This window comes from Methylobacillus caricis, assembly GCF_020532705.1.
Classification (GTDB): domain Bacteria; phylum Pseudomonadota; class Gammaproteobacteria; order Burkholderiales; family Methylophilaceae; genus Methylobacillus; species Methylobacillus caricis.
In genome coordinates this window covers 229,251-286,602 of sequence record NZ_JAJAVD010000001.1, presented here as the reverse complement: position 1 = coordinate 286,602, position 57,352 = coordinate 229,251, and the positions used below count along the sequence as shown (strand labels likewise).

General features: G+C 50.3%; 57 protein-coding genes and 3 tRNA genes (2 of these 60 only partly in view). 38 read left to right on the top strand and 22 right to left on the bottom strand.

The features are described from left to right. The 3 genes in view from LG200_RS01440 to LG200_RS01430 are tightly spaced (each overlapping or abutting the next) and all read left to right on the top strand, a layout consistent with a single transcriptional unit that may run on beyond the window. Positions 1-24, top strand: the final stretch of a protein-coding gene (locus tag LG200_RS01440; RefSeq protein ID WP_264193799.1) for a Na+/H+ antiporter subunit E. The gene continues 465 nt to the left of window position 1, outside the view; only the last 24 of its 489 coding nucleotides appear in the window; its start codon lies off the left edge, out of view; its stop codon occupies positions 22-24. After that, entirely contained in the window at positions 21-290 is a 270-nt protein-coding gene (locus tag LG200_RS01435; RefSeq protein WP_226755823.1) for a K+/H+ antiporter subunit F, read from the top strand. Before LG200_RS01440 ends, LG200_RS01435 begins: the two co-directional genes overlap by 4 nt. Then, complete coding sequence (locus tag LG200_RS01430) at positions 287-655, top strand: Na+/H+ antiporter subunit G (protein ID WP_226755822.1); 369 nt, start codon at positions 287-289, stop codon at positions 653-655. The genes LG200_RS01435 and LG200_RS01430 overlap by 4 nt, the downstream gene beginning before the upstream one ends. Before the next feature lie 44 nt (positions 656-699). Here LG200_RS01430 and LG200_RS01425 read toward each other — a convergent pair whose 3' ends face one another. Both LG200_RS01425 and LG200_RS01420 read right to left on the bottom strand, forming a co-directional pair. Then, positions 700-2,718 carry a site-specific recombinase gene (locus LG200_RS01425; RefSeq protein ID WP_226757267.1) on the bottom strand — a complete coding sequence of 673 codons (2,019 nt, stop codon included), beginning with the start codon at positions 2,716-2,718 and terminating at the stop codon, positions 700-702. A 74-nt stretch (positions 2,719-2,792) separates the two neighbouring features. Then, positions 2,793-3,554: a PDZ domain-containing protein gene (locus LG200_RS01420; RefSeq protein ID WP_226755821.1), complete on the bottom strand. Its 762-nt coding sequence runs from the start codon at positions 3,552-3,554 to the stop codon at positions 2,793-2,795. Positions 3,555-3,704: 150 nt separating this feature from the next. On the opposite strand from LG200_RS01420, the gene mog reads away from it, so the two are divergent. The 11 genes from mog (at position 3,705) to LG200_RS01365 (ending at position 13,391) form a co-directional block, all read left to right on the top strand. Continuing rightward, on the top strand, positions 3,705-4,295 hold the full coding sequence (gene mog, locus LG200_RS01415; protein WP_226755820.1) for a molybdopterin adenylyltransferase: 591 nt from the start codon (positions 3,705-3,707) through the stop codon (positions 4,293-4,295). Then, positions 4,295-5,251 (top strand): thiamine-phosphate kinase, encoded by a 957-nt coding sequence (gene thiL / locus LG200_RS01410; protein ID WP_226755819.1) that lies wholly within the window; start codon positions 4,295-4,297, stop codon positions 5,249-5,251. Before mog ends, thiL begins: the two co-directional genes overlap by 1 nt. After that, positions 5,235-5,726, top strand: a complete 492-nt coding sequence (locus LG200_RS01405; protein WP_404809785.1) for a phosphatidylglycerophosphatase A family protein — start codon at positions 5,235-5,237, stop codon at positions 5,724-5,726. The genes thiL and LG200_RS01405 overlap by 17 nt, the downstream gene beginning before the upstream one ends. Then, on the top strand, positions 5,702-6,205 hold the full coding sequence (gene pncC / locus LG200_RS01400; protein ID WP_226755817.1) for a nicotinamide-nucleotide amidase: 504 nt from the start codon (positions 5,702-5,704) through the stop codon (positions 6,203-6,205). The genes LG200_RS01405 and pncC overlap by 25 nt, the downstream gene beginning before the upstream one ends. A gap of 45 nt (positions 6,206-6,250) precedes the next feature. After that, positions 6,251-7,288 (top strand): recombinase RecA, encoded by a 1,038-nt coding sequence (gene recA, locus LG200_RS01395; protein ID WP_226755816.1) that lies wholly within the window; start codon positions 6,251-6,253, stop codon positions 7,286-7,288. Further along, positions 7,266-7,733, top strand: a complete 468-nt coding sequence (gene recX, locus LG200_RS01390; protein ID WP_226755815.1) for a recombination regulator RecX — start codon at positions 7,266-7,268, stop codon at positions 7,731-7,733. Before recA ends, recX begins: the two co-directional genes overlap by 23 nt. A gap of 67 nt (positions 7,734-7,800) precedes the next feature. Further along, the gene (alaS, locus tag LG200_RS01385; protein ID WP_226755814.1) at positions 7,801-10,425 is read left to right on the top strand and encodes an alanine--tRNA ligase; all 2,625 of its coding nucleotides are present in this window, start codon (positions 7,801-7,803) and stop codon (positions 10,423-10,425) included. 75 nt (positions 10,426-10,500) lie between these two features. Beyond that, on the top strand, positions 10,501-11,727 hold the full coding sequence (locus LG200_RS01380) for an aspartate kinase (protein ID WP_226755813.1): 1,227 nt from the start codon (positions 10,501-10,503) through the stop codon (positions 11,725-11,727). 62 nt (positions 11,728-11,789) lie between these two features. Then, positions 11,790-11,883 (top strand) — tRNA-Ser (locus tag LG200_RS01375). Positions 11,884-12,481: 598 nt separating this feature from the next. Beyond that, complete coding sequence (locus LG200_RS01370) at positions 12,482-12,688, top strand: rubredoxin (protein ID WP_226755812.1); 207 nt, start codon at positions 12,482-12,484, stop codon at positions 12,686-12,688. A 25-nt stretch (positions 12,689-12,713) separates the two neighbouring features. Beyond that, entirely contained in the window at positions 12,714-13,391 is a 678-nt protein-coding gene (locus LG200_RS01365; protein ID WP_226755811.1) for a 5-formyltetrahydrofolate cyclo-ligase, read from the top strand. Positions 13,392-13,396: 5 nt separating this feature from the next. Here LG200_RS01365 and LG200_RS01360 read toward each other — a convergent pair whose 3' ends face one another. Further along, complete coding sequence (locus LG200_RS01360; RefSeq protein WP_226755810.1) at positions 13,397-14,245, bottom strand: LysR family transcriptional regulator; 849 nt, start codon at positions 14,243-14,245, stop codon at positions 13,397-13,399. A gap of 100 nt (positions 14,246-14,345) precedes the next feature. Between LG200_RS01360 and LG200_RS01355 the strand changes: the two genes are divergently transcribed. From LG200_RS01355 to LG200_RS01305, 11 genes are all read left to right on the top strand, one after another. Further along, positions 14,346-16,061, top strand: a complete 1,716-nt coding sequence (locus LG200_RS01355) for a diflavin oxidoreductase (protein WP_226755809.1) — start codon at positions 14,346-14,348, stop codon at positions 16,059-16,061. 6 nt (positions 16,062-16,067) lie between these two features. Then, on the top strand, positions 16,068-17,768 hold the full coding sequence (locus tag LG200_RS01350; RefSeq protein WP_226755808.1) for an NADPH-dependent assimilatory sulfite reductase hemoprotein subunit: 1,701 nt from the start codon (positions 16,068-16,070) through the stop codon (positions 17,766-17,768). 11 nt (positions 17,769-17,779) lie between these two features. Then, entirely contained in the window at positions 17,780-18,109 is a 330-nt protein-coding gene (locus LG200_RS01345; protein ID WP_226755807.1) for a DsrE family protein, read from the top strand. 10 nt (positions 18,110-18,119) lie between these two features. Beyond that, entirely contained in the window at positions 18,120-18,530 is a 411-nt protein-coding gene (locus LG200_RS01340) for a DsrE family protein (protein ID WP_226755806.1), read from the top strand. 1 nt (position 18,531) lies between these two features. Further along, on the top strand, positions 18,532-18,912 hold the full coding sequence (locus tag LG200_RS01335; protein ID WP_226755805.1) for a DsrH/TusB family sulfur relay protein: 381 nt from the start codon (positions 18,532-18,534) through the stop codon (positions 18,910-18,912). Between the two features lie 16 nt (positions 18,913-18,928). After that, positions 18,929-20,011: an N-acetyl-gamma-glutamyl-phosphate reductase gene (gene argC / locus LG200_RS01330; protein WP_226755804.1), complete on the top strand. Its 1,083-nt coding sequence runs from the start codon at positions 18,929-18,931 to the stop codon at positions 20,009-20,011. A gap of 217 nt (positions 20,012-20,228) precedes the next feature. Further along, complete coding sequence (locus LG200_RS01325; protein WP_226755803.1) at positions 20,229-20,477, top strand: hypothetical protein; 249 nt, start codon at positions 20,229-20,231, stop codon at positions 20,475-20,477. Continuing rightward, the gene (locus tag LG200_RS01320) at positions 20,474-21,958 is read left to right on the top strand and encodes a cbb3-type cytochrome c oxidase subunit I (RefSeq protein WP_226755802.1); all 1,485 of its coding nucleotides are present in this window, start codon (positions 20,474-20,476) and stop codon (positions 21,956-21,958) included. The genes LG200_RS01325 and LG200_RS01320 overlap by 4 nt, the downstream gene beginning before the upstream one ends. Beyond that, positions 21,955-22,560, top strand: coding sequence for a cbb3-type cytochrome c oxidase subunit II (locus tag LG200_RS01315; RefSeq protein WP_226755801.1), 606 nt, complete (start codon positions 21,955-21,957; stop codon positions 22,558-22,560). The genes LG200_RS01320 and LG200_RS01315 overlap by 4 nt, the downstream gene beginning before the upstream one ends. Continuing rightward, positions 22,557-23,207: a c-type cytochrome gene (locus tag LG200_RS01310; RefSeq protein ID WP_226755800.1), complete on the top strand. Its 651-nt coding sequence runs from the start codon at positions 22,557-22,559 to the stop codon at positions 23,205-23,207. The genes LG200_RS01315 and LG200_RS01310 overlap by 4 nt, the downstream gene beginning before the upstream one ends. Further along, positions 23,204-23,737, top strand: a complete 534-nt coding sequence (locus LG200_RS01305; RefSeq protein WP_226755799.1) for a hypothetical protein — start codon at positions 23,204-23,206, stop codon at positions 23,735-23,737. Before LG200_RS01310 ends, LG200_RS01305 begins: the two co-directional genes overlap by 4 nt. On the opposite strand, the gene LG200_RS01300 is transcribed toward LG200_RS01305, so the two are convergent. Both LG200_RS01300 and LG200_RS01295 read right to left on the bottom strand, forming a co-directional pair. Continuing rightward, positions 23,730-24,335 (bottom strand): copper resistance D family protein, encoded by a 606-nt coding sequence (locus LG200_RS01300; RefSeq protein WP_226755798.1) that lies wholly within the window; start codon positions 24,333-24,335, stop codon positions 23,730-23,732. The two genes, LG200_RS01305 and LG200_RS01300, sit on opposite strands and share 8 nt — an antisense overlap. A 237-nt stretch (positions 24,336-24,572) precedes the next feature. Beyond that, complete coding sequence (locus LG200_RS01295; protein WP_226755797.1) at positions 24,573-24,929, bottom strand: copper resistance CopC family protein; 357 nt, start codon at positions 24,927-24,929, stop codon at positions 24,573-24,575. A 369-nt stretch (positions 24,930-25,298) separates the two neighbouring features. Here LG200_RS01295 and LG200_RS01290 point away from each other — a divergent pair. Then, a tRNA-Arg gene (locus LG200_RS01290) sits at positions 25,299-25,375 on the top strand. 119 nt (positions 25,376-25,494) lie between these two features. Here LG200_RS01290 and LG200_RS01285 read toward each other — a convergent pair. Together LG200_RS01285 and LG200_RS01280 are read right to left on the bottom strand one after the other, a co-directional pair. After that, a complete protein-coding gene (locus LG200_RS01285) occupies positions 25,495-26,460 on the bottom strand; it encodes a DUF72 domain-containing protein (protein ID WP_226755796.1) in 966 nt (321 codons plus the stop codon). Positions 26,461-26,554: 94 nt separating this feature from the next. Continuing rightward, the gene (locus LG200_RS01280) at positions 26,555-27,100 is read right to left on the bottom strand and encodes a hypothetical protein (RefSeq protein WP_226755795.1); all 546 of its coding nucleotides are present in this window, start codon (positions 27,098-27,100) and stop codon (positions 26,555-26,557) included. On the opposite strand from LG200_RS01280, the gene LG200_RS14175 reads away from it, so the two are divergent. Further along, positions 27,094-27,348, top strand: a complete 255-nt coding sequence (locus tag LG200_RS14175; RefSeq protein ID WP_226755794.1) for a transcriptional regulator — start codon at positions 27,094-27,096, stop codon at positions 27,346-27,348. The two genes, LG200_RS01280 and LG200_RS14175, sit on opposite strands and share 7 nt — an antisense overlap. A gap of 635 nt (positions 27,349-27,983) precedes the next feature. Here LG200_RS14175 and LG200_RS01270 read toward each other — a convergent pair. Continuing rightward, positions 27,984-29,018: a response regulator transcription factor gene (locus LG200_RS01270; protein WP_226755793.1), complete on the bottom strand. Its 1,035-nt coding sequence runs from the start codon at positions 29,016-29,018 to the stop codon at positions 27,984-27,986. A gap of 309 nt (positions 29,019-29,327) precedes the next feature. Between LG200_RS01270 and LG200_RS01265 the strand changes: the two genes are divergently transcribed. From LG200_RS01265 to LG200_RS14110, 5 genes are all read left to right on the top strand, one after another. Further along, positions 29,328-30,836 carry a sodium:solute symporter family protein gene (locus LG200_RS01265; protein ID WP_226755792.1) on the top strand — a complete coding sequence of 503 codons (1,509 nt, stop codon included), beginning with the start codon at positions 29,328-29,330 and terminating at the stop codon, positions 30,834-30,836. Then, entirely contained in the window at positions 30,826-31,884 is a 1,059-nt protein-coding gene (locus tag LG200_RS01260) for a phenylacetaldoxime dehydratase family protein (protein ID WP_226755791.1), read from the top strand. The genes LG200_RS01265 and LG200_RS01260 overlap by 11 nt, the downstream gene beginning before the upstream one ends. A 362-nt stretch (positions 31,885-32,246) precedes the next feature. After that, complete coding sequence (locus LG200_RS14120) at positions 32,247-32,387, top strand: DUF3391 domain-containing protein (protein ID WP_319004524.1); 141 nt, start codon at positions 32,247-32,249, stop codon at positions 32,385-32,387. A 4-nt stretch (positions 32,388-32,391) separates the two neighbouring features. Continuing rightward, positions 32,392-32,937, top strand: a complete 546-nt coding sequence (locus tag LG200_RS14115; protein ID WP_319004551.1) for an HD-GYP domain-containing protein — start codon at positions 32,392-32,394, stop codon at positions 32,935-32,937. After that, positions 32,934-33,443: an HD-GYP domain-containing protein gene (locus tag LG200_RS14110; RefSeq protein WP_319004523.1), complete on the top strand. Its 510-nt coding sequence runs from the start codon at positions 32,934-32,936 to the stop codon at positions 33,441-33,443. Before LG200_RS14115 ends, LG200_RS14110 begins: the two co-directional genes overlap by 4 nt. Positions 33,444-33,584: 141 nt before the next feature. On the opposite strand, the gene LG200_RS01250 is transcribed toward LG200_RS14110, so the two are convergent. Then, positions 33,585-35,534, bottom strand: a complete 1,950-nt coding sequence (locus LG200_RS01250) for an SMP-30/gluconolactonase/LRE family protein (RefSeq protein WP_226755790.1) — start codon at positions 35,532-35,534, stop codon at positions 33,585-33,587. A gap of 451 nt (positions 35,535-35,985) precedes the next feature. Between LG200_RS01250 and LG200_RS01245 the strand changes: the two genes are divergently transcribed. Continuing rightward, positions 35,986-36,411 (top strand): hypothetical protein, encoded by a 426-nt coding sequence (locus LG200_RS01245; RefSeq protein WP_226755789.1) that lies wholly within the window; start codon positions 35,986-35,988, stop codon positions 36,409-36,411. 70 nt (positions 36,412-36,481) lie between these two features. Here LG200_RS01245 and LG200_RS01240 read toward each other — a convergent pair whose 3' ends face one another. From LG200_RS01240 to LG200_RS01230, 3 genes are all read right to left on the bottom strand, one after another. Then, positions 36,482-36,823 (bottom strand): hypothetical protein, encoded by a 342-nt coding sequence (locus tag LG200_RS01240; RefSeq protein WP_226755788.1) that lies wholly within the window; start codon positions 36,821-36,823, stop codon positions 36,482-36,484. Between the two features lie 86 nt (positions 36,824-36,909). Beyond that, positions 36,910-37,182 carry a hypothetical protein gene (locus LG200_RS01235; protein ID WP_226755787.1) on the bottom strand — a complete coding sequence of 91 codons (273 nt, stop codon included), beginning with the start codon at positions 37,180-37,182 and terminating at the stop codon, positions 36,910-36,912. Positions 37,183-37,567: 385 nt separating this feature from the next. After that, positions 37,568-38,524 carry a hypothetical protein gene (locus tag LG200_RS01230; protein WP_226755786.1) on the bottom strand — a complete coding sequence of 319 codons (957 nt, stop codon included), beginning with the start codon at positions 38,522-38,524 and terminating at the stop codon, positions 37,568-37,570. Between the two features lie 267 nt (positions 38,525-38,791). Here LG200_RS01230 and LG200_RS01225 point away from each other — a divergent pair, with 267 nt between their 5' ends. Then, positions 38,792-39,439, top strand: coding sequence for a response regulator (locus LG200_RS01225; RefSeq protein WP_226755785.1), 648 nt, complete (start codon positions 38,792-38,794; stop codon positions 39,437-39,439). A 54-nt stretch (positions 39,440-39,493) separates the two neighbouring features. Here LG200_RS01225 and LG200_RS01220 read toward each other — a convergent pair whose 3' ends face one another. From LG200_RS01220 to LG200_RS01205, 4 genes are all read right to left on the bottom strand, one after another. Beyond that, positions 39,494-40,759, bottom strand: a complete 1,266-nt coding sequence (locus LG200_RS01220) for a PQQ-dependent sugar dehydrogenase (RefSeq protein WP_226755784.1) — start codon at positions 40,757-40,759, stop codon at positions 39,494-39,496. Positions 40,760-40,871: 112 nt separating this feature from the next. Beyond that, the gene (locus LG200_RS01215; RefSeq protein ID WP_226755783.1) at positions 40,872-42,719 is read right to left on the bottom strand and encodes a diguanylate cyclase; all 1,848 of its coding nucleotides are present in this window, start codon (positions 42,717-42,719) and stop codon (positions 40,872-40,874) included. Between the two features lie 39 nt (positions 42,720-42,758). Further along, entirely contained in the window at positions 42,759-45,347 is a 2,589-nt protein-coding gene (locus LG200_RS01210) for a bifunctional diguanylate cyclase/phosphodiesterase (RefSeq protein ID WP_226755782.1), read from the bottom strand. A 346-nt stretch (positions 45,348-45,693) separates the two neighbouring features. Then, on the bottom strand, positions 45,694-46,767 hold the full coding sequence (locus tag LG200_RS01205; protein WP_226755781.1) for a DUF481 domain-containing protein: 1,074 nt from the start codon (positions 46,765-46,767) through the stop codon (positions 45,694-45,696). Positions 46,768-47,232: 465 nt separating this feature from the next. On the opposite strand from LG200_RS01205, the gene LG200_RS01200 reads away from it, so the two are divergent. Together LG200_RS01200 and aroG are read left to right on the top strand one after the other, a co-directional pair. Then, positions 47,233-47,652 (top strand): hypothetical protein, encoded by a 420-nt coding sequence (locus LG200_RS01200; protein ID WP_226755780.1) that lies wholly within the window; start codon positions 47,233-47,235, stop codon positions 47,650-47,652. 135 nt (positions 47,653-47,787) lie between these two features. Continuing rightward, complete coding sequence (gene aroG / locus LG200_RS01195; RefSeq protein ID WP_226755779.1) at positions 47,788-48,870, top strand: 3-deoxy-7-phosphoheptulonate synthase AroG; 1,083 nt, start codon at positions 47,788-47,790, stop codon at positions 48,868-48,870. Positions 48,871-48,984: 114 nt separating this feature from the next. On the opposite strand, the gene LG200_RS01190 is transcribed toward aroG, so the two are convergent. Together LG200_RS01190 and LG200_RS01185 are read right to left on the bottom strand one after the other, a co-directional pair. Then, on the bottom strand, positions 48,985-49,806 hold the full coding sequence (locus LG200_RS01190) for a PEP-CTERM sorting domain-containing protein (protein ID WP_226755778.1): 822 nt from the start codon (positions 49,804-49,806) through the stop codon (positions 48,985-48,987). A 53-nt stretch (positions 49,807-49,859) separates the two neighbouring features. Beyond that, entirely contained in the window at positions 49,860-50,612 is a 753-nt protein-coding gene (locus tag LG200_RS01185) for a PEP-CTERM sorting domain-containing protein (RefSeq protein ID WP_226755777.1), read from the bottom strand. A gap of 233 nt (positions 50,613-50,845) precedes the next feature. Here LG200_RS01185 and LG200_RS01180 point away from each other — a divergent pair, with 233 nt between their 5' ends. Further along, positions 50,846-52,930, top strand: coding sequence for a TonB-dependent receptor domain-containing protein (locus LG200_RS01180; RefSeq protein WP_226755776.1), 2,085 nt, complete (start codon positions 50,846-50,848; stop codon positions 52,928-52,930). A gap of 4 nt (positions 52,931-52,934) precedes the next feature. Here LG200_RS01180 and LG200_RS01175 read toward each other — a convergent pair whose 3' ends face one another. The 3 genes from LG200_RS01175 to ffh form a co-directional block, all read right to left on the bottom strand. Then, on the bottom strand, positions 52,935-54,380 hold the full coding sequence (locus tag LG200_RS01175; RefSeq protein WP_226755775.1) for a DHA2 family efflux MFS transporter permease subunit: 1,446 nt from the start codon (positions 54,378-54,380) through the stop codon (positions 52,935-52,937). Positions 54,381-54,476: 96 nt separating this feature from the next. Next, positions 54,477-54,552, bottom strand: a tRNA-Lys gene (locus LG200_RS01170). 153 nt (positions 54,553-54,705) lie between these two features. Then, on the bottom strand, positions 54,706-56,058 hold the full coding sequence (gene ffh, locus LG200_RS01165) for a signal recognition particle protein (protein ID WP_226755774.1): 1,353 nt from the start codon (positions 56,056-56,058) through the stop codon (positions 54,706-54,708). A gap of 95 nt (positions 56,059-56,153) precedes the next feature. On the opposite strand from ffh, the gene LG200_RS01160 reads away from it, so the two are divergent. Beyond that, the gene (locus tag LG200_RS01160) at positions 56,154-56,963 is read left to right on the top strand and encodes a cytochrome C assembly family protein (protein WP_226755773.1); all 810 of its coding nucleotides are present in this window, start codon (positions 56,154-56,156) and stop codon (positions 56,961-56,963) included. Between the two features lie 15 nt (positions 56,964-56,978). On the opposite strand, the gene LG200_RS01155 is transcribed toward LG200_RS01160, so the two are convergent. After that, positions 56,979-57,352, bottom strand: the 3' portion of a protein-coding gene (locus LG200_RS01155) for a histidinol-phosphatase (RefSeq protein WP_226755772.1). Its footprint extends 289 nt past the window's final position; the window shows 374 of its 663 coding nt (coding positions 290-663); the start codon falls outside the window, past its right edge — the gene reads right to left on this strand; its stop codon occupies positions 56,979-56,981.

The following is a 57,352-nucleotide window of genomic DNA, read 5'->3' as shown; positions in this document are numbered from 1 at the left end:
CTCAAGGAGATTTTTGAGGAATGATAGCAACCGCCATTCACATTGCATTTGTGCTGGTATCCGCGGCGCTGGCTCTCAACTTCTGGCGCCTGCTCAAAGGGCCCAGCTCGCCTGACCGCATCCTGGCACTGGATACGCTTTATATCAACACCATAGCCCTGCTGGTATTGTTCGGCATCCATATAGGCAGCGCTCTTTACTTTGAAGCAGCCTTGCTGATTGCACTGATGGGTTTTGTCGGCACCGTTGCCATGTGCAAATACCTGCTGCGGGGAGACATCATCGAATGAACATTCTGCTGGAAATCCTGCTTTCGGTGCTGATCGTAGCAGGGGCCTCGTTCACATTCATAGGCTCGCTCGGCCTTGCCCGCCTGCGTGACTTCTATACCCGTTTGCATGGCCCCACCAAGGGCACCACATTGGGCGTTGGCTGCCTGCTGATCGCCTCGGCTATTTTCTTCAGCACCCGTGATGAGGGAATCAGCCTGCATGAAGGGTTGATTACGCTGTTCCTGTTCATTACCGCCCCTATCAGCGCCCATCTGTTAGCCAAGGCAGCGCTGCACCTCAAGGTTGAATCACTGGTTCCATTGCCGGATGAAGCAATAGAACGCAAGAACAAGCAACACCAGAAATACCACTCTGTTGATTGAGCCTGCTCGCCCCAGGCAAACAGGCTGCACCAGGCTTCAGTTTTCTAAGAATGATGGACCCTTTCAGGTTCCTTCTCGTCCAGCCCCGCCTCTGCGTCCAATACTGCCTGCTGTCGTCTAGGCGGCAGCAGGAACAGGCCGGGCTGCTGGATAAAGCGTTTCAACAAAGTCCTCAACAGCAACCGCCATTGTGCAAACGAGACTTTGCGTGACTTCATGGCCACGTAGAGGGCAAGACTGAAACTCACCACCAGGTTTGCCGTCCCGATCAGCCAGATACCCAATATCGCAGTGACCAGCACCTGCCAGCTGAACATGAAATCCAGCGCCATGAAGGAATAGCCGGTAAATGCCGAAACAAAGGCGATATGCCGGATATCAATGGGCGCTCCCAATAATACACCCAAGCCTGACATCCCGCCCAGCAGGCAGCCAAAATAGAAATTGCCCGCCAGCGCGCCCAGATTGTTTTCCACATAGCGGGCTACCCTATCCAGCCTATGGGTACCCAACAGCCATTCCAGCCAGCGCAATGCGCGCAGGCGCTGCGGAATTTTGTTATACACGGCAAGATTGTCGTGATAACCCGCAATCAGGCCTGAGAGGAACAGGCAAACCCCGGCAATACCCGCATAGAATACCGCACCACTATGAAACGGGTCATTGGAATCCAGCAACTGGTGGGCTTTTTCCGGCGTGATGAAGTGTTCGCCAGTCACGCTGAGAATGACCCAGCCTATCAGCATGGCCACAGGTACCGCCAGCAACACATTGCCAAGGATAGCGATGGTCTGGCTGCGGAAGGTCTGGGCAATGATGTTCACCAGCTTATCCAGGTTCTTGTTCCTGCGATCACTCGCATCGATACTGGCCGCAATTGCAGCAGCTGTCATGGCAGGCTGCTTGGTTGCCACTGTGAAATGCAGGATATGGATGAGTACAAACCCCAGACCATAATTGAGACTGAACAGAATGGCCTCGGTCAGTGGTGCATAATGATGCTTGGCAGCAATGATCTTAAGCATGCTCATGATCGCAATGATGATGCCAGCCCCCATGGCTGAGCGCATCAGGCCGAAATACTCACTACGGGTTTCCGTAATGTAATGCTCGCCAGTGCGACTGGCATTTTCTGTCACGCGCAAGGCCATCAGCTCCATGTTCTCGCGGAAATGCTGCCTAACGTCATTTTTGTGGCGTTCTGCCGAAACCAGCGTCTTGAACAATTGGACAAAGGCAGGCCCGGCATCCGCCTCTCCACGTACCAGCTTGATAATGCCAAGCAGGCTTTCCAGGCGTCGGATCTGCTGGCTCATGCGTTGCAGCAAAAAGGTCAAGCGCACACTGGTGCCTGTTTGCGAACTATTGCGGCGTATCTTGGCAATCACCTCGCGACACTGATCCAGCATAACCAGAATATGGTCGACCTCATATTGCTTTTCCAACGGCAATGCCAGCAGCGCCTGCAACTCCACGCTCTGGGTAATGAAGGGGGAGTCATGGTATTCGATCTCGGGATGGTTGCGGATCAATTCCGGTTCCAGCCCTGAGGCGGCCAATCGATAAGACAATACCTGCGCCGATTCCAGCACGCTTTTCTGGCAGGCGAACCTGTGGTCAATATCCACCTCATGAAAACGCAGGGCATGTACCAATTGCAGCCAGACTTCGTCCGGAACAGCCTCTACCCATAACTCATCCCCGGTCTTGGGGAAAATCTCTGCAAACAAGTCCTTGAGATAAGCCGGGTTGATCGCATCAGGCAGCAACTTGTGGCCTATTCGGCGCCACAACTCCGTAAAAAATCCGCTATTGGGCTGTATACCTGAATCCACATACAGTGAAACAGGCTTGCGGCCACTCAGGAGGCTCACAATCCCATCGCGTAGCAATACTGCCTTTTGCGGATCACTGTTCAACACATGGCACAAAGCCTGGATAGAATGTGCGGCATCGTCAGTTTCACTGAGACTCGCAGGGCGCAACTCCGCTACAAGATCAGCGAGCAGGCGCGCGGTATTGATATTTTGTACTGTGTATGCGCTCAGTATCTTTTCCATCATCATCTTAATGTACATTCAACTTAATTAATTGACTCCAATCCTGCCAGAATTCAGCAAACAGCGGCTGCACAACCTCAAGGCACGGGATTCAAGTGAACAGAGACTGTTTTTTCAAGGTTAACCCGGCGCAGGCTTATCTCAACATCCTGCCCCGCATATTGTTGTGTCACCTCTTGTAATTGTTGGGGCGATTTCAGCTGGGCCTTGTCCAAGGCCACCAGCACATCACCGACCACAACACCCGCTTTTTCGGCAGGTGAATCCGCAATCACGGCAAGCACCGTCAACCCCGGCTCAGGGTCTCCATCCCGTGGCTTCATGACATGCACACCCAACACCGGTGGCAACAATTTCGCCCAGTAGGTAGCGAAATAACTGTATATCTCCGAACTATCGGAAGCCCTATCACTATGTTTGGCCTGATCGCGGATCTGCTGCATCTTCATAGCGGCCGTGGGTGATGCCAGCAGCTTGGTATAGACTACAACCGCCTCTGCATGGATACTGCTGGCCTGGGCAAGCGCTTGGGAGGGAGGCACATCGCCCGCCTCGAAGCGGGAATATCCCAGCATTTCATATCCATCACGCAACATCCGTTGATAATCCTCATTTTCAGCCACCCCTTTGAATATCTTGGGTGCGGCATCACTTGTGTTCAATTTGACGCCATGCAAATTACGCGCACTATAAGTTCGGCTATAAGGATTGTCATCTTTGGGTTGTTCTACCGCAGGCTTGGCCTGAACTGGTTTATCCGGCAATGGCTCTTTGACAACCGGCTTGCTACAGGCTGCCGCAAGCGCCACCAGCAGTAACATCAAGAATATACGCATCATGCCTCCAGTAAATGAATGAGGTTCGATTGGTCTGCATCCCTGTCGCCAAGGCGGACCTGCGACGGGTTCTAATGGTATGATGAAACCACAGTTTTATCACATCTGCGTCGGTAAAATGACGTCAGCAATATAACCTTGATACATAACAATATGGCAGATCAACTCATACGCATAGGATTAGTTTCCATCAGCGACCGCGCATCCAGCGGTGAATATCAGGACAAAGGGATTCCTACCCTGCAGGAATGGCTAGGAAAAACACTATCGACCCCCTGGGAATCCACCGTCAGGGTCATTCCCGATGAGCAGGATGAAATCGAGGCCACATTACGTGACCTGGTCGACTTTGAAGGGTGCAGCCTGATTCTCACCACTGGCGGTACAGGGCCTGCAATCCGTGATGTCACCCCAGAAGCCACCGTTGCAGTCGCAGACAAGGTCATGCCAGGCTTTGGTGAACAGATGCGCCAGATCAGCCTTAATTTTGTTCCCACGGCCATTTTGTCGCGCCAGGTAGCAGTCATACGCAAACGCAGCCTGATCATCAACCTGCCAGGCCAGCCAAAGTCCATCGCCCAGACGCTGGAAGGCCTCAAGGATGAGGCAGGCAACATCACTGTTCCCGGCATTTTTGCCGCTGTACCTTATTGCCTGGACCTCATAGGCGCGCCCTACATTGAAACCGATCCAGCCATGGTCAAGTCTTTCCGCCCCAAGTCTGCACAAAAACCTGAATCCTGATGACAAGCGAATTCGACCTGATCAAACGCTACTTCACACGACCGACCAAGCGAGCTGTATTGGGAGTGGGGGATGATGCGGCATTATTGCAAGTCACCCCGGGTATGGAATTGGCCATTTCGGCAGACATGCTGGTAGCAAACACTCACTTTTTTCCTGACATTAATCCATGGCTGATCGGCTGGAAATCACTGGCAGTCAACATCTCGGACATGGCTGCCATGGGCGCGTTGCCTTGCTGGGCAACATTGGCCATTGCCCTGCCCAATGCAGATGAATCCTGGGTAGAGCGATTCTCCGCAGGTTTTTTTGCCTGCGCTGACCAGTTTGGGGTTGAGCTCATAGGCGGCGACACCACTCGCGGGCCATTGGCCATCAGCGTCCAGATCATGGGCGAGGTAGCTCCCGGGCAGTCACTGTTACGTAGCCAAGCTAAAATTAATGACGAAATCTGGGTATCCGGCCCCCTGGGAAATGCCGCACTGGCACTCGCCGCATTGCAACAGCGTTATCCACTCACAGAGCAGGAGCTGGCTGCCTGCATACCTGCCTTGCACCAGCCAGTTCCACGCGTCGAACTCGGGCTGGCCCTGTGTGGATTGGCACATAGTGCTTTGGATATTTCAGATGGCCTGCTGGCCGATTTCGGACATATTCTGGAGCGTTCACAAGTGGGGGCAGAACTTTACCTCAACCGCATTCCTGTTTCAGAAATCGTAAGCACACACTTACATGAAACCGCTGTCCAGCAAATGGTCCTGGCTGGGGGAGACGACTATGAACTATGCTTTACAGCCAGCGCGCAGGATCATGGCAGGATTGTTGCCATAGGCAAGGATCTGGGCCTGCAACTCGCCGCTGTCGGCCGCGTTACCCCTACTCCGGGCCTCATAGTCTATGGCACCGACAACAGCCCTATGTCCATCAAGGAGAATGGTTTTGATCATTTCGCCTGATTACCGGTTTTTATTGCGTCATCCTGCGCATTTTCTAGGCCTGGGGTTTGGCAGCGGGCTGGCGCCCAAGGCGCCTGGAACTTTCGGTACCTTGGTTGCCATGCCATTGTTTGCCTTGATGATGCAGTTACCAGAAGCAACCCATCTGTTCATACTGTCATGCATGTTCCTCGTCGGCATCCCCATCTGCAGTATTACTGGGCGTAACCTGGGCATCAGCGATCATGGCGGCATAGTCTGGGATGAAATCGTCGCCTTTATGTTGGTTCTGGAGTTCACGCCCAAGGCATGGGAATGGTGGCTGACGGCATTCCTGCTGTTCCGGCTGTTTGATATCTGGAAACCTTTTCCCATCCGCCAATTCGACCGTCGCCTGCATGGCGGCCTTGGCGTGATGTTTGACGACCTGCTGGCGGCAGTTTATGCCATTGCCGCCCTGAAGGGACTTCAATGGCTGACGATGCATTCCTTCTGACACTAAGCACCGAGCTAGGCAGAACAATGCAGCAACGCCAATTGTTGCTGGCACTGGCAGAATCCTGCACTGGCGGCTGGGCAGCACAATGCATCACCGCCATTCCCGGCAGCTCAGCCTGGTTTGACCGTGGATTTGTCACATACAGCAACGCTGCCAAGCAGCAAATGCTGCAAGTGCAGGCGGCAACACTACAAAAATATGGAGCGGTTAGCGAAGAAACCGCCAGGGAAATGGCGCTGGGCGCCTTGCAATATAGCGATGCCAATATCTCTGCCGCCATTACCGGAATTGCGGGTCCTGATGGTGGATCGCCGCATAAACCTGTGGGTACGGTATGTTTCGGTTGGGCCCATTCAGACGGACGTATCATTACGTCCACACATCATTTTTCAGGGGACAGGGAGCAAGTACGCAGGCAGTCGGTAAAAACCGTGATTGAGGGACTGTTACAACTTACCTTAGCCACTGATTTATGAAATAATTGCAAGCTTTAGCAGGCTAATTGAAAAAGGTACTTACTGATGGATGAAAATAGAAGCAAAGCGCTGGCCGCAGCACTCTCGCAAATCGAGAAACAGTTCGGCAAGGGATCTATCATGCGCATGGGCGACACCGATGTTGCCGCTGACATCCAGGCAGTATCTACCGGTTCACTGGGGCTTGATATTGCATTGGGCATAGGCGGCCTCCCCCGCGGCCGTATCGTGGAAATCTATGGTCCGGAATCTTCAGGCAAAACCACGCTGACCTTGTCCGTCATTGCACAAATGCAAAAGGTGGGCGGCACTGCTGCATTTATCGATGCGGAACATGCACTTGACCCACAATATGCCCAGAAACTGGGTGTCAATGTCTCCGAACTGCTGATCTCCCAGCCAGATACTGGCGAACAGGCGCTGGAAATCGCCGACATGCTGGTACGTTCGGGCTCTGTCGATATCGTGGTCGTTGACTCTGTGGCAGCCCTGACGCCAAAAGCCGAAATCGAAGGCGAGATGGGCGACTCCCACATGGGCCTGCAAGCCCGCCTCATGTCCCAGGCATTGCGCAAGCTGACTGCCAACATCAAGCGCACCAATACGCTGGTGATCTTCATCAACCAGATACGCATGAAGATCGGCGTGATGTTCGGCAACCCGGAAACCACTACCGGCGGCAACGCACTCAAGTTCTATGCCTCCGTGCGCCTGGATATCCGCCGTACCGGCGCGATCAAGAAGGGCGACGAAGTCACCGGTTCCGAAACCCGCGTCAAAGTCGTCAAGAACAAGGTATCGCCTCCGTTCAAGCAAGCTGAATTCGACATCCTCTATGGCGAGGGCATCTCCCGCGAGGGCGAGATCATCGAGCTTGGCGTCAACCTCAAGCTGGTGGAAAAAGCCGGCGCCTGGTACAGCTACAATGGCGAGAAAATCGGCCAGGGCAAGGACAATGCCCGCGAATTCCTGCGCGAGCATCCGCAAATCGCCAATGAAATCGACGCCAAGATACGCGCCCAATCAAACCTGGCCAACGCCCGCATCACCACGGCGCCGGATGAAAACGACGAAGAAGAGTAAACCTGCCATCAGCCTGCGCGAGCGGGCTTTGGCTTATCTGGCACGGCGGGAATATTCTCATCAGGAACTGCAGCAGAAACTGCGCGCCTATGCCAGCGAAGATGACGACGTGCCGGCTTTGCTGGATGACTTCAAGAAACGCGGTTGGCTATCCGATACAAGGTATACCGAGCAGATCGTGCATGCGCGTAAAGGCCGCTTCGGCAGCTTGCGCGTAGCCCATGAACTCAGGGAGCATGGCATAGCGGATGAGCTGATCGGCAAGGCCGTGGCTGAAGTACAAGCCGGGGAACTGGAAACAGCGCTTACGGTATATCGCAAGAAATTTACCAGCCCGCCGCAAAACCGGGAGGAATGGGCCAAACAGGCCAGGTTTCTGCAAGGTCGCGGCTTTGGTTTTGAGATTATCCGGCAAGTGCTGCGCCACAATCCGGATGAAGATTAAATTTGAATAGTGTCAAACCCGTTTTGGTCAGCATTTTGATAACAACATTGAGCAAGAAAATAGGTACATGAAGAGCAACCAGATCCGCCAGGCCTTCCTGGATTACTTCGCCTCCAAGGGGCACCAAATTGTCAGCTCCAGCTCCCTGGTTCCGTCTGGCGACCCCACCCTGCTCTTCACCAATGCCGGGATGAACCAGTTCAAGGACGTGTTCCTTGGCTTCGACAAGCGCCCCTATACCCGTGCCACCTCCTCGCAGAAGTGTGTGCGCGCCGGCGGCAAGCACAATGACCTGGAAAACGTAGGCTACACTGCACGCCACCATACCTTCTTCGAGATGCTGGGCAACTTCAGCTTTGGCGATTACTTCAAGCGCGATGCCATCCATTTTGCCTGGGAATTGCTGACCGAAGTATTCAAGCTGCCCAAGGAAAAGCTCACCGTCACCGTTTATGCTGAAGACGACGAAGCCTACGACATCTGGGCCAAGGAAATCGGCGTGCCTGTGGATCGCATCATCCGCATCGGCGACAACAAGGGCGCACGCTACGCCTCAGACAATTTCTGGATGATGGGCGACACCGGCCCCTGTGGTCCTTGCAGCGAGATTTTCTACGACCACGGCGAACACATCTGGGGCGGCCCTCCAGGCAGTGCGGAAGAAGACGGCGACCGCTTCATCGAAATCTGGAACAACGTGTTCATGCAGTTCAACCGCGACGAAGCAGGCGTCATGCATCCGCTGCCAAAGCCAAGCGTGGATACCGGCATGGGCCTGGAGCGTATCGCCGCCGTCCTGCAGGGCGTGCACAGCAACTACGAGATCGACCTGTTCCAGAGCCTGATCAAGGCTGCGGCACGCGTCACTAACAGCCAGGACCTCGACAGCCCTTCGCTCAAGGTGCTGGCAGACCATATCCGCGCCTGTAGCTTCCTGATCGCCGATGGCGTCATCCCCGGCAATGAAGGCCGCGGCTATGTGTTGCGCCGCATCATCCGCCGCGCCATCCGTCACGGTTACAAGCTGGGCGCGCGAGCCGCATTCTTCCATAAGATGGTGGCAGACCTTATTGAGGAGATGGGCGACGCCTATCCCGAACTCAAGACCGGCGAGCAACGCATTACCGACATCCTGCGGCAGGAAGAAGAACGTTTCTTTGAGACCATTGAGCACGGCATGGCTATCCTGGAAACCGAGCTTGCTGAAATGGCCAAGAACGGCAACACGGTTTTCAATGGCGAAACCGCTTTCAAGCTGCATGACACTTTCGGCTTCCCGCTCGACCTTACCGCCGACGTATGCCGCGAGCGGGAAGTAAGCGTCGACTCCGCTGCCTTTGATGCCGCAATGGCTCGCCAGAAAGAACAGGCACGCGCGGCAGGCAAGTTCAAGATGGCAACCAATCTTGAATACGAAGGAGCACCAACGTCCTTCAAAGGCTACGATACGCTGGAATCCCAGGCCACGGTGCTTGCACTCTACAAGGATGGCGCCGCAGTCGATACGCTGAATGAAGGCGATCTCGGCGTAGTCGTCCTGGACAACACCCCGTTCTATGCAGAATCCGGCGGCCAGGTGGGCGACCAGGGCCTGCTCAAGGGTCCGGACGGCATCTTCCAGGTGGAAGACACCCAAAAAATCCAGGCCAATGTTTTTGGCCACCATGGCGTGCTCAGCACCGGCAAACTCAGCGTGGGCGCTGAAGTCAGCGTACGGGTAGACCTGGCTGCGCGCCATAGAACCATGCGCCACCATTCTGCCACCCACCTGATGCACAAGGCCCTGCGAGAAGTCCTGGGCACCCATGTACAGCAGAAAGGCTCGCTGGTCGACCCGGACAAAACCCGCTTCGACTTCTCGCACAATGCGCCAGTCAGCGCTGAAGAAATCCGCCGCATAGAAACCATCGTCAACGCCGAGGTCCTCGCCAATACGCCTACGCTAGCGCGCGTCATGGATATTGAATCCGCGCAGAAAACCGGCGCCATGATGCTGTTCGGCGAGAAATACGGCGATGAAGTCCGCGTGCTCGATATCGGCAGCAGCCGTGAGCTCTGTGGCGGCACCCATGTCAGCCGCACCGGCGATATCGGGCTTTTCAAGGTCGTGTCCGAATCAGGCGTGGCCGCCGGCGTGCGCCGCATTGAAGCCGCTACCGGCGATGTCGCCCTGCAACATATACAGCAACAACAGAATTTGCTAGCTGACGCAGCTGCCGCCTTCAAGGCACCGGCAATTGAGCTGGCGGGCAAAATCAGCCAGACGCTGGAACAGGTAAAGTCGCTTGAAAAGGAATTGGCAAGGCTCAAATCCAAGCTCGCCTCGTCGCAAGGGGATGAACTGGCTGAGCAGGCAGTGGATATCAATGGGGTCAAGGTACTCGCTGCCACGCTTGAAGGCGCCGATGCCAACACCCTGCGCGAAACCATGGATAAATTGAAGGACAAGTTAAAAACCGCCACGATCGTGCTTGCCAGCGTTAATGCAGGCAAGGTTAGCGTTGCCGCAGGAGTGACTGCAGACACCATCGCCAGGATCAAGGCGGGGGAACTGGTCAATTTTGTCGCAAGCCAGGTAGGCGGCAAGGGCGGCGGCAAACCAGATATGGCAATGGCAGGCGGTACCGATGCCAGCCAGCTGCCGGCTGCACTCGCCAGTGTCGCCGACTGGGTTAAGGGAAAACTGAATTAAGCCGCCCATAGAGACATAGTTTTTTTATCCTCTATTCGCGTTCATTGATGCTTCACATTTGATACAGATATAAATATGGCACTCATCGTACAAAAATACGGCGGCACCTCAGTCGCCAACCCGGAACGCATTGGCAACGTGGCACGCCGCGTCGCCAGGCACAAGGCATTGGGTCAGCAGGTGGTGGTGGTGGTTTCCGCTATGTCTGGCGAAACCAACCGCCTGATCGGACTGGCCAGGGAGATCATGCCCAACCCGAATCCACGCGAACTGGACGTACTGGTTTCCACTGGCGAGCAAGTCACCATTGCGCTACTTTCCATGGCACTGCAGGAACTGGGCGTAAAGGCAAAAAGCTACACTGGCAGCCAGGTACGCATCCTGACAGACAACGCGCACACCAAGGCCCGCATCCTCAAGATTGATGAAGAACGCGTGCGGGAAGACCTGGACAATGGCTACGTAGTGGTCGTTGCCGGTTTCCAGGGCGTTGATGAGGAAGGCAACATCACCACGCTCGGCCGCGGCGGTTCAGACACCACCGGCGTCGCCCTGGCAGCCGCCCTGAAGGCCGACGAATGCCAGATCTACACCGATGTAGACGGCGTCTACACCACAGACCCGCGCGTCGTGCCGGAAGCACGCCGCCTGAAATCCGTCACCTTCGAGGAAATGCTGGAAATGGCCAGCCTGGGCTCCAAGGTACTGCAAATCCGCTCGGTCGAGTTTGCCGGGAAATACAAAGTCAAACTGCGCGTGCTTTCAAGCTTCGAAGAAGAAGGCGAAGGCACGTTGATTACTTTTGAGGACGACAACAACATGGAACAACCCATCATCTCCGGCATCGCCTTTAACCGCGACGAAGCCAAAATCACCGTGCTAGGCGTACCAGACCGCCCAGGCATTGCCTACCAGATATTGGGGCCGGTCGCCGATGCCAACATCGATGTTGACATCATCATCCAGAACGTAGGCGCAGATGGCACCACCGACTTCACCTTCACCGTCCACAAGAACGACCTGCAGAAAGCCCTTGAAATCCTGCGTGGCAAAGTACAAGGTCACATCGGCGCCCGCGAGATCATCGGCGACGACAAAACCGCCAAGGTTTCCGTGGTTGGCGTAGGCATGCGCTCACACGTCGGCATCGCCAGCCAGATGTTCCGCACCCTGGCAGAAGAAGGCATCAATATCCAGATGATTTCCACCTCCGAGATCAAGATTTCCGTCGTCATCGACGAGAAATACATGGAGCTCGCAGTACGCGTTCTGCACAAGGCCTTTGGACTAGAAGAAGTTTAAAAGAATAAGCCGGTTCAGCGTTGATTTTTACGGCGTATTCAAGTATTGTTACGCCCTCGTGCGGAGAGCTGGCCGAGTGGTCGAAGGCACTTCCCTGCTAAGGAAGCATACGGGCTTAAACCTGTATCGAGGGTTCGAATCCCTCGCTCTCCGCCAAAAATGATGAAAGCCCCGATACATCGGGGCTTTTTCATTTTATGGGTATCAGCACTGGTAGCATTTTTGGTAGCAAAAAAGTTGAGCCGCTTGTCATCACACATACCAGAATTGGCGGGGAAGCAAGCCAGACACCCTTCAACAAGAAATAAGCGTCGCTACCACATCCAGGTTACCGAATCGCCTAAGTAAAAATTGTACGATATTAAGAAGGTTGGCTGATATACAGCCATGGCCAATGCTTACCTATCCAGGTTCCCCCAATACGCCATTTGATATGAAAATTATTGATATTAGTGGTCAATAATTTCCATTATTTAAACAAGTGGATTTTCTTTATGATCATCATTGATCAGAGATGTTAATCAAGCATCTCTTTTATTCTCAAAAATCAGGCTGCCAACTGTACTGCTCGTTTGATGTTTCCGAGTGTTGTTGTAATTGTTTCAAGCCTTTCAACTTTCAAAAAGGCTCTTGACCGGGAAAATTGAAGCCTTCCAAACAACTATGAAGGCTTGCCTCCTCAGTATCCGCTGATGGGCATACAGGTTGCAGCATCTCAATAGATGATTTGAATAGAGTGCAATTCCGTCAATAAATGGATAACTACGTATGGAAGTGTAGCTGCTGCGATTTTGTTTATGACGAACTCGCAGGGCAACATGAAAAAGGGATTCTGCCAGGAACTTGTTGGGAGGCTTTGCCTAACAACTGGTCATGTGCGATTTGCGGATCTGACCGAGCAAGTTTTTTCCCAATAACGCTGGAAGAACATCTGTATATCTGCTTCGGTACGCAAATATAGTAACGTTTGTTGATAGGGAGAGGCTATGAACCGTGCCCAACTTAGAAAGGAGCTTATACAAAAAAGAATTTCTCTTGAAAAGCCAGACTTCAGGGAATTGAACGATGCAATCACCATGCATTTCCATGCTAAATTCGATTGGCTCCATGGACGAAAGGTTGGCCTCTACTGGCCGATCATGGGGGAGTTCGACAGCATTCCGTTAATGATGGAATTACATCAAGCGGGATGTTCTATTTCGCTGCCAACGATTGAAGAAAAAAATGCGCCGCTGGCTTTTAAAAAATGGCATCCCAATGTCTTGATGGGCAAGGGGCCATTGGCAATTCATTATCCACTGGACACTGCTTATGAACAGCCGGAGATCTTGATCATTCCATTGGTGGGATTTGATTCAAAAGGTTATCGGCTGGGTTATGGTGCGGGGTATTACGACAGAACGCTTCACTCTTTGAACCCTACCCCTATCACCATAGGCATAGGCTTTGAGCTAAACCAGGTGGACAGTATCGCTCCCCATTCCCTGGACGTGCGGATGGAGTTCATTCTGACTGAAAAAGGGCTGCGCTATTTTCAGCCGGATCAACCGAGGTGGCTTGAGTCCGGGGAGAAGGTTGAGGAGATCATGAAATATCTCTTATTTTTACGTTTCCGGTCGTTCCACGACGTCGAACTGGCATCGCCAGTGTGTTATGGGAAATAACATTATCAATGCTGCGACCAATCGAAATCCTTTCTGGAGGCCGCTCTCAGTTGCCTTAACACTTGCTCCATCACGGCATTATTCCTATTCCGGGGATATATAAGGTAGATCGGGTATGAAAACTCCGGTGATGCTTCCACAACAGCCAGGCTCCCCTCTTCAATATACTTTTGGACCACCCGGCTTCTGAAATAACCACTGCCGCCGTTTTCAATAATATGATTCAAGGCCAACGGGCCCAAGTTGATAGATAAGCCAGGTTTGGCAAGCTCGGCCAGCGCAGAATCATGCTGCTGCTTGAAATACTCTCCCCAATCGATATAGATATAAGGATCCGAATTCCTGGTGGATCTCACCATGATGAGTTTTTCCTCCAGCAACTCTTCAACCTGCATCCCTGACCAGTAATCGGGTTGATGGACTAATGCGGCGTCCATTACCCCGCCTTCCAGTTTTTTATGTAAAGAAGCGGTCTCGCCGACTTCCACACGTATGGCCATCGTGGGCATTTCAAGCCTTAAAAAGTTAAACCATTGCAATAGCAAGGGATTCCAAAGACTGATTTCTCCCCCAATAGTGATTAAATTTACTGTTCCTTGTGGTAAAGGCAGGTCTCGTTTTGCAGCATTCCACGTCTGCACGAATTGCCGCGCGTATGAGGCAAATCTGATTCCATTATCTGTAAGTCTTGCTCCGCTTCTGTTTCTCACGAAAAGCTGGCATTCAAGTAGATCCTCCAGCGTTCGTATGCGGGTTGTGACTGTAGTCTGTGTGACATGTAAACGCTCGGCTGCAGCAATGAAGCTGCCCGATTGGATAATTTCTAAAAAAGTTTTAGCTAGCGTGATATCCATATATCAAATTTTATCATATTAAATGCATTTAAATTTCATTATTCAATAATCTTATCTCATCTCATAATCTATTACCAAATCGTTCAAGCAAATCCTGATTTTGAAAATAGCCCCTGAAATATTTAAAGAGGAAGAATGGAGGAAAATTGAAGACCTCATATATCACCTTGATGAAAAGCAGAGCGTATGGCTCTCGGGGTATCTGGCAGGCCGTACAAAGACCCCCTGCCCTCAGCAGCCGGATCTGCAAGAACTGATGATCTGTCATGGTGGCGAAACAGGCAACTCCAAAAAAATCTCTTCCCTGGTTGAGCAGCAAGCCTTGAAACTAGGCTATCGAGCCAAGATAGTCGACCTCGGCCAAATCAAGTTTCGTCAGTTTTCAAAATTCAATTTAGTTGTCCTCATCTGCAGTACACATGGCGATGGCGATCCGCCCGAACCAGTATTGCCCTTCTACACCGCATTGATGTCGGACTCAGGTTTGCGGTTGGAAGCCATGAACTACGCAGTGCTGGCTCTCGGTGACTCCTCGTATGAACACTTCTGTGCCACCGGTATCGCGATTGATAAAAGATTGAACGCGTTAGGTGCCGCCCGTCTTCTGGAAAGACAGGATTGTGACGTGGATTATCAAAGAGCGGCTGACCACTGGATTCAGAAGTTGGCATTGAAACTGCCCAGGATCAAGGAATCACACAATACTGATACCTTGGGCCCACCAACCCCGGAAGCTGACAGGTCAAACCCAATGACCGTCAAAGTCATTGAAAATATACAACTTTCGGCTGAGTGGCGTGAGGATGCTGTCCACCATCTGGTATGCGACCTGGAAGAAAACCCTTTGGCCTTGGCAGCTGGGGATGCCATCGGAGTGTTGGTAAAAAACCCCATTGATCTTGTTACCCGGTTACTGGAGATCACTAATCTGCAGCCTCAACAAATGGTCAACCTTGGCGGAGTGGCCGTTCCTCTCTTGGATGCGCTTACTGACAAACTGGATATCACGATACCAAGCAGGGATTTTGGCCAGCTGTGGGAGTCGCTGGATACCTCGGGACTATTCCATGCCGCCATGGGCGACTCGGAAAAGGAAAGAAAGGAATTCCTCAAGAACCAGCCGTTAATTGAGCTGATCACGAAATTCAGAGCCCCAGTGAAGGCCCAGCAGCTGGTCGATGTGCTGCGTCCCTTGCAACCCCGGCTCTATGACATTGCCAACAGTTTAAGAGTGACGCCCGATGAGGTGCATTTATGCATCAAACGATATAGCTACATTCAAGGCAACGCAGCCTACAAAGGCATCGGTTCGAACTACATCGTCGATTTGAAGCCCGGCGCAGCACTGCAGATTTTTCCCCACAAACATCTGAGATTCCATCTTCCCGAGAGTCATGAAGTTCCACTCATTTTGATTGCGGACAGTACTGGAGTGGCACCCTTCAGATCGTTTATCCAGGAAATGGAGGCAGAGAACCGGGCCCATCCCTGCTGGTTGATTTTCTCTGAGCAATTGTTTGAGGAGGATTTTTTATACCAGTCTGAATGGATCAATGCCATGTCATCGGGAACATTGAAGGCATTGAATCCCGTCTTCTACCAGGATACGCCCAGACACACGCTGTTTTCCGCCATCCTGGAGCAAGAAGGGCAATTCCGGGACTGGCTGGAACAGGGCGCCCATATTTATTTGAGTGGAGATAAAACCATACTCGCCAAAACGGAAGAGGCTATCAAGGAATGGACTGAGCTTCAGGAGGACATCCAGTGGACAGCGCTTTCTGCCAATAAACGATTGCATAAAAACCTCTATTGAACATCTATGAATCGTCAATTCACAACCTTAATCGCTGACCTGGGCCAATTCAACAGCAACGAATTGGTGAAGTTTTCGAGTAAGTTTCTTAGGGGAAACATAGACCAGGGATTAAAAAATCCGGTTACAGGAGGCATGCCTGCAGACGATCCGTTGTTGCTTAAATTTCATGGGATATATCAACAGGACAATCGTGACTTCAGGGCACAGCGCCAAGAAAGGCTGCTGGAACCCAATTATCAGTTTATGGTGCGGTTGCGCATACCTGGAGGGTTGCTTAGCAAACAGCAGTGGATAGGACTAGATGCCATTTCCCGTAAATATTCGGACAGGGGCATCCGGATAACAACACGGCAGACAATCCAGCTCCATGGCGTCCGAAAAAGAAACCTAAAAGCGTGCATGCAGGCGCTGAAACGGATTGGCATCGATACGGTGGCAGCCTGCGGAGACGATAGCCGGGGGGTGGTATGCGGGGGGAACCCCATGATCTCCAGGATTTCCAGGGAAGTTCAGGAAATCGCGAAGCGAACATCCAACAGATTAATCCCCAGAACCAGTGCTTATGAGGAGATTTGGTATGGGGAATCGAAATCCTTGCACTCGGCCAATGAAGAACCGATTTATGGCCCTTTATATCTCCCGCGCAAATTCAAGGTCGGCTTCGCCATACCTCCTACCAATGATATTGACGTGTATGGACAGGACGTAGGTTTTATAGCCGTAGTGCGTAAAGAGCGATTGATTGGATTCAACCTATGCGTAGGTGGAGGCATGGGTCAAGTAGATACGAGGGATGACAGCTATCCAAGGCTGGCTCAGGAAATTGGCTTCATCAAACCGGATGAAGCACCGGAAGTTGCTGAAATCATCATGGAAATACAGCGGGACCATGGAGATCGCAAGGACAGGCACCAAGCGAGATTCAAGTACACCCTTGATCGATTGGGCCTGTCATGGTTTCTTAATGTGCTGCAGGAGCGCCGCGGAAAACCTTTATTGGCTCCTTATCCCATCAATTTTACGAGAAATAGTGATGATATCGGCTGGCAACGCGGTGATGATGGACTGTGGCAATGCACACTTCACATAGAAAGCGGCAGGATCACAGGAGCCTTGCAAGACCAACTGGCCGGCCTCTATCAACAATACGGCGGCTTCATCAGGCTGACAACTAACCAGAATCTACAACTCACCCACATTCACGATTATGAATTGCCTCAGTTGAAGACCCGATTGGACGATCTTGGCCTGGCGGTCCTTACCGAACCTGACTTGCAGTCCGCAAACACCCTCACCTGTGTTGCCCTTCCCACATGTGGGTTAGCGATGGCGGAAGCTGAGCGATATGTGCCCTCATTCTTGCCAAAATTTAACCAGGTTAAATCGAGCCATGGTTTATCTGGACTTCCAATCACCCTACGAATCACTGGCTGCCCTAACGGATGTGCCAGGCCTTACATAGCAGAGATTGCACTGACTGGAAGGGCTCCGGGACTATACAACCTGTATCTGGGTGGAAGCCATACTGGAAATAGGCTGGCAAAACTTTATGCCAGCAACGTGAACGAGGTGAAGATTCTGGAGCTCCTGAGTGACTTGATGAAACGCTACAAAACGCTGGCCCACCAAAATGAGCGTTTCGGCGATTTCCTGGTGCGTACCACTTTATTAGAGGACATGAGTGAGTTAATCGAGAATCAATAGAAAGGGAAACAATGATGCAGGACTATTTTTTTATACAAAGCCAGGAGCAGTTCACAGATGTACGAACGCGCTCCCAGTATGACCTGGCACTTTCGCTGGCCAAATCCGGCAAGGCCGTCAGTATTTTGCTTGTACAGAATGCCGTGTTATCGGCAAGAAAAAAAGTTGATTCTCCCAATGTCGATGCCCTGCTCTCTCATGCGGTGAAAATCTATGCCGACAGCCTTTCATTGCAGCAAAGGGAAATCAGCCCTCAACAACTCAATACATCAATAAAACCCGCCCAGCTCGATATTGTGATCAGCGCAATGCTGAACGGCGACAAGGTCATCTGGTGGTAAGGACTGGAATATGGAAACTAAAAAACTGACGTTCGCATTTATGGATCCGCCTTTCGAGAATGAGCGGACCATTACATTTTTCCGGATTCTGGATGCGGCCCTGGATCAAGGCGCAGATATCCAGGTCTTTGCCTATGAAGGCGCTGCAGCATTGGCATTCTCCTTGCAAAAGGCCCACGGAAACTCTGTCCACCATCGGGATGAAGTTCAAGAGGCCCATCCGCTGACAAAAGATTGGATTGCCGCTTTGCAGAACAAGGCAAAACAGCTGGGGGTAAACCTTGAGTGGGTGAATTGTGGTTTGTGCGTTGATGAACGTGGTGTAAATGCGAGCATTCCAGGCTGCAAGCGCGGCTCTCCTGCAGACCTTTGGCGTTATGCATCTGAGTCGTTCAATACGCTAGTGATAGGAACCCGGTGACATGAAAATCCTGCAGATTGTTGAACAGGCGTTCAGAACGCTTGTAGAAGAGCAAGACGACACAATTCTTTGGCTAACCCAATCAATGGCAGGCGCTGGCGCAGATGCAGAAGTGTTGCTGTCAGGAAATGCCGTTTATTACGCCACCATGAAACAAAGGCAGCCCGCAGTCCGGATCAGTGACTGGATTCAGCAGGAACCAGCCGATATTCCCCAGGATATCAACAGGCTGTTAAATCAGGGTATTCCAATATATGTCCTGAATGATGAGCTTGCAGAGCGAGGGCTGGACGAAAGCATGCTGCATGATGGCATCAAGGCCATCGACAAACAGCAGCTCGTGAGCCTCTACAACCGAATGGACCAGATCTGGCAATGGTAACGACCCTGGATCCGCTATGATCACTGCTTCACATCTCCTCAGGCGTATCAGCCATTGTCCGATCACTGTAGGTGTCGTTGGAGGTACGGGTTATGTGGGGGCGGAATTGGTCAGGCTATTGGCGGAACACCCCCATGTCAGCCTTAAAGCGGTCACTTCCCGGGTGAGCGTAGGCAAGTGTGTCAATGAACACTATCCGTATCTCTCAAAGTATCTCGATCTTCGTTTTGTGGGCTTGGAAGATGAAGCTTTCAAAGAGTGTGATGCCATCATTTTTGCCACCCCGCTGGGAGTAGCCATGGCGCATGCCCAATCATTACTAGAGCAAGGTGTGCGGATCATCGATCTTTCCCCTGATTTCAGCCTGGGAAATATCAACTTGTGGGAGTCCCACTATGATATCCCACACCAAAATGCGGAATTAATTCCCTCAACGGTGTTTGGGCTACCTGAAATAAACAGGAAAGCTATCAGGCAAGCACGATTGGTCAGTAGTCCAAGCAGTTATAGTACGGCGATCCTGTTAGGCATTTTGCCGTTACTGGTGCCATACAGGATTCAATCCGAATCCTTGATTGCCGATGTTGTAGTAGGGATGACTTCCCAAGGAAGAAGGCCGTCAAGGTCGGCATTATTCGGTGAGAGTTCAGACTCGATGCAAGCGCTTGAAGTCGAATTCCCATCATTTCAATGTGAAGCTCAGGAAGTCATCGCCGGAATCACCACAAAGCAATTGCAGTTAAGGTGTGTTTCCCACTCCATTCCCTTGATCACCGGCGTGCATGCCACCCTGTATGCCCAGGTAGATCCGAAAACGGACTTGTTCAAGCTCTATGCCGACTTTTATAAAAAAGAACACTTCGTGGATGTCCTTCCAGCGGGATGTGTGCCTGAAACAAGAATGGTGAAGGGATCCAATTATTGCAAGATCGCCCCTCATCGGCAAAGAGATGAAATGGCCGTGATTTTAGTAGCGATAGATAACCTGATAAAAGGAGCGGCGGGTCAAGCAGTACAGAACCTGAACATCATGTTTGGATTCAGTGAAACGGAAGGGCTGACCACAATGGGAATAGACCCCACAGGACATATTCCATGAGCCAACACCAGAAAATATCAAACTCCAGCCTAATGCTTCTTTCTGAGCTCAGAAGAGAACCAGCGTGTATCCCAGATATAACTGCGACCGTGCAATGCATTTTCATCTTTTGGGAAAAAGCGTTGGTTTATCTTACAAACCTTTAGGAATAAGTTCGACTGCCTCAACCACCGCTTCTCCTTATAACTCTGATATTCCGACCTCAACAGGAGCCACCATGTTCGCCAATTCATTTGTCTTGATCGTGCTTACCCTGGTGATCGGCTTGCCTCCCCTTGTGTTCCTGTTTATAGCATTGGCAGCTGGGCAATTGGATGATGCCGGCTCTACTGCTGAATCTATTTTTGAAGCGGGGGAGCTGCGCTACTCACGCCCATGGGAAACGCAAAAGCAATCCCAGGAGCGAGTGCAGCATTACGGCAGCTTGGTGAGTAATCCCCGGTGGGAATGGGAGCGCTGGCTATGAGTACGCCTGTGACATCCAATCCTGCACAAGAAGAGAGTACGGTAGACCATAGCAAGATCAAGGTCAGCCCAGAGGAAATGGAGGCATATGACCAATCGGGCCGGAAACCAGTATTACTGGGATTCTTTATCGCGGTGGTTTGGCTGCTGATCGGAACGGTGCTGGGCGACCTCAGCAGTTTCAAGTTTGACCGCCCTGACCTGCTTACTGAGCAAGCCTATCTCACATTTGGACGTATACGCCCCGCTCATCTCAATGTCATGGTCTATGGCTGGGCGTCTACCGCCATGTTTTCGGTGTCGCTATGGTTGATGCCCAGGCTCTGCCGAACGCCTCTGCGTTGGGGCAACCTGGCGGTCATTGGCATATTGGTATGGACTGTGGGCTTGGGCGTGGGGATCGCTTTATTGCTGGCAGGCCATGGTGATGGCTTGGAGTGGCTGGAGCTGGACCGTCAATGGGCCGATCCTTTATTGGTCATTGGCGCAGCAATGGTCGGAGCCTCGGTCTGGAAAACACTGGCAGCACGCAATGTACACCATCTTTACGTGTCAATCTGGTATGTCGCGGCTTCCTATCCCTGGTTCCTCATAATTTTTCTTGCCGGCAACATGCCTTTCTACAAAGGGGTTGAGTCGGCGGCCGTCAATTGGTTTTACGCCCACAATGCGTTAGGTCTTTGGTTGACGACCATCAACCTGGGGTTGATTTATTACCTATTGCCCAAGATCATCGGTAGACCGATTTATTCATATTGGTTATCGCTGGTAGGATTTTGGGGCCTGGCACTGTTTTATGCCCTGAATGGCATGCACCACCTGATCGGCGGTCCTCTCCCCTCATGGATGATCGCCACTTCCATCACCGCCAGCATCATGATGATTGTTCCGGTGGTTGCCGTGGGGATCAACCAGCATATGACCGTGGTTGGGCGGTTTGGCGCCATGCGCTATTCTCCCGCATTGACTTTGGCCGTTATTGCAGCCATGTCTTACACGGCAGTATCACTGCAAGGCATCCTGACGGCATTGGTCAGCGTAAACCGTATCACGCATTTCACTCATTGGACCATTGCCCACTCCCACCTTGGACTATATATGTTCGTCACGCTCTCTTTGTTTGGAGGGATGTATTACATATTGCCACGGGTGCTTAAAAAGGAATGGCCGAGCCGCCGCCTGGTACGTGCGCATATTCTGCTGGTAGGCGGGGGCATGGTGCTATATATAGTTGCCCTTGGCATTGGAGGCGTATTACAGGGATTAAGCCTGCTAGCCCCAGGGGAAGGGTTTGAAGCTTCAGTCAGCAGCGCCAAACCCTGGCTGCTACTACGCAGTGTGTCGGCAGTGATTATCTCGGCAGGTCATCTGGTGTTTGCCTACCATGCTTATTTGCTCGCCTTTACTAGCCGCAATAGCCTGACGCGGCACCCACCTTTCTATGAACTCAAGCCTGTCCTGGTGAAAAAGAGAGTGCCATGACCAGAATACTTGTCTTGATCATGGGGGCCATGGCGACCGTCATATTTGCGCTCGTCATTCTGGTAATCCTCCCCAACAGCATGCTCTCGGATTTAAAAGCGCCGCCGCAACTCAAACAACCGGGCCAGCAGGAATTGCTAGGTCGCCAGTTATACATCAGCAATGGCTGCATCTACTGCCACACACAGCAAGTTCGCGACCCTGTATTCACTACAGATATCCATAAGGGACTGGGTAACCGTCCTTCAGTGCCGGCTGATTATGTCTATGATGCCCCTCATTTGCTGGGGACCATGCGCACAGGACCGGACCTGTTCAATGTGGGCACGCGGTTGCCAGACCGTAATTGGCATTTATTGCATCTCTATCAACCACGGGCACTGGTTCCCTGGTCGATCATGCCTGGATTCCCTTTCCTGTTCGAACACAAGCCCACTGCAGAAGCGGGGGACAAAGTGCTGGATATCCCCAAGCCATATGCACCCAGCGAGGGAGTTGTCATCATCAGTAAAGAAGCAGAAGCCTTGGTGGCATATCTCATCAGTCTTCAGCATAACTATCCCGCCCCTGACAGTGATGCGCTAGAGGAGGTTCAACCATGAATGATGAAACCCGTCCCATTCCATCGGAAAAAAATGAAGTATCTACTTTGGCTTTACACGATCAAGTCATCCATGAAACCGAAGAACCCTTTGAAGACATGGTCAAGGGACCGGTATGGTTTTATCTGTTTGTAGTATTGGCGATGGTAGTAAGCGCATTCTATTTGGGTCGCCATATGGGCCGGTTGGATACGGCCGCCCATATCGGTTTTCTACAGGCATCAGGACAGGATACAACGCAAAAAGAGGCTGCGCCTGCAAACACAGTCTCTGGCGCCTCTGTATTCAGCAGCCGATGCGTCAGCTGCCACCAGGCAAATGGACAAGGAATTCCTGGCGCGTTCCCCCCACTGGTCAAGTCCGATTATGTACTGGGCAATCCTGAAATCCTGGCGCGAATCATACTGCATGGGCTGCAGGGAGAGCTTCAGGTGGAGGGGAAAACCTACAATGGCCTGATGCCTCCCTGGAAAGACCAGCTGAATGATGAAGAAATCGCCGCTGTTATGAATCATATTCGCACTGAACTCGGTGATAACAAGGCAGATAAAGTGGACGGAGCCTTAGTCAAACGAATCAGGAATGAAACCAAGGACCGGCAAAACTCATGGACCGTCCCTGAACTGGAAGCGCTGGGGAAATCATGAAGCAGAAAGCGCCATTGAAAGAGTCGTTGGCCGTATCAGGCTTTTTTCTGGAACAACGCCAGATAGATGAAGTATTGTCCGCTTGTTTGCAGCGAGGTATTCCTCGCGATTTGATCGATGTCGCTTTGTCCGAGCAAGCAGCTCCCAAATTTACACAACTCAAGGCCAGAAAAAATACCGATAGCTGGTTCGCCTGGACCGGGAAAGGAGCCTTGATCGGCTTATTATCCAGCGCCCTACTCTCTTTAGGCATCATCCTGACAAAAGGGTATGAAGTCACTAACCAACTGGCCTTGGTTCAATTACTGGGACCGGATATCGGGATTATCCTGGGAGCGACATTTGGGGCGCTGTATGGCTGGATACGTGGAAATGAAACCAATGTACTGATGCAACGTGCCACAGATAGGGAAGATGCGATGTTATTGCTCGTATATATGCAGCCCCCGGACGAGGCACGGCAAGTAGAGAAAATATTCAGCACCTGCGGTGGTCAAGCCATCATTTCGGAACCTATGCCTGTCAGTTAGGCGGCAGTTGAGTAAGCAACCCTGTTACCAAAAGCAGCAGGATCGCAAAGAAATATTCCAGACTGACTCCGTTGTCATATGCAGAAGCCTTCACATCAGTTTGCTGCAGCTTGCACCGGAGTTGCCAAGCGCATGCAATGACTCCCATTACCAAACCGATCTTGATGATCAGCATGACAATATAGGCCTGCTCCAATACACCCTCTTCATAATACTGAAAGACAGCCCTTGTCACGCCACTGCCTAAAATGAGCATAAACACAGGCAAAGCCAGACGCGAGAAAAACTGCAGATCGCCCTTTGTAGTTTTCTCAGCTCCAGACAATCTGAACACCAGCATCAAAGTCAATCCGCCAAGCCATATCAAGACACAACCCAAATGAAAAAAATCGATCCAGAAAATTAATTGCCCTATCCCCCCATCCCCTGCATGTGAACTTAATACCATTGAAAGCAGCATGCCCATCAGGCCAACCAAAACCAGCCAACGGCTTTTACTCATGGCTGCCATCAGCAAAAAGGCCCCATACATAAGCCATGCAATGCCAAAAGACGTATTAAGTACCTGCGTCACCTCTTCTGAATTTGGAAACTCCATGCTTCCAGAACTGAAAGGGGTAGCAGCCTCCAGCGCAACACTACTCAAGGCAATCAACAACCCTAACACGCCCAATGCAAAGGCGCTCAAGCGGTAATAGATATCATGCCTAAGCAAACGCCGCCATCGCCGCTGCCAAAGCCAGACACCTGTTAACAGGGACAGAGCCATATAAGCCGCTACCCGGGCAAGGGCACCGTCAAGCAGATGAGCATGATCTAAAAAAGCAGACATGCGCTACTTGACGAAGAACCTCAAGAGGCCACGTTGGCGATGGCCATCCGGAGACATCACACTCCATCGAATTTTATATTCTGAAAGCGACCCACTCTCTTTGAGGTCTATCGTCAGTACGTTACCCCCAACTTCCGAAGGTAAGACACGCCACACACCGCCAGACCACACTTCAGCTCTATGCAGTTTAGGCTCAATAGGTTTATTGAAATTTAGCGTGACAAGCTTAGGAGGAGTATCCAATACCACCCCGTTAGCAGGTTCTGTCGTGACAAGCTTGCTGTGTCCCCAGCTACTCAAAGGGCACAGCAACATCACAATCAGCAGGATTTTCATCGGATAGGGTTTCTTCGCTAGCATTCCCGCATCCTAACCCTCTCTTCTCGAATGCTGCAATATCCCCAGCCTTGGCTTTTAAGAATGCGATGCAACAACAGGCAGGCAACACTCCTAATGCCAGAACAAGTGTAGGCCTTATGAAGCAGGATATTTAATCAAATGGACCTGTACGGTATTTCTTGCAAAACATTTCCCTTCATGTGATACTTGCGCCCTTCCCAATTGGGAGTTGTTATACAAAGATTCAGCACCAATGTATAACATGGCAGTAAGCGATTGATTTTAAGTAGTTATTAGAATAACCATCGCTGCCCGCCACCTTAGGTTGTGTAATCGAAATGAATTTTTTGCTGGCATAAAAATCATCTTCGCGTATAATGCACGCCTCACGCGCCCGTAGCTCAGCTGGATAGAGTACTTGGCTACGAACCAAGGGGTCAGGAGTTCGAATCTCTTCGGGCGCACCAAATAAAAAAGGGCTAGCTTCGGCTAGCCCTTTTTCACATTTGTCATTGATACACCATCGATACATATCCAAAATTGTGGAATCCACAAGGTGCCGTTATCTTAAATAGGGATCGGTAAACTAATGAGATTCTTTTGTTTTGCTACGCGCTTTGGTTGGGTTTAGTTCACCTGGCTCGTCTGCATGAGACCAATCCAGCTCGGCCAGGCCAGATTCCAGATCCAGCCGCCTCAAAAGCTTACGTGCATCGAAAGGGGCTTTGACTTTGATATCGTTATCAAAATAGCAATAAACATCCCGGGATTTTTGCGGCAGAGGCGCCTGGCTCGAAATCAGGTGTACATCTTTAGGCTGTGCCCCTTTACTCCAGGCTTCAATCCGTGACGCCCAGTTATCCAATGCCTTGTCCGTATAACCACTGGCATACAGCTCTTCAGCGCCGTGCAGGCGCAAATAAGTGAAATCGGCCGTGATATCTTCTTTGTAAGGCCATTTGCCAGCCGTATCAGCAATCACTAGTGCCACCTTATATTTACGCAGTAGCGCAACAAATTCTGGTGTTTCAAAGCTTTTATTGCGGATTTCGACAGCATGGCGCAAAGGGCGTTTCTCTTCCGCCTTGATATATTCACGTCCATGCATGGATGTATCACGGCTTCCAGCTAGTTTGGCCGCAGCATGCGTATCATGCGGTAATAGTTTCAGGAAGTTTTCAAACAGGCTGGCATCGAACCGGAAGCTGGGCGGGAACTGCCATAAGATCGGCCCCAGCTTTTCTTTCAGCAGCAATAAACCAGAAGCAAGGAAATTCGCCATTGGCTGTTCAATATCTCTCAGCCGCAGGACATGGGTGATATACCGCGTTGCTTTGATGCTGAATATAAAATCAGGCGGCGTTTGCTCGTACCAACGCAAATAACTGCTTGGTCGTTGCAAGGCATAAAAAGAACCATTGAGTTCTATGGTGGGCAAGGCGCGTGAAGCAAATTCAAGCTCACGCTTTTGAATTAACCCTTTTGGGTAAAAGACTTTGCGCCATGGAGCATAACGCCAGCCTGATATGCCAATGTAAATATGGGCAGCCATAGTGATTTGGCTGCGGCACAAGGGGGAAGTTCAAAAATAGAAATTTCCCGCTTTAACTCCTCCAGGATTCAGTTTGGGACTAACCCAAACTAGCCTAATTTTTGACTTTCTTTGATTTTTTGTGGTTTTTCAAGTAATTATTGTCATCTACATAATTTAGAATTTTAATTTCAACTAGATCCTGCTGCTCTCTTGATAGGGAATGGTATTGATTCCTGCTGACGCGCCTAAATGGCCATGCATTGGCAGCATACTGTTGAGCTGCTTCTTGAACCGAAAACCGTTGCTCGTTTGAGAACCCATGGTCGGGATCTAAGTTATCCATCCAACCTGATGGTTTTTTAAATCCTGCACACAATTTACCGGCCGCAATTTTCCCAAGTTCCTTTGGCGTACCTGATTTGGAGTCAGGCAGCCTGTTTCTGACTTGGCTTAAGTAGGCAGCCGAAAGCCCCGCAATCTCAGCTACCTCCTCCAATGTCTTGGATTTTGTTTGCTGAACTAACTCTTCCAGACGTATCCGCCTGATCTCACCAATGGTTCGCATAGTATTTGCATTAAATAGCAAATCGCTAATGTAATGAATGTGCTTTTCACTATTGACAATAGTTAGTGTTTCGCTAATATGTAACCATGACATTATCTGAATACCTTTTACTTGAACGGGGGCGAGTCTCTTCACTGGCTAAAGCTATAGGAGCTCATGCACCCGATGTAAGCCGCTGGGCAAGGGATAAATCTGACAAAAACCATCGCTCCATTCCTGTCAAATTCGGCCCAAAGATAGAAAAAGCCACGGGCCATCAAGTCACCAGGCAAGAGCTATTCGACAACTGGCAGGATCTGTGGCCCGAGCTGGCCCACTCTAGCGAGACTACAAATGCATAAGCCCAGCAAATCGACAGCCAGCATTCTCAGCAAATATAAAAGAGGCAATATTTCATCCGGCTTTCCGCTGGGTTGCATTGAGATGCAGGCGTTCTTGCACTACTTCTGACAATTATTCTTTGGATCAGAACCCATCTTTCATGAGCGCATTGCTAATGGCAAATAGGCAGGTGGATACGTCGGCGTATAAGCCGCCTATATCTTTTGTTGCTTCATCGATGGTGAATTCCTATCGAGGTGAGTATGATTTTCTTTGCTCATGCTTTTGACCTGAAGCTGGTTGAAACTCGCTTTTTTCCAGCTCACCAAGTACCTTCTGAATTCCAGATAGCAATCCACGCGCCTGAATCTGGGTTAAAGCATACACTCACCAAGGTGTTGCCTCTTCCGGCTTTTGACCCGTGTGCGCAAGAAAGTTATAGCAAATGACTACGATGTCATATGTAGGCAAGGAGCAATGGGGAGCGCCATTGATACATTCCCGATCAGTCCCACCAGCGGGGAAAACCAGCTTGAGCATTTTTGCAATTGCAGCACATTCTTCATGCAACTCTTCGGGTATTAGGTTATGTCGATGTAAATACCATAAGACGCACGTAGCAAAAGTGAAGTCGGCCGCTGAATACCTTCCAGGTTTATAAGTTGTTAATTAACTGGCGTGCTCCGTCTGCAGTGCGATTTGCTAGCATCACTACGCTTTCGGCTTTCCGGTAGGAATCAGCCAATCTCACAAGTTCAGCCTTGTCGTTAATATTTAATTTCCCATAAATCAAATGCAGATAATGTCGTACAGTCGCCGGAGAAAGCTTCAGGAGAATGGCAATTTCCTTATAAGAGCGGCCTTCTGAATACTCAAACGCAATTTGTTTTTCCCGCGGGGTCAGCTTGTTAATAGAAGTGGAGCGAGTGATATCTATTCTGGTAAGTCCGCCAGAGCCCAGCCTGTCCACATTAAGCATCTTGGCTACATGGTCGCTTGTGGTAAGCCAGATTTCAGAGGGCAAACGTTCATGAGTTCCCCAGTTTGGCCATAGCTCGTTTGCAAATTGTGTAAACATTGGGTCAGCACAGAGAATCCCCCCAGTGTTATCCACGAAGGCAGTCGATGCATCCAGCAATCTATTAGGGATTATCATCCGCTCGATTTCCGCTTGGAGATTCGTGCGCCAACTGGAGTAAAGGTGAGGAGTTAAACGCTCTTTGACTTGAATGTCCCGCTGACTAAATGGTTTCGCTAATCGGCCAGATCTGAATAAAGAAATAAAAAGAAAGGATTTTTTGTCAGGTAAAAATATTGAGGTGCACAACGCCTGCCGAATGTTCTGTTCAGCGTTTAACGATTGCAACCCAGGCGTGGAATGAAGCTCTTTGTAACTAAAATGCACAGTTGTTCTGGGCTTCAAGTAAACATTGGAAGCTAACGAATCATCACTATTGACACTTTTCCAATGCTCCTCAAACTCTTGTGGCAACTCGTGCCGGTAAGAGCTCCGCAATTGGAAGCCAACCCGCTCGGGAGACATAATCCCCCACCACGCCCGATCAAATCCAATCAGCTGATTTAATTGCTGCAAGGCTACAGCCTGGAATGTCGAGGCAGACTCCATTATTGCTGATTGATAAAGGTTTCCGATGAGGAGGTCAGAAACAGTGAATTCAGAAGCATTCATAAATCCCTAGATCCCATGCATTTGCATGATAGGCACACTCATGTCGGCATTTCATAATATCCAGCTATTCCTATAACTATAAGCTGGAGGAGTGAAGACTATGGTATTGAACAGGATGTCCTTTATCAAGGCATGGTTTATCTTTGATGCAATCATTGCATTGTTTCCCCCATTTTACTGGCTGGTCAATCGGCAGGACTCATTCTTCGGCTATCCGGCCACTTTAGTTTATTTCCTACTGGTTTCATGCTGTATCACGGCTAGCGTAGTCGTTGCTTATGTAATAGACCCCAATAGAGGGTACGCCAGATGATCATTACATTTGGGTTAATGCTGGCTTTCTTTGCAGTGATTGTGCTGATCCTGCAACTCACAAAAAGAAAGGACCAGTCCTTCACGGACTATGCGGTAGGTGGGCGGTCTTTTAACGCCAAATTCCAAGCGATGTCATTTCTTAACACCTGGTATCCAGGGGCAATGTTCACGGCATTTGGCGGTTTGGCTGCAGCAAGCGGTGTCATTTCGTTCTATGTATTGGTGTATAGCTTGCTCACGGTTGTGTTGATGTATGCAATGGCGCAGAGAGTGTGGGTGTGGGGTAAGCAGTTTGATCTGAAGACCCAGCCAGATCTCTTTTCGCTCAGGTACAACTCCAAACATATAAGAACGATTGCCGCCATCATTGGGATCATCTCAGGAATCCCCTGGCTGGTACTCGGCATGCAGGCATTAGGCGGATTATTTCAATACATGTCCCTAGGCACGTTAAGTTTCTCAACCGCCGTAATTTTAGGCGTGTTGCTGATCGCCCTACGGCAAGTCTGGACAGTACGTATGGGGATGCGTGGTGTTGTGATATCAGACATGGCGCAAGGCATCGTTGCCTATCTGATTGGTACCTTGGTATTGGTGGGATTAATCCTGTGGCTCATCTATGAAAAAGGAAGCAGCCTTTCCACACTTGAGCCCGAAATGTTCTCGCTGCCAGACTTTGGCTCCAAAGAAGGGCCGTTCTACGTATTCAGCTTGATACTGACAGGCACTGTAGGCGGTTGGTGTTGGCCCTATATATTCGTGAGACTCTTCACTGCCGATAGCGTACACAGTCTGAAGAAATCTGCAGCACTTGCTATGCCTTTATCGCTGGTATTTGGATCCGCGCTGCTCTTGTTTGGCATGTTTTCTTCTGTCCTGCCCAGTGTTGCTGCTCAACCCACAGACGTCTGGTTCCTAGTTTCCCAGGAAGCGGGAGGAGTATTCCTGTTGGGTATTGCTGGGGTCATTCTGCTCGCAGCATCAATGGGACACATTGATGGAAACATTCAGGCGACAGGAGCTCAGATAGCCAATGACCTGATTGGCAATTACAGGACATTGTCACATCCCCAATTAATTTTTGTCGCCAAATTTGGCATGGTATTGCTCACAGCCCTCTCTGCCTGGCTTGCCTGCATGAAGTTGCCCACCCTGTTCTCCTTGGCAGTCCTCGCTTATCAAGGAATCATCCAGTTGGCAGTCCCTCAATTCCTGGGAATCTTCTGGAAAAAAGGCAATGCACTGGGAGCCATAGTTGGGATGATTGCTGGATTTGTAACGGCCATTACCCTGGAGATGGGGTATGTAGACATATTGGGGCAAACCTATGGAATCACTTCAGGGCTAATTGGATTGGCAGTTAATCTGGTTATTTATATCGCTGCAGCCTACCTAGTTCCTCACTCTGGCGAAGAACAATCAAGAGTGGAAGCCCTATTCAGGGTTTCTGACTCCAAGAGCCAAAGCCATCAGCAAATAGTTGATACAGCCAATGTCAGATAAATTTAAATTAGAGTCAGCAATCCCAGGACATTTAAAAATTCCTGGGTTATGTCCCATGCATTCGAGGAATGAGAAAGAGCTTCCTTATCCTACCTATGTAGCCAGGTTCGATCAGTCTGTCACCCAAGTTGTTATTTGTTATCTGGGCGTACAGGCCAAGATCGATGATCATTTGGATAAATTTACCGATGCCTCGCATTGCATAGAGAAATTGCTGAAGCACCACCCGGCTGGCTATTGGGATCACGCTATCTTCTTTGATAGAAATGGGTTTACCAACCATCTATATACGCTGTATTGGTCAGATGTTGAAAGCTACAACAGTTGGACTTCATCATCAGGGATCAAGGCGTGGTGGGAATCTGAGGAAAGAGAAACCGATGGGTTAGGTTATTTCAAAGAAGTCATCATGCCTAGAACTACCCATTTTGAAACTCATTACTCCACACCCGAGCCAGAGGCCTTAGGACGTTTGGCAAGAGCCATGAGTGGTGAGATTAAGGAGCATGCCTATTGGGGTTCCATGCGCGACAGGATACCTGCATCACAAACCAGCTCGTTAATGCCTAATGGCTACCCCACATTAATACAGGATGTTAGGCAAAAAATAGTCCCGCACGAGAACTTATGTGTTATCCGTTCTGGCCAAAACTGGAGTGACGCAGATCTAGAAGAGGCCAAGCTTTACATCCAAGAAATGCAGCCTTCCTTAGAGAAAGGCATGGAGTATTTGCACAAGCAAGGTATGGAGATTGGATGCTTCAGTAACCGGTATGCCAAGATTCTGAATAATTCCGGAAATGATAGCCGCCAAAGTTTTGGCCTGAGTTTTTGGCGAGGTTTGGATGACCTGGAAAAATGGGCATCGTCCCATGTCACACACCTGAGAATTTTTGGTGCCGCCCACGCCTACATGAATAAGCTTGGTGCCGAGGCGAAATTAAGAACCTACCATGAAGTGGCAATCGTGAGCGCTGGCGAGCAAAGCTACGAATACATCAACTGCCATCCCGCTACAGGAATGTTGAATGCTGTCTACACAAGTTAAACATCCTGCCAGCCAAGTGGCTACAGCATACTGAACACCTCCCGGTAACGGCTACGGCACTTGAGGCTAGCGCGTGAGCCATCATAGGGAGCGCTAAAAAGTCCTTGCAGATAAATCCCTCACATACCGTTATCTTCGTGTTGAATTCTCTATTGAAAAATCTCTGCCTAAAGCAAACAGAATGGATGCTGATGAAAAGATAAAAAAGGAGACATCGCAAGCTCTCAAACAAGTAAGTACGCCTTCGAAAAGGGCATCTGCCTCACCCAAATTTACTGCAAGCTCATGAAGAAAGGATGATAATTAACAGTAAAGTTTGCAATAACAATTACTTCAAAATTTGAGCTGATTGGTCGGGGAAAATGCTAAAAATAATTTCTACTTCAGACTTGAAACTAGGTATGTTTGTACAAAAACTCGAGGGCTCATGGATAGAACATCCATTCTGGCGGAAATCCTTCTTGCTGGAAGACCTGTCGGATTTAAACAAAATAAAAAAATAGCTCCATTACCAGCCTGATCATTGACACCGATCGCGGGGATGACATCCTTGCCACCTCATCGCCATCCCAACCTGAACCACTCCCGCCGAAGCCTGTTGCTCAGCCATCAGCCACCATCTCACCCGTACCGATTGAGCAGGAAATGGCTGAGGCACCAAAGATTGTTGGTGCAAGCAAAAGCGCTGTCAGCAAAATGTTTGCTGAAGTACGGATGGGTAAAGCGGTTTCATCGGAGCAGGCTCTGGTCCTGGTCGATGATATCTCTGCATTGGTTGCTCGCAATGTAGGCGCGATCACCAGCCTGGTCAGGCTGAAAAACAAGGATGACTACACTTACATGCACTCTGTCGCTGTATGTGCCCTGATGGTTGCATTAGCCAGGCAACTGAAACTGGAAGAGGACCAAGTCAGGCAAGCTGGGCTCGCTGGTCTATTTCATGACGTAGGGAAAATGCAAATTGATAATGGCATTCTGGACAAGCCTGGCAGCCTGTCTGATGAAGAGTTCCTCGAGGTCAAACCCACCCTGAACGCGGTTATGACATATTGAATGTCAACAACATCATGGATGAGGTATGCCTGGATGTATGCCTTCATCACCATGAAAGAATTGATGGAAACGGCTATCCCCACAAGTTAAAAGGCGAAGAGCTCAGCCTGTTTGCAACAATGGGGGCCATTTGTGATGTATATGACGCCATTACATCCAACAGGTCCTATAAAAGTGGCTGGGAACCAACAATCTCATTAAAAAAGATGTCGAAATGGCAAGGCCATTTTGATCCCGTTTTGCTTAAAGCCTTTATCAAATGCCTGGGCATATATCCCAATGGGAGTCTGGTCAAACTGAAGTCAGGCAGATTAGCCGTTGTCCTGGAGCAAAATGCAAACAATCTACTCAAACCCAAGGTGAAAGTATTTTTCTCTACACGGAGTAATGGATACATTCCTTCGGAAATCATTGAACTATCACAAAGTCAGGAGGAAATTATCAGTTATGAAGATCCAAAGGCATGGTCAATCAGGGACTTTAAGCATCTTTGGGCACAAACCTGATCAAGAAAATCCCAAGAAAATCCATAGGGCCGTGCGCTAGAGATCAATTGCCCGATGTATCAAGCATTTCTGCTAGCATCATAGCGTCCCTAATAGCTCCAATAAAAAAGCTGGCAATTGCCAGCTTTTTATTGCCATGTTTTATTTAATTGGTAGGGATACGAGCTCGCCGGCTTTCATATCCGGAATAAGCAGATACTTGCCATCCGCAGACAAGGCAATATCAGCCGCAGATTGATGCCCGCTAGAGATCAGTTGCGGCGTGGCTTTTGGCTCACCCAGCTGCCAGACATTGCCGCCGGCCCAGTCACTGATATAGAGCAGACCATCGGTATCCCGCACCAGGCCATCAGCGCCACCAAAACCGCTGTTCAACAAGGTGACTGTTGCTTTTGCCTTAGACGACTGGTCATTGAGCATTACCTGGAACAGCTTGCCTGTTCCAAAGTCAGCCACCAGCAATTTACCCGGGCCATCCATCAATAAGCCGTTAGGGCGTTTGATACCTGATTTCTCGTTAATGACCTGTGTAATCTTGCCGGCCTGAGTGATTTTGTAGATGGCAGCCTGTTTGCCGTTGTCATCACCACTGTCAGACACATAGACATTTCCTTCGCCATCAATCTCGACATCATTGAGGAAGATCGGTTTTTGCTGGAAATCAGTTGGCTTGGCAATGATAGTTTTACTGCCATCCAACCCAACACGCACCACCTGATCAACATCAGCGATATAGAGCTGATTGTTGAACAAGTCTATGCCCTTGGGGTCATTCAAGCCATCTGCCAGCGTGCTGGAACTGCCATCCTGCTGGATCACGGTAACCTTGCCGTCTCCATTTTTACCAAACTCGCCGATTTCAGTCACAAACACTCGGCCATCTGGATGTGCAATAGCGGACTCAGGCATTTTCAGGCCTGTTACTTTCTTGCCGGCGCCAGATACAGGGGTTGAGCCTTTCTCTTTCTCGCCATAGCTAATGCGATAAATCACGCCGCTATAGTCATCGGATACCAGCAATGATCCATCATTGAGCTGCAGGACATCGGTAGGACGGCCCCAGGCTTCCCCATCATTCAGCCAGCCCTCGATAAAGACTTGCTTGGATTTTACCTTGTGGTTCTCGTCAAACTCCACACGCATGAGCTGATACCCTACAGGCGCACTGCGGTTCCATGAACCATGCTGGGCCACAATTGCATTGCCCTGGTATTCACTTGGGAACTGCTTGCCGGTATAGAACTTGAAGCCCAGGTTGGCGCTGTGGGCCTGGAACTCGACCACAGGAGGAGTCAACGCCTGAGGCGGCTTCTTGTTTTGCCAGTCCTTGGGACGGGCATCACGGCCAATCACGTAAGGAAAGCCGAAATGCAGGCCAGCCTGCGGCGCAGCATTCATTTCATCGGGAGGAACATCATCCCCCATCATATCCACACCATTGTCCGTGAAATGCAGCAAGCCAGTACCAGGCTGGAAATCCATACCCACAGAGTTTCTAACCCCCTTGGCAAAAACCTCTACATTCTTGCCATCGGCATCCATACGCAAAATAGAGGCTTCCACCCCTTGCGGGTCGCAGACGTTGCAGGGCGCTCCAACGGTGACGTAAAGCTTCTTATCAGGCCCGAAAGTGATATAACGCCAACCGTGGTGTGCCTTATTGGGCAGTTTGTCATAGATCACCTCGCGCATTTGCTTGAAAGGCAGGGTAAGGTCGAAATCAGGCGCTGCATACCGCGCAATGCGGTTCTGCTCGGCGACATAGAGGTTGCCATCTATCATGGCGACGCCATTGCCGACAGAGAGATCATCAAGAATGGTAACCACTTCATCAGCCTTGTGGTCCTTGTTCTTGTCGACCACGGCGTAAACCTTGCTGCCACGTGTACCGACATACACCGTGCCATTCGTCCCCAAGGCCATTTGGCGAGCCCCTGGCACTTCAGCGTAAACCTCCACATTGAAGCCCTGGGGCACTTTCAGGCGGCTGATATTGGCTTCCACGTCCTTGATGTCTGCGTGTGCAAGACTGGTTGCCCAGCCCAATGACAAAGCAATGACCAGGCGCTTCATATTGATAGATTTATTCATCGTTAGCGTTGCTCCAATAGGGTAAAAACATATATCACAGTATGCCAAAACGCTTTATTTCAATATATAGAAATATAACACTTACACAATTCCAGATAATGGAATTACGCTTCGGCCTTTTCTTACACTCAAATCAGAAGATCGCTCATTACAGTGGCTGCCAGATTTACTTATCATAAGTTGATATCCAAAAATCTGGAGCAGCATAATGTTCAAGCTAACACTTTTGGAAGTGACTGTACTGGCCATTGTGATATTGTGGACGTCATATAATTTTACTTTCCTGTAAAAATGCCTATATACACAGGTATCCGCCTGTGAAGCCAATAGTGCATTGTCAATAAGTTAATTCCTACACGATGTTCGGACTATAGCCACTTCCATGGTTTAATCAATTCTTAATACGATATGCGTAAACTGATTTTAGCTACGGATATTGGAAGGAAGCATCATGTGTAGAGGCGTCAAGTTCACTGACCCATCAGGGGTAGAGAGAAAAATTGTATTCCCCAATCTCCTCTCAGCCTTACCTATCAGGCATGTAGATGGGAAAATCAAATGGTTACGCTGGGGTAACAGCCTTGAGGAAAAAGAAGGTGGATTCTTCATTGGCGGCTGGGCCCGCAAGAGCTCACTCGAACAAGGCAAATGGGACAAGCTAAAGCCTGAAACAGTCAGCATCATGGGGCATGAGTTCATGGAAAGGGACAAATCCAGGAAATCTCATTGGATTGATATTCCAGAGGATCACGCGATCCAGGGCATCATCGCAACACACCACCATGAACGCCGTATTTATGTAGTGACCACAGAACCACCAGAAGAATATGCCTGGATAGATGATCGCTGGCCATTGATTGCCCCCATTAATCATTAAACACATTCAAACGTAAAAAGCCCCACACGCGCATCGCGGTGGGGCTTTTTATTGAGCTGTATCTATTGTGCTATCTTTTACCAGGCAAGGAGCAATACTGGTTAAAGTCTTCCTCACTCTCGCTGAATTTGGAGTTAGGCTCCTGCACGATTACCGAGAAATTCCTGGGCTGGGTATAGTTTCCCCCAGCATCCTTGACCGAATATTGCCCGCAAACAACAGTGGTTTCACCGTGTTCAATCTTTTCAATGTTGTCAAACTTGGCAGTTTCAGAATTCTCAATTTCCTTTAATGCTGCGGCCTTTGCCGTATCCACCGCGCTACCATCCACCATCCGGATTTGTGTAAAGGCCACCCAGACGAGGATGAGCAGGATAATCGCTGCAAAGAACTTTGATTTCGACAAACGCATATGATCCCTTATGGTGAAGATAAATGATGAAAAGCCGGTTAAAGCAAAGAATGCTGCGTCCTATAACGCAAGCACACCATCAAGCGTTACATCTTGATTGAGGAACTCTTGAAACCAGAAGGCTTATAGAGACAGGTCCCTTTTTCCGACAACACCGGCTTTTGATAACGCTTGAACTGTGTAGGCTGACTTTGCTGGATACCATTCTTAACTGGTGCCTGATATACACCGATGCTAAGCAAGCCTTTGGTATCTCCATGTACTGGGAAGGCATGCTTCAATTCGCTATAGCAGAGTTCCCCTGCGCCTGCAGCACCTGCAATTGCAGACAGGAAAGTGATCAATAAAATGTTTGTCATTATGCAGGATTTCTTCATTATCCTTATCTCCTTATCATCTGACGCAATCAGGTTCGCTCTATCCAAGTAATTGCCTTTTTCATGCACACTGGCTTGTGGCGCATTTACCAACAAAACCTGGCAGGGCGTTTACCCTGCGAATCATGTTTTGTTATCGTTGGTATATATTAACCAGATAAAAAACAGGGAATATAGGACTGGCGATTAACTTATTGTCAGAGAATACCGACACGTCAATCGCACCAATAAAAACGCCCATATCGGGGAGATATGGGCGCTTAAACTGAGATTAATTTGGAGTTAGAAAACCAACCAGATCAATACCAGCACAATGGCAGGCACACCTAGCAGCCATGCAATGATATAAGGCATAAGAACACTCCTTTTAATATGTACGGTTGACGTTAACTGGGGTAAGGCTGCGAGCAGTGTATGAACCCGCAAGTGCAGCCGCCAGGAGACTTAGGATAAAACCAAGCGTTGCCCACAAAGCAAAATGAGCGGCAGCGCTGGCTGCCTTGTCTGCGGCTTCCTTGGCTTTCTGCTTGGCTTGCTCATATGCAGCCTCTAGCTTCTGCACCTCGGCATCAGCCTGATCTTTGGAAACACCGGCAGCGTCTGCAAGAGTAGCCACTACGCGCTCCCGGTCTACCGCCTTGCTGGCTTCATCCGTATTCGACAGATACTTGGTCAATGCCTGCCAATAAACCGCATGCTGCCCATGACGGGCATTTGACTCACCACGCCTATTATTAGATGCAGGTGGGGTGTCGGTATCACTGGCGCCCTCGGCAATTTGCTGGTCGATGCTGCCTTTGGCATTACGAATGAAATCCTGTATCTGGAACTTCAAGTCATCAAAGCCAAGTTCAGAGGCAGATTGCCCATCGCCTGTGGCCAGCATTGCGCCAGCAGCCGCAGCTCCTGTCCCGGCAACGCCAACAGCGGCGCCCGCTGTTTTGAACGCACCACCCACCAGGTTACTGAACACACAAGCGCCAACAATGGTTGCCAGAGCCCAAATGACAATCCCCAGCAAGGCACCGCGGCAACGGGTGATCACATCAGATGAAAAAACAGCCACAATAGAACCGGCAACCAATGAGAGTATCCACGACACAACCCACCACAAGGCTGCCCCAATACCAAAACTACTGGCCGAAGGAGTGGCCCCGGCTTCAACCGGATCCACAAAACTGAAGCCAATGCCGGTACCAAGCAAACTCAGAATCAATTGCACAGCCACTGCAACAGCTAAACCCGCCAATATTGCACGCCATGAAATGCGTGAAATCAATCCGTCAGCACTCGTGCTGATTACATCATTGTGAACCGTCGCCATTTTAGCCTCCTAGTTTAAAGTTGTTTTAACTACCAAGCTTTGTATCAAGCTTGGCGCAAGCTTAATGGACTGGTCCCCAGGTAAGCATCAGGCATTGGCTTTAATCCATGTAGGACAATACTGACTGAGGAACATGGTGAAATGGAAAGAAAAAAGACGTCAGCTACAACTACTTATCCTGTCCTACAAACAATTACTTTGTAGTCCTACATGACTATTCTGATGACCTGACTATGATTATTGTTCAAAAACTATTGCCTGACTCTCATGAAAAAAATCGCATTAATCAGTGACGATAACCTCATTAATTATTCTCTGCGACATTTGGTAGAGCAGGATAAGGACTTGAGTATTACTCATGAATTTGCACATATTGAGGATGCAAAACTAAAGCCATTGATCGCGAGGAAACGCATTCACCTTGTCATGATCAACATTTCCATGCCAAAAACAGACGGACTTGAAATCCTTACCCATCTCAGACAGATTGCTCCCCGCATACCGGTGTTGATTTTAAGCAACAATGAAGAAAATGAATTTGTGGTGAATTTCATTCGTTGCGGCTGCAAGGGATACCTGAATAAGCACGCTAGCGAGCAGGACTTGCTGGATGCCATTCACCAGGTCAGCGCAGAAAAGTATTACTTGTCAGAGGACTTCAAAGAGGCCTTAGTAGCACATTCTGCCCCTTTGCCACACGAATCCTTGTCCAACCGCGAATTCCAGGTTTTCTTGAAGTTTATCCAGAGGAAGCCCATTTCCACCGTGGCAAAGGAGTTGAATGTCAGCACCGGGGCAGTGAGTGTATTCAGGAGCCGGGTTTTGAAAAAACTCAACTTCAAGAGCAATGCGGATTTTATTTTCTATGCCATGCGGCATCACTTGCTGATATTGCCAGAACAGCTCCCACACTAAACCCCGGGCCAACCAGGGATTAGTGCGGAAACAGTACCAGGCCCACAGCAGGACCTATTCAGTCCAGAGGAACTGGTCGTTATCGGTCTTCATGAAGAAACGCCCGTTTTTGTCTATCTTCAGCACTCGAATCCGGTAATCGTTCAATACCGGTTCCGCGTATAGCAGCCGCTCACCCTCTTTACGCATATAGAGCAATGTGTTTGCTGCCATGCCTGCCACAAAGAAACCGTTCTCCCAATATTCGTTCTTGCCTGTCTTGGGATACTTGGCAATAGCCCCTACCCCGACTGACGGGATAAAAACAAAAGCGGGCTTTTCAAAGTTTTCATGCGAGTTGTATTTATTACCGTAGTAATTGCCCATGCCCTCACGCTCATAAAGCGTGCCATAACTCACCAGCGGCCAGCCATAGTTCTTGCCGGGCTTGATCAGGTTGATTTCATCCCCCCCCTTGGGGCCATGCTCAGTTTCCCAGAGTTCATTACTCTCGCGGTCAAAATACAAGCCGCCAGAAGGAGACCGCAAACCGGAGGCATATACCTCGGAGCTGAAATCGCGCAGGTTGATCTTGATCATCTTGCCCAATGAAGTTGAGGGGTCTTGTACGCCTTGAGGTTTGGAAAAATCGCCAACACTGAGAAACATGGTTTTATCGTCAGCACCCAGCACCAGCTTGCCGCCCACCTGGTGTCCGAGGAAAGGTTCTTTGACCGCAGGATGGCTGATGAAAATATCCCGGCGATAAGTCAGCTCTGCACTTTCCACATCCAATTCAAATGCAGAAACAGCAAGCCTGGCACCATTATTCTCACTATCCCAGGTGGTATACGCCACATACAATATGTTATCCGCCAACAGTGAGTCCTTGACGCCTGCAAGCTCCTTACAGTACACCAGGTCATCATCCCTGCTGTCAGCTTCCCCTTGAGTTTCCGTCAGGCTGCCCTTACTCAGGCGGTCGCCCTGCTTGGTAATTTCCATATCACCAGCCTCATTAAGCTTGGTGAAGTAGACATCGCCACACTTGGTAATAAACAGAAAGTGTTTTTCTGCCAGTATCTCGAAAGGGCCGGTAGGATATTTGTCATTGAATGGCAAATCGCGAACCTGGAGATCCTGAGTGCCGAAAATGGACGAAATCTTGGTCTGCTGAGGTTCGGGCACTATCTCATCAACATCTACATGAGCAAAGTAACCATATCCGAAAGGCCACCATTGCATGTGGTATTGATTGGCACCGGCTAGAAAAATGATAAAGCCAGCTACTACTAAAAAAACAAACTGGAAAAACTTCTTATACTTTTTAAAAAGATTCATGGCGCTGCCTTATTGATATTTGAATGGAGTCAGGAAATTCCTGCAGCCAAAATCCCTTAAAAAGGGACATATGCTCAACAAAAAAGTTGCGTATAGTTCTGAGTGCCTTATTTTATGCTTCATCTTCGGCAATCACCCAGCGGTTACGACCCAACAGTTTGGCCTGATACATCGCCCGGTCTGCCATCTTGATTAACTGGTCCGCCGTGACAGGTTTGTCCCCGGTCAATGCAATACCAATACTGGCGGACACATGGAAGCCGCCTTCAACCGGACGTGCAAGTTCTTGTACCAGCTTCTCCGAAATCCTGATGGCATCATCCACACCATGGATATCTTCCAGTACCACCACGAATTCATCGCCTCCCAGGCGCGCTGTCACATCGCTCACCCGCGTCACCTTGCGTAAGCGCGCAGCAACCACCTGCAATACAAGATCGCCTGCAGCATGCCCATATGAATCATTCACCTCTTTAAAACCGTCCAGATCAATCACCAATACAGCCACTTTGACTTTATTCTTGTCGCGCTCCCGGCGGGCAATTGCACGCTTCAAAGTATCATTCATCAAGGTGCGATTTGCCAAACCAGTCAAGGCATCGTGAAGGGCCATATATCTAAGCTCGCGCTCCTTATGGCGCAACTGTGTATTCACGGCCTCGATTTCCTTGGTACGCAATGCCACGCGCTCTTCCAGTTCCTGCTCAGACTTGATCAGTGTATCCACCAGGTCCTGCTTGGCATTCAGTGTATCGCGCTGTGCCTGTTCTTTTTCCTTGCGCATGATGGTAATCCGGTCAGCCAGGGCGAATGACAGCATCAGCATTTCAATTGCCGACCCAATCTGCATGGAATAAATGGTGAATGCATTGGTTTGCACCCATCCTAGATTGCGCAAGCCCAATACCACCACTCCAGCCAACACTGCCCCCCAGGCGAGCAAGAAATAAAACGCCCCAGGGTTTTTATCAAAATACGAGCCGATCGCCACCAATGTAATAAACAGGGCAAACAATATGCCAGAAATCGAGACAGCAATTGCTGCAAAATGGTACGAAACCAGCATCGGTGAATAAAAGATAAATGCAAACAACACGGCAAACGCCAGGATGATGCGATCCAATCGCGGGAACTTGACATACGTATTGAGAAAGTTACGGCTGAACAAGGCACCGAAAAAGCCTGTGGCGGCCATGCCGCAAGGCAAAGCCATGTTGCCCCAGCCAGGCCAGTCCGGCCAGAGGAACTGGTTGCCCAGCCCATTCAGCGATGCCTGGGCCACGATCATGCTGCCGACAAACGCAACATAAAAGAGGAATACCGACTCGCGTGTCGATAGATAAATCAGGAAGTTGTAAAAAAAGAGCGCCAGCAATGCACCGTAATAAATACTCAACAACGAATAGGTGTGCTGGTCGTCGCTATGCTTGGCTTCAATCTGCCATAAGTTTACCGGCACTGTCACACTGCCCTGGGAGCGGACCTTGATATAAATCGTATGTTTCCCGGAGGATAAAGAAACAGGAAAAATCAGGTTTCTATGTGGGTAGGGACGCGCTTCGAACGGATAGATATCTCCAGACAATTGCATGGCGTAATCCCCATTGGCTTGAGGCACGTAGACCCATGCCTGATCCAGCGAGGCAAATGCAATCTCAAGCAACCATTTGGCTGGTGCTCCAGGCTTGACATCGACCGTCAGTGCAAACCAGTGAGTTGATGACGAATAGCCAAAATTGACACTACCATTGCCATTCGCGGCAGATCGCCACAGCCTGCTGTCATCAGAAAGCCTGGGCAAGGTAGCTATTGTGAACCTGTCCTGGGTATCTTCCAGGTATCTCAGGAAGGGGGTGGCACTGGCAAAAGGAGTAACAGTATCAAGGCTCAGGGTAGCAGGCTGCGCCCATGCATATGCATGGCAACATGCCAGCCACACAAGGATCAATCGCCCAAGCATATTCCCCATCCCTTAAACAGCCCTCACTTTATACCACCATCAATTCATCACACCCTGATGTCTTGATACAAATTGCACCAGACCCTCTGCAGGCAAGGGCTTACTGAAATAATAGCCTTGCGCAGTATCACATCCCTGCTGTCGCAGATATTGCAGTTGCGCATCGGTTTCAACCCCTTCCGCAACCAATCCCAGATCAAGGATATGGGCAAGTGCGATGGTTGCTGCACAAATTGCGGCATCATTCGGGTCTGTCTCTATGTCCTTGACAAAGGACCGGTCAATTTTCAACCGGGTCAATGGCAATAGCTTCAAATAACTGAGGGATGAATACCCCGTGCCAAAATCATCAATCGCTAGCGCCACCCCTTTATCCCGGAGTTTCTTCATGCGTGGAATTGTTTTTTCTGGATTATCCATCGCCACGCTTTCGGTAATCTCCAACTCAAGAGCACCCGGTTTGATATCATGTTGGACGATGAGATGATCGATCAGGCTGAAAAAAAGCCTTGATTGTAGCTGCCGGGCAGAAATATTGACCGACATACAGATATCTCCCAGCCCTTGGGCTCGCCACTCGCTAGACTGCCTGCAGGCTTCCTGCAACACCCATTCTCCAAGGGGAATAATCAGGTTGCACTCTTCCGCAATTCTAATGAATTTATCAGGAGAAACCATCCCCCATTCAGGATGGTTCCAGCGAACCAGCGCCTCAACCCCACTGACACGGCCTGAAGTCAGGTCAACCTGTGGCTGGTAGTGCAGCACAAATTCATGCCGGACTATGGCCTGACGCAAATGGCTTTCCATGCGCAAGCGCTCATCAATCTGTTCGCGCATCCTCTCGGTAAAGAACTTGTAATTATTTTTACCTCTCGACTTTGCCTCATACATGGCAGTGTCAACATTCTTGAACAGGCTGTTGATGTCGCCTCCATCATTAGGGAAAAAACCAATCCCTATGCTGGAAGATGAATGTAACTCATACCCATCAATCAAATAAGCCTGCGCCAAGCGATACAGAACTTTCTCAGCCACACTGCTCACCATCGCTTGCGCCTCCACATTGGTCAGCACAACGACAAACTCATCCCCGCCCAGCCGGGCCACAATATCTTGCTTGCTGACTGCAGACGTCAGGCGTTGCGCCACCTCGATCAATAACCGATCTCCCACATAATGGCCCAATGTGTCGTTGATGATTTTGAAGTTATCCAGATCCAGGAGCATGATGGCAAACTTGCATTTATTATCAGCAGCCTGCATTTTCTGCTCGAGCTTGGCATAAATATCAATCCGGTTCGGCAGCCCGGTCAACGCATCCTGATGGGCAAGATTATAAATACGCTCCTCTGCAAGCTTCCGCTCGCTGATATCGCTGAAGGTATTGACAAAACTGACGGCGACACTATGTTCGTCATGCACCACCGTAATCGTCAATGCCACAGGGAAAACATGGCCATTCTTGTGCCGCAGCCAGGTTTCCTCCTGCCAGAATCCTTGCCGGCTCAGCGCTGACTGCATACTGGCCTGTTGCTCGGCAGACATAGGTTCCGCCAATAAAGAATTGAAAGACTTGCTCAGGAAGTCACTAGATTCATGACCAGTGATTTTGCTGACGGCAGGATTCACCGTCACGACTTCATCATAAGCATTGGCAATCACCACACCTTCGCTGGACGACTCCAGAACACTGGTTGCCAGGCGTGCTTGGGCATTGTGCAAGCGCAGGCTTCGCACCCCTCGTAACCAGACATAAATAAGCACAGTCAGTACAAGGGATACAATCCCGCCGACCAGGCGTACCAACACCTGCCGATCGTTGAGGCTATGTGGCTCTTGTGCAGGCACTGCCGCCAACTGCCAGGGAGATGATTCAATCAATGAAACGTCAAGCAAAATGGGATTGTGGTTAAACACCAAACTCTCCCCATATATCATCCCCTCTTCAACACCTGATCGGGAGATACGTCGCAAGGCATATTTAATGACTGTCTCTGTGGGCGCCAGTCCTGCAGCATCAAGCAGGGAGTCAATATCCAATACAACAGAAACGATTCCCCAATAAGACGCCTGGGCATGATCATCATCGATAAAAACCGGCAACCGGTGGATCAATCCCCGTCCGCCCTGAACCAGGTTCACCGGGCCGGCGAGACTGGCCTGAAAATCTTCTGCAGCAGGTGAAGGGCTATCACGGTGGTTAACACCATCCTGATAGCGTAAACCCAGTACTTTTTCATTCCCGGCCAGAGGATAGACATAGCGAACCACATTGTTGGGAGCGACGGTAATGGCTTTAACATGCCGACCGTACTTGATCAGATTGGTGGAAATCCGCTCAAAATCCCGTTCGGAGGCCTGGGGATTCGCTGAAATGTAGGTCACAAGCCCCTGCCCGAGATGCAAGGAGCTATTGAGCTCTGCCTCCAGCTTGGCACGCACGCTGGAGGCAATATTTGCAATGTGGTCCCGCTCGCTTTTCTGTGCCGCCTCTGCCTCTACCCAATCAAGATAGAAGGTAAAAGCCGCCAGCAACCCGCCAATCATCAACGCAATGATGAGGGGTGAATAATGACTCCAGAAAGTTGGATAGAGTTCTTCCTGAGATGCGTGGTTAAATAGCATGCCGGCATTCTTCTAATAAATTTTGGATATCGTTAAGCATCTGGAGAATGTTGCGGGAAATTCTCCTTGCCTTAACAACCTTATTTTTATAGTTATCATTCACTACAGGCTTGCCCAAGCAACCGAAAAACCGGGATTTTTCTTACATAACGGATAATTTTACTGAAAACTATACAGATAAATGGGAAATATGCATGCAATCCAGCCAGGACTATCGTGCACCAAGACCGGTACAGGGCCAGTCTACATCGAGATATTACGGACAAAATTATAGAAGGCTTCAGGAAATATGTAGCGATACAGTGTGCCTGAGGGGGCTTCATCCCCCCGCAGGCACACTAATGGCTTACTGCCAGACATAACCCAGGCTGAAAATAAGGGCACTATCCGTGCTCTTGCGCCCCTCAGCCGGGGTCCGCGCCCAATCCATATTGTATTGGACTGACGCATTGAAATTGTTGATGATGGGGAAACGCAGGCCAGTCTTGGTAAACACGAGGGTATTATCCAGATTATCCAGTCCCAGCAAGGCTTCATGCTCATGGAAGAACTGCGTGTCGCCACCAAAAATGCGATGATCATATTTCACCGCCCAACGAGCGCCGGGATAACTTTCGTTTTCAGCCTCATAATAATTAACCGTGACATAGTTCAGACCGCCTTCAATAAATAAATTGAGATCGGGCTGTTCATAAATTTGGTAACCGCTACCAATACCGGTAGTGGTACGCAGGCGGATATCGCGGAATTTGTCATTTTCCAGCGTGTTATTGGCATACACATACCATTTTTCACTGATAAACCTATCCAGTTTGATTGAGGATCGGTTGTTAAACTGTGTATTCACATCATCACTGGTTGCACGATTGACCACCGCCGCCACCGTCAAACGATGATTCAGCGTTCTGGCAATGGATTCAGCATCCAGGCGTAAAGTGGTCGTATCCGTATTCCCCTGCGTCACCGAGCCACCGAGGTTCACCCTCCCGCTCCAGTTCACCCCAACACCAGACAACTCAGGTGTCGGGTTGATATACAAGAGATCTGTCAAGGGAATTTCCTTGGCCTCGTATTGCTTCTCCTTCGGATCATCCTCGTCATCCAACTTTACCAGCTTGATGATAGCCTTGCCCGTATCAAGGCTTTCCAGAGGCGTCTTGAGATTAGTGCGATCAGTTAAGGTCACTCTTTGAGGTTCATCTGTCTTGATGGTTTCTATCTCAGTCCAAGTCACCTGAATATCGCCGGCATACCGTGTATTGAATACCACTTTGTCGTTAATCTTCTTGACCACCTTGCCGGTAATCACATCGCCATTCTTGAGCCGGATCTCATCTGCATTTGCAAATGCAGAAAAAAGGCCAAAACCTGCTATCAACAAGCTTTCCACTATTAAAGGGATAGTTTTTTTTCGCGTCAAAACGCAATTCCTTTCTGATTCACTCTCCGGGCTGGATGGAGGCTACGGTTGGCTGGGTATATCATCAAATTAATCACACAACTGGCGAAGCCATATTGCCATGGCGAAACAACCACCACGGACACCGCTACAATTATTCCCCGAGACGAGACTCCCCAACGGCCAGCCAATAGACTAGCAGCCGCCGGAGCACGTTGAATTCAATGCCATTACAAGGTTTGGCTCAGTTAATTGCCAAAGCTACTGGCAACAATTTTATTATTCAATTTCAGTAAGAGCAAACCAGATGCCAAAGAGTTGCACGCAAACCCTCCTGCTCAGTAATGACGGCAAATCAACCAAATCGCCAATATCCACCGGGATGACATTCATTCTGGTTTGTTCCTTGCGGGCTGCCAATCTCATTGAAGCCATGATTATGAGAGAATATGCAGAAAATCATTACACGCTTGAGGATGAAATTGCATGACTAAACGAAAGACTCCCGCTTTCCTTTCCCTGGCATTGCTGTTTGCATACGCAGGCGCTGCCCATGCCGTATGCATGGATTATGGCAATTACCAACCAACTGACGGTGTGGTAGGCGGAGTAGCGTTTGGCGAATACAAACAAGACAAGATTGAAGCCTACTTCTACGGCAACATGTGCTGGACCACTTCGGAGATTGCTGAAGAAGGCAACCATCGTATTTTCTACAAGCTGATTGCCAGCCGTGATGCCAGTGGCCACATTGCCAGCTACGTTCCCATGGAAGAGTCTGCTCCCACCATGTTCACCTGCCCACAGGGCTCGACTCAAAGCCAGGCGGATGGACATTTTGACCCGGTAGATGGCGCTAAACCGGGATTTCATACCCTGGTGTGTAAAACAAAAAACCTTCAATAACGATAACCACAGCCATATTTATGCTCTATCACTGCTATTTATCCTGAAACTGTCGGGCATGAATGCGCCTGCAAAGTTATAATAATCCACTTTTTTAAATGAATCGCCCGCCCAAAAGGCAATGGCCAGAAGACAATGAGTCCATACCAGAAAATTGCGACTGACGATGTTCGCATCAAGGAAATCAAGGAGCTTAGATTACCGTCGGAGCTGCTCGAGGAACTGCAGGCCAGTGCGGCCACCACCCAAAACATTGTGGATACCCGCACCGCCATCCATAAGATCCTGCATAGCGCGGACGACAGGCTGCTGGTCGTTATCGGCCCCTGCTCCATCCATGATTACAAGGCTGGCGTAGAGTACGCCCGGCGCCTGGTGGAACAGCTCCCCGTGTTTGCCAATGAGCTAGTGATCGTCATGCGCGTCTATTTCGAAAAGCCGCGCACCACCGTAGGCTGGAAAGGCCTGATCAACGACCCCTACCTTGACGGCAGCTTCCGCATTAACGAAGGCCTGGAACTGGCGCGCCGCTTCCTGCTGGAAGTCAATGACCTCGGCATGCCTGCCGGTACAGAGTTTTTGGATGTTATTACGCCGCAATATACGGCAGACCTCGTCAGCTGGGGCGCGATAGGCGCACGCACCACCGAGTCGCAGATCCACCGCGAACTGGCTTCCGGTCTGTCATGCCCGGTAGGCTTCAAGAATGGTACTGATGGCAATATCCGCATCGCTGTCGATGCCATCAAGGCTGCCGCCAGCCCGCATCACTTCCTGTCGGTAACCAAGGAAGGCCGCTCGGCTATCATTTCTACCAGCGGTAACGAGGATTGCCACGTCATCTTGCGTGGCGGCAAAGTCCCGAACTACGATGCCGCCAATGTAGAATCCGCATCACGAGAGCTGGCAAATGCCGGCCTGGCCGCCAAGATCATGATCGACTGTTCCCATGCCAATAGCCTAAAGCAGTACAAGCGCCAGCTTGAAGTGGTGGCGGATGTCTGCGAACAACTGAGCCGTGGCGATGACCGGATTGTGGGGGTAATGATCGAATCCCACCTCAATGAAGGCAAACAGGACCACACGCCCGGCTGCACCCTTGAATACGGGAAATCCATCACTGATGGCTGCCTGGGCTGGGATGACACCCTGGTCCTGCTCAACAAGCTGGCAGAAAGCGTGCGCGCCCGCCGCAGGCATCAGGAAGAAACCGAATAGCGATTTGGTGCGGTACTCTTCTTTCTCCTTAACCCCTGGCAACCTGGGGGCTACCGGGAGAGAAGGTGAGACTGGCGCCAAACAAGCTTGCCAAGGCCAGCGTTCATCGAAAGGTTAGCGCAGCCTGCGGCGGCTTCCATATGTGCCGATTACGCCAAGACCAAGCAAAAGCATGGCCCAGGCATCCGCTTCCGGCACAGCAGCGGCAATACGCTGCTCGAATGCCTGATCGAACTGCGCCTGACTGATTCCCGCTGACTTGAACACCACATGGAATGGGTCGGAATCGACATACTTCTGCTCACCGTTCACCAATGCGGGCGACCACACCTGCAATGTCAGCATATACGCCCCAGCTGGCGCTGAATCTGACAGCTTCCAATCCAGGTGTGAGTGGAAAGTGCCGTTCTGGCTGGCACCATCGATTAATGCAGTCTCAGGGCCGCCAATGCCATCGGCTGTATACACTGTACCGCCAGCGTAGTAATTGTATTGCGCGGCATAAGTCGCATTACCTGGATTAAGCATGTAGTTCAACCAGGCATCTACCGGGATGCCGCCATATAACGTCACGCTGGACCCAGCACTTGCCTCCCCCCAGCTCGACGTTGCCGGGTTCCAGTAGGAGAGTGATCCCAGGGCACGAAAATGCACCTCTTCGCCATAGAGGAAAGTATTGGAAAAGGATTGAAAACCAGGGTCGTCAGTTAACCTGGGGCCGCCTTCCAAATCATCAAAATATCCGGGGAATATTTTGTAGCCACTTTTCGTGTCGACAGGCAGTTTTCCTGCCAGATCATAGTCGCCATAAAAATCGATGGTAATCTTGCTGCCAGCCATCGCGCCATTACTGGTGCCAAGGCGCACGTCATAGTGCACCGCCTGTGCCAGCGAGGCATAGCCAAGCAAGACAGTCGCAAGCATTGTCTTGATCATTGCAAACTCCTTTTCAGGTGCCTCGCGAAGGAGGCACCATTTCGTCGGACAGGTTAAGCCTGGCTACGTCTACGCAATTGCCAGCCGATTACACCCATGCCCAGCAGCAGCAGGGCATAAGAGCTAGGCTCCGGTACTGGCGCAATATCCGCCAGGCCGTGCACAGCGGCATGGAATTCGCCGGAACTCAAACCATTGTTGAAGACCAGGTAAAAAGGATCGGAACTGGCATATTTGCCATTAGCAACAATGCCATCAAAACTGGAGTTGAGGTCAGCGGAAATCAGTTGCAAGGTAATGTAGTAGGCGCCCTCAGTTGGCAGTCCGCTTGGCGTGGAAACAGTGAAAGTCAGGTGCTCGTGGATATTGCCGCCGGATCCAGCTTGGCCAAGAGTGCCAATGGCATCGCCGGTCACACCTGCCACGGTCCAGCTGGAGGTTTCACCCAGATTGCCGCCCAGCGTGATGACTTCATTGTTCAATACGGAGCTGGTCCAGCTGGCGCCGTTCCATGCCCATAATGCACCGATAGCCTGGTAACCAATGATGTCGCCTTGGTCAAACACGTCAGCATGACTGTCAAACCCGGGAGAGTTCGTGGCATAAGGGCCCTTGGCCAGATCACGGAAATCCGCCTCAAAAATCGCATAACCCGAGCCATCCTGATAATGCCCGGCACCATGGGTGCCCAATTGGCCGTTTTCAATTTCAATTTCAATATCCCCTGCATGCAGATGATCTTCAGCAAAAGCCGGGGCACTGAACAAACCTGCCGCAATGACAAGCGGCGCTATTAATTTACGCATTGGTATTACTCCCTTATTAACAGAAAGATGAAGGGCTTGCATGGATCCAATATCCAACCCTTGTTGCATCTTAATGCAATTTAGTTGCTAAATGCAATATTGTTGCACAAAGAAACATAGTTGCATTAATATGGGTAAAAATACCAATATTGCAGCCATTAACCGTGAAAATCCCCAAGCTAAATATCAGAATAAACAATGCTTATGCTGCCCTGCTCCCTCTTTGCATTCCCGTGGCAGGCATTACGGCAGAAGCTGAAACCGTTACCCTGGAGGCAATAGAAGTCAGCACCGAGCAGGAAAAAACATCCAGATCGCTGGAGCCACAAACTGTCATCTCGGGTAAAGAATTAATGCAGAAAAGCGCGGCTACCTTGGGGGCCACCTTGCAGGATGAGCTGGGGGTCGCCAACTCAACATTTGGCCCCAATGTGGGCCTGCCATTGATACGCGGCCAGCACGGACCACGCACCAGGGTCATGGTCAATGGGGTAGGCACCCATGATGCTTCTGCCATAAGCCCAGACCATGGAACAACGGTCGAGTCCTTACTCGCCAAGGAAATCACGGTTTTGAAGGGGCCAGCCACTATTCGTAATGGAGGCGGAGCAATAGGTGGCGCAATTGAAATTAAAGATGGCAGGATTCCTGAAAGTTTGCCGCCTAGAACTAAAACCACAACTCAAATCAGGTTCAACACCAACCATGATGAAAAAGTGTTTGCCAGCGAGATTTTGGCCAAGCTCAACAGCATTGCTTTCCATGCCGACATTCATGGCCGCGATAGCAACAATATTCAAATTCCCGGATATGCCATCGACCAGGAAGATATTGCCAGAGTCCTGGATATCCCCTCTCCCAGTAACACTCATGGTTATACGGATAATACCAACGCCCGTAGCAAGGGCGGCAGTGTAGGCGCCAGCTATTTTGGAGAAAAAGGCTATATCGGGATATCGCTAAGCCAGTATGCCAGTAATTACGGAATACCCCTAGGGCCTGCGCACAGCCACGGCGGAGGCACGATAGAAGGCAGCGAAAGAGTCCGTATAGACATGCGGCAGGAGCGGATTGACCTTAAAGGCGAGCTATTTTTGGATACGCAATGGCTGGAAAGCATTGCCTTGAGGATAGGCAAATCTCGTTACAAGCATGATGAGTTAGACAATGGCCTACCCCAGACGCGCTTTACCAATGACGTGATTGAATCACGGCTGGAGTTCAACCATCGATTGGTCCCCAACCTGTCAGGAGTATTGGGATTCCACGGCATAGGCCGGGAGTTCGCAGCCCTAGGGGTCGAAGCATTCGCGCCTGCAACCAGCATCAACTCCAGTGGCCTCTATCTTATTGAAACACTGGATATGAAGCCGTTCCAACTAGAGTTTGGTTATCGTAAGGAACAGGTGAGACTGGACCCAGACGACCAGCTCACAAGGTTTGGCCCGATCATTATTCCTGTCGCCCAGCCTAAAAGAGACTTCAGCCCGGAAAGTTTTTCAATGGCGTTCAGCTGGATCCACCAGACCGGGAGCATCACGCTTAATCGATGGATAGCAAGAAGAGCGCCGGATGTGCAAGAGCTTTATGCTGTCGGGCCTCACTTGGCAACACGCACATATGACTTCGGCAATAAGGAGCTTGAGATTGAAACCTTGAATGGATGGGATGTCAGGTTGCAGCAGAAGCTGGGAAAACTGGAGGGCATCCTGAATCTGTTTAAATACTCGGCTGATAACTATATTTACCAGTACAACACGGGTAATAAATATCAGACTGATGCGATCCTGCCCATTCCTAAACCGGTTTGCACCAGGCTCACGACATGTTTGATAGTGATGCAGCAGGCACAACAAGATGCCGATTTTCACGGTTATGAATTAGAGGCCGGATTACCGTTGAAGGTCCCTGGATTCAGGAAATTCAGGGCCAGCTTATTTGCAGACCAGGTCCGCGGCTTGCTGAACGATGGGACTTATGTTCCCAGGCTGGCGCCGGCAAGACAGGGTTTGTTCATCCAGACAGGATACGGCAAATGGGAGGCAGATTTGAGGTATACCCATGTGCAGGCACAAGAGCGCACAGGCACCATGATCAAGGTTGATCAGGTTGAATTAGAACCTGGAACCGATAGCTACGACAAGATTGATATTTCCTTGCGCAGAAGCTTGCAGGTAAGCGAAAGTATCAAGGGTGACTTCTTCATCAACATGCGCAACGTCACCAATGCAGAAATTCGCAACAGCACCTCATTCCTGCGCTATTACAGCCCGGAGCTGGGCCGCAATATAGAACTCGGCATGCGGCTGGACTTTTAGCCTGCTAATGCATGACCGCTGCATGACGTGCACTGTCTGAGGCGCTTTCACGCATCAACAGCAGCACAAGCACTGCCCCGATCCCTGCGGAAACTGCACCCAGCAGAAAAGCCAGCCTGTAGCCCTGCAACAGAGCCACTGGCAAGGCCGTGTCAACGGCCAGCAGGCGTTGGCTGACCAGGGCGGCCAGGCTGGCAAGCACCGCCAGTCCGACCGCACCGCCCATCATGAAGGCCGTATTGACCACGCCGGAGGCCAGTCCTGAATCTTCCGGCGCCACATCGTTCATTGCCGCCAGCAATAAGGGATTGAAAGCAACCCCGCCGCCAAGCCCCAGCAGGACCATGGCTGGCAGGATATCAACCAGGAAATTTCCTTGTAAGGGCACGCGGGCAAACCAGAGCAAGCCCAAAGCCGCCAGGGCAAGGCCGGCCACCAAAGAGTATCGGATGCCAAAACGCATCACCAGCCTGGCTGAAAACCCGAGTGACAACAAAGCCATCACCAGGTTAGCGGGAAGGAATGCCAGACCCACCTTGAGCGCGTCATAACCCAGGACAAACTGCAGGTAAAGGGCAGACATGAAAAACCAGGCAAACAACGCAGCAGCCCACAGCACCGCTACCACATTGGCCACCGACACATTACGGTGGCGGAACAGGCTCAAGGGCATCAACGGTGTCGACACTCGCATCTGCACGACAATAAACCCTATAAACAACATGATGGCCAACGCGAACATACCCATCGTCTGCATGGAAATCCAACCGGCTTCATTGCCATTCACAATCGCGTAAACGGCCAGCATCATGGAACTGGTAATGGTGACGGCCCCGGCAATATCCAGTCGCTGAGGCTTGGCCTCGGTAACCTGATGAGGCAGGAGGGACACACAGAGAAGATAGACAGCTATTCCTATCGGCAGATTGACCAGGAAAATCCAGTGCCAGCTCAGGCTGCTCGTCAGCACACCACCCAGCAATACCCCCAGGCTGCCGCCACCGGCGCAGACAAAGCCATACACGCCCATGGCCTTGGCTCTCTCGGCCTGCCCGGTAAACAAATTCATGATCAGGGACAAAGCCACGGCAGAGACTACCGCCCCACCCAGGCCTTGCAATGCGCGCGCCCAGATCAATTGCGCCTGGCTATTGGCAATGCCGCAGGACAGCGAGGCCAGGGTAAAAAAGGCAATACCGAGCAGGAACAGGCGCCTCTGCCCAAAAATATCGCCCAAACGGCCGCCCAGCAGCAAGAATCCGCCAAAAGTCAGCATATAGGCATTGACCACCCATACCAAGGAAATCTCGCTGAAGCCAAGATCAGCGCGTATGGAAGGCAACGCTACATTCACTATGGTCGTGTCCAGCACTATCATCAGCACACCAAAGCACAACACAATAAGAGCCAGCCAGCGGCTGCGGGTGTCTGTAGGATGATTGGCTTGCATTGGCATGGTCCCAGAGTGACAAGTTCTTAACTTAACCCGGCATTGATACCGAGAAATGAAAAAAGGGTTAGCTGATGCTAACCCTTTTCATGAAACTGGTGGGCTGTACGGGATTCGAACCTGTGACAAACGGATTAAAAGTCCGCTGCTCTACCAACTGAGCTAACAGCCCTGAGATGAGAGGCTCACCTCGGAAAGCGCGCAATTATGAAGAAAAGCGCGCTATGCGTCAATGCAAGATTGATAGTAATTATCGAAAAATCACGCCAGCGCAGGGATAATCCACCCAATTAAAGTGCTATAGGCAAGAAGAGAATATGGGAAATTACCTCATGCCGGGGAAACGGCCCTGCATGGCGCGCATCATTTTCCCCATGCCGCCCTTGGAAAACATCTTCATCATTTTCTGCACTTCTTCGAACTGGTTGAGCAGGCGGTTCACTTCCTGCACTTGCACACCGGCGCCCGCGGCAATTCTGCGTTTGCGGGTAGCCTTGATTAATTCCGGCTTGCGGCGCTCCAGCGGGGTCATGGAATTGATAATGCCCTCTATGCGTCGCATGGCCTTGTCGCCGGCCTCACCATTCATCTGGCCTGCCATCCCGGCAACCTGGGCGGGCATTTTGTCCATCAACGCACCCATGCCCCCCATTTTACGCATCTGCTGCATCTGGGCCTTGAAGTCTTCAAGATCAAACCCTTTGCCGGATTTGACCTTATCTGCCAGCTTTCTCGCTTCATCCAGGTCTACATTCTTTTGAGCCTGTTCAATCAACGAGAGCACATCACCCATGCCCAGCACGCGTGATGCCATACGCTCTGGATGGAATAGCTCAATCCCATCCACTTTCTCGCTTACACCGATGAACTTGATAGGCTTGCCGGTGACATGCCGCACAGAAAGTGCGGCACCGCCGCGTGCATCGCCATCCAGCTTGGTAAGCACCACGCCTGTCAATGGCAGGGTCTCGCCAAAGGCACGGGCAGTGTTGACTGCATCCTGGCCTTGCATGGCATCTACCACAAATAGCGTTTCTATCGGCTGCAGATACTCATGCAATTGTTTGATTTCCGCCATCATGGCTTCATCAATACCCAGACGGCCGGCGGTATCAAAAATCAACACATCATAAAAATGGCGCTTGGCAAAATCCAGTGCCTGAATAGCAATATCGGATGGCTTTTGCGTGGCATTGGAATCAAAACAGTCCACTTCCAGGCTTTTGGCCAGGGTTTTCAACTGCTCTATCGCCGCAGGACGATAAACGTCAGCACTGGCCAGCAGGACTTTTTTCTTGTCAGCCTTGAGCAGGCGCGCCAGCTTGGCAGAGGTAGTTGTCTTACCAGAACCTTGCAAGCCTGCCATCAGGATAATGGCAGGAGGCGTGGTAGAAAGGTTCAGGCCGCTGTTCTGCTGGCCCATCAGCTTGGTCAGCTCCTCGTGCACCACCTGGATCACGGCCTGGCCCGGCGTCAGGCTTTGCAATACCTCACGTCCTTGCGCCCGCTCCTTGACTTGGCCAATAAATTCCTTGACCACGGGTAAGGCAACATCTGCCTCAAGCAGGGCCATGCGTACTTCCCGCATGGCATCGGCTATATTGTCCTCGGTCAGGCGCGCATGGCCGCGCAATGTTTTAACGACTTGCTGTAATCTACTGCTTAGATTTTCAAACATGATGAGTATCGGTCATGCAGCAACAACGCTTAGTTGAACAGCTGCATGTTATAGTGTTATGAATATATGAATTCTAACCCAAGTCATCACGACGTATGATTGAGTTTCTGCCTTTTATTACTGCTTTCATCTACCTGCTTGTTGCCACCAACTATTGGCGCAATACCAAAACCACGGCAAAAAACGTGCATCAAAGCGCTAATTGGCAATCTGGCCTGATTGCGGTCGGACTGGTGTTGCATGCTGCCCTGCTCTATACCTCCCTATTTCAGCATGGCCTCAACCTGAGCTTTTCCAATGCCTTGTCCACCATTCTTTGGCTCACGGTCCTGATTTACTGGCTCACCAATTTCCGACACCATTTGCATAGCCTGCAAGCATTTGTGCTGCCACCAGCTGCATTTTTCGTATTGTTACAAAAACTGGTGCCGGAAGCACACGTCTTACCCTATGCTGACCAACCCCTATTTGTCGTACACATGGTGATCGCCATGCTCGCCTACAGCCTGCTGACTTTTGCAGCACTGCATGCCCTGTTGATGACCGCGGCAGAACGCAAGCTACACCAGAAATCCACCTGGATCAGCTTGCCGGATTTCCCTCCATTGATGACGATGGAAACCCTGTTGTTCCGCATCATTACCCTGGGGTTTGTCCTGCTGACCCTGACCCTGATCAGCGGCATGATGTTCTCGGAGCTATTGTTTGACCACCCGCTTCGAATGACCCACAAGAATGTATTCACCATCCTCTCATGGCTGATTTTCGGGGGCCTGCTATTGGGCCGCCGGATATACGGCTGGCGCGGCCGTATTGCAATCCGCTGGACATTGAGCGGATTCGTGGTGCTGTTACTGGCCTATGCCGGCAGCAAGTTTGTGCTGGAAGTCCTGCTGCACCGCTAGCAAGTCACTTGCAGCCTATCTCAGGCTAATTACCGGCCATCCAGCAGATTCCGCATGCGATTTCAAGGTGTGGTCAGGATCTACAGCGACTGGCTTGTCCACCAGTTTCATGAGTGGCAGGTCATTGTGTGAGTCACTATAAAACCAGCTGACTTCATAACTATCCAGGGTTTGATTACGCTCAGCCAGCCATTCCTTCAGGCGAGTGATCTTCCCTGTCTGGAAGCTCGGAGTCCCACTCACCCGGCCTGTAAACTCCCCATCAATTTCCTCAGGCGTGGTGCCTATCAGGTTGTCTATGCCGAACTCTTTGGCAATCGGGCCAGTCACAAAACTATTGGTAGCGGTAATAATCATTAACAGGTCGCCGTTCTCCCTGTGTTTCTCTA

Bases quoted from the DNA above. Each gene is read 5' to 3' on its own strand.
- LG200_RS01435 (WP_226755823.1), top strand. From the start codon at position 21: ATGATAGCAACCGCCATTCACATTGCATTTGTGCTGGTATCCGCGGCG.
- LG200_RS01430 (WP_226755822.1), top strand. From the start codon at position 287: ATGAACATTCTGCTGGAAATCCTGCTTTCGGTGCTGATCGTAGCAGGG.
- LG200_RS01425 (WP_226757267.1), bottom strand. From the start codon at position 2,718: ATGATGGAAAAGATACTGAGCGCATACACAGTACAAAATATCAATACC.
- LG200_RS01420 (WP_226755821.1), bottom strand. From the start codon at position 3,554: ATGATGCGTATATTCTTGATGTTACTGCTGGTGGCGCTTGCGGCAGCC.
- mog (WP_226755820.1), top strand. From the start codon at position 3,705: ATGGCAGATCAACTCATACGCATAGGATTAGTTTCCATCAGCGACCGC.
- thiL (WP_226755819.1), top strand. From the start codon at position 4,295: ATGACAAGCGAATTCGACCTGATCAAACGCTACTTCACACGACCGACC.
- pncC (WP_226755817.1), top strand. From the start codon at position 5,702: ATGGCTGACGATGCATTCCTTCTGACACTAAGCACCGAGCTAGGCAGA.
- recA (WP_226755816.1), top strand. From the start codon at position 6,251: ATGGATGAAAATAGAAGCAAAGCGCTGGCCGCAGCACTCTCGCAAATC.
- recX (WP_226755815.1), top strand. From the start codon at position 7,266: ATGAAAACGACGAAGAAGAGTAAACCTGCCATCAGCCTGCGCGAGCGG.
- alaS (WP_226755814.1), top strand. From the start codon at position 7,801: ATGAAGAGCAACCAGATCCGCCAGGCCTTCCTGGATTACTTCGCCTCC.
- LG200_RS01380 (WP_226755813.1), top strand. From the start codon at position 10,501: ATGGCACTCATCGTACAAAAATACGGCGGCACCTCAGTCGCCAACCCG.
- LG200_RS01370 (WP_226755812.1), top strand. From the start codon at position 12,482: ATGGATAACTACGTATGGAAGTGTAGCTGCTGCGATTTTGTTTATGAC.
- LG200_RS01365 (WP_226755811.1), top strand. From the start codon at position 12,714: ATGAACCGTGCCCAACTTAGAAAGGAGCTTATACAAAAAAGAATTTCT.
- LG200_RS01360 (WP_226755810.1), bottom strand. From the start codon at position 14,245: ATGGATATCACGCTAGCTAAAACTTTTTTAGAAATTATCCAATCGGGC.
- LG200_RS01350 (WP_226755808.1), top strand. From the start codon at position 16,068: ATGAATCGTCAATTCACAACCTTAATCGCTGACCTGGGCCAATTCAAC.
- LG200_RS01345 (WP_226755807.1), top strand. From the start codon at position 17,780: ATGATGCAGGACTATTTTTTTATACAAAGCCAGGAGCAGTTCACAGAT.
- LG200_RS01340 (WP_226755806.1), top strand. From the start codon at position 18,120: ATGGAAACTAAAAAACTGACGTTCGCATTTATGGATCCGCCTTTCGAG.
- LG200_RS01335 (WP_226755805.1), top strand. From the start codon at position 18,532: ATGAAAATCCTGCAGATTGTTGAACAGGCGTTCAGAACGCTTGTAGAA.
- argC (WP_226755804.1), top strand. From the start codon at position 18,929: ATGATCACTGCTTCACATCTCCTCAGGCGTATCAGCCATTGTCCGATC.
- LG200_RS01325 (WP_226755803.1), top strand. From the start codon at position 20,229: ATGTTCGCCAATTCATTTGTCTTGATCGTGCTTACCCTGGTGATCGGC.
- LG200_RS01320 (WP_226755802.1), top strand. From the start codon at position 20,474: ATGAGTACGCCTGTGACATCCAATCCTGCACAAGAAGAGAGTACGGTA.
- LG200_RS01315 (WP_226755801.1), top strand. From the start codon at position 21,955: ATGACCAGAATACTTGTCTTGATCATGGGGGCCATGGCGACCGTCATA.
- LG200_RS01310 (WP_226755800.1), top strand. From the start codon at position 22,557: ATGAATGATGAAACCCGTCCCATTCCATCGGAAAAAAATGAAGTATCT.
- LG200_RS01305 (WP_226755799.1), top strand. From the start codon at position 23,204: ATGAAGCAGAAAGCGCCATTGAAAGAGTCGTTGGCCGTATCAGGCTTT.
- LG200_RS01300 (WP_226755798.1), bottom strand. From the start codon at position 24,335: ATGGAGTTTCCAAATTCAGAAGAGGTGACGCAGGTACTTAATACGTCT.
- LG200_RS01295 (WP_226755797.1), bottom strand. From the start codon at position 24,929: ATGCTAGCGAAGAAACCCTATCCGATGAAAATCCTGCTGATTGTGATG.
- LG200_RS01285 (WP_226755796.1), bottom strand. From the start codon at position 26,460: ATGGCTGCCCATATTTACATTGGCATATCAGGCTGGCGTTATGCTCCA.
- LG200_RS14175 (WP_226755794.1), top strand. From the start codon at position 27,094: ATGACATTATCTGAATACCTTTTACTTGAACGGGGGCGAGTCTCTTCA.
- LG200_RS01280 (WP_226755795.1), bottom strand. From the start codon at position 27,100: ATGTCATGGTTACATATTAGCGAAACACTAACTATTGTCAATAGTGAA.
- LG200_RS01270 (WP_226755793.1), bottom strand. From the start codon at position 29,018: ATGAATGCTTCTGAATTCACTGTTTCTGACCTCCTCATCGGAAACCTT.
- LG200_RS01265 (WP_226755792.1), top strand. From the start codon at position 29,328: ATGATCATTACATTTGGGTTAATGCTGGCTTTCTTTGCAGTGATTGTG.
- LG200_RS01260 (WP_226755791.1), top strand. From the start codon at position 30,826: ATGTCAGATAAATTTAAATTAGAGTCAGCAATCCCAGGACATTTAAAA.
- LG200_RS14120 (WP_319004524.1), top strand. From the start codon at position 32,247: ATGCTAAAAATAATTTCTACTTCAGACTTGAAACTAGGTATGTTTGTA.
- LG200_RS01250 (WP_226755790.1), bottom strand. From the start codon at position 35,534: ATGAATAAATCTATCAATATGAAGCGCCTGGTCATTGCTTTGTCATTG.
- LG200_RS01245 (WP_226755789.1), top strand. From the start codon at position 35,986: ATGTGTAGAGGCGTCAAGTTCACTGACCCATCAGGGGTAGAGAGAAAA.
- LG200_RS01240 (WP_226755788.1), bottom strand. From the start codon at position 36,823: ATGCGTTTGTCGAAATCAAAGTTCTTTGCAGCGATTATCCTGCTCATC.
- LG200_RS01235 (WP_226755787.1), bottom strand. From the start codon at position 37,182: ATGACAAACATTTTATTGATCACTTTCCTGTCTGCAATTGCAGGTGCT.
- LG200_RS01230 (WP_226755786.1), bottom strand. From the start codon at position 38,524: ATGGCGACGGTTCACAATGATGTAATCAGCACGAGTGCTGACGGATTG.
- LG200_RS01225 (WP_226755785.1), top strand. From the start codon at position 38,792: ATGAAAAAAATCGCATTAATCAGTGACGATAACCTCATTAATTATTCT.
- LG200_RS01220 (WP_226755784.1), bottom strand. From the start codon at position 40,759: ATGAATCTTTTTAAAAAGTATAAGAAGTTTTTCCAGTTTGTTTTTTTA.
- LG200_RS01215 (WP_226755783.1), bottom strand. From the start codon at position 42,719: ATGCTTGGGCGATTGATCCTTGTGTGGCTGGCATGTTGCCATGCATAT.
- LG200_RS01210 (WP_226755782.1), bottom strand. From the start codon at position 45,347: ATGCTATTTAACCACGCATCTCAGGAAGAACTCTATCCAACTTTCTGG.
- LG200_RS01200 (WP_226755780.1), top strand. From the start codon at position 47,233: ATGACTAAACGAAAGACTCCCGCTTTCCTTTCCCTGGCATTGCTGTTT.
- aroG (WP_226755779.1), top strand. From the start codon at position 47,788: ATGAGTCCATACCAGAAAATTGCGACTGACGATGTTCGCATCAAGGAA.
- LG200_RS01190 (WP_226755778.1), bottom strand. From the start codon at position 49,806: ATGATCAAGACAATGCTTGCGACTGTCTTGCTTGGCTATGCCTCGCTG.
- LG200_RS01185 (WP_226755777.1), bottom strand. From the start codon at position 50,612: ATGCGTAAATTAATAGCGCCGCTTGTCATTGCGGCAGGTTTGTTCAGT.
- LG200_RS01175 (WP_226755775.1), bottom strand. From the start codon at position 54,380: ATGCAAGCCAATCATCCTACAGACACCCGCAGCCGCTGGCTGGCTCTT.
- ffh (WP_226755774.1), bottom strand. From the start codon at position 56,058: ATGTTTGAAAATCTAAGCAGTAGATTACAGCAAGTCGTTAAAACATTG.
- LG200_RS01160 (WP_226755773.1), top strand. From the start codon at position 56,154: ATGATTGAGTTTCTGCCTTTTATTACTGCTTTCATCTACCTGCTTGTT.